Origin of the sequence: Variovorax sp. OV700 (assembly GCF_900099805.1) — a bacterium.
Taxonomy (GTDB): Bacteria; Pseudomonadota; Gammaproteobacteria; order Burkholderiales; family Burkholderiaceae_C; genus Variovorax.
In genome coordinates this window covers 56366-110332 of sequence record NZ_FNDR01000007.1, presented here as the reverse complement: position 1 = coordinate 110332, position 53967 = coordinate 56366, and the positions used below count along the sequence as shown (strand labels likewise).

Below are 53967 nucleotides of genomic sequence, written 5' to 3'. Positions count from 1 at the left end.
GCCGCCGACAAGACCCTGACCCACCGAGGAACACTCCATGTCCCTGCCCCGCAAGCTCAAGAACTACACGCTTTTCAACGATGGCCGCGCCTACCTGGGCGAAGTGCCCGAAGTCACGCTGCCCAAGCTCACCCGCAAGACCGAGGACTACCGCGCCGGCGGCATGAACGGCCCCATCAAGGAAGACCTTGGTATGGAAGGGCTGGAGCTGCAGTGGACCGCCGCTGGCTACATCCGCGACCTGCTGGGCCAATGGGGCGCGGCCAAGCATGACCAGATCCTGCTGCGCTTTGCCGGCGCCCTCCAGGACTCGACCACCGGCAACGTGAGCGCGCTCGAGATCGTCGTGCGTGGCCGTCACACCGAGATCGACTCGGGCACAGCCAAGGCCGGCGAGCTCACCGAGATCAAGGTCACAACCGCCTGCAGCTACTACAAGCTGAGCATCGACGGCGCGACGGTGATCGAGATCGATTTCGTCAACATGGTCGAGATCGTCAACGGCACCGACCTGATGGCCGACATTCGCGCCGCCATCGGCTTGTAAGGCTGGCATCGCTGCGCGCCTCCTCCCTCCAATTGAACCTTTGCCAGCACCATGACCGACACCACCACCGACGAAAACACCATCACCCTCGACACGCCTATCCGCCGCGGCGAAACGAGCATCGACAAGATCATCCTGCGCAAACCCAAATCGGGCGAGCTGCGCGGGGTCTCCCTGACCGACTTGCTGCAGATGGATGTGAACGCGCTGTGCACGGTGCTGCCGCGCATCAGCTCGCCCATGGTCCTCAAGCAGGAGGTGGGAGACCTCGACCCGGCCGACCTGGTGCAGATCGGCACCCGGGTGGCCTCTTTTTTGTTGACGAAGGCCACGATGGCATCCGTCTCCCCGAGCGCGTAGAGGCGGCCATGGCGGACTTGGCCGTGGTGTTTCACTGGGCACCGGCCGACATGGACGCCTTTTCGCTCGAGGAGCTCATGCAGTGGCGCGAGCGCGCCCGCGAACGCACTGAACCGCAGGACTAGCCACCATGGGCCATCGTGCTCTCCATTGCCCTTCTCCACCGCCTGCTCGCCGGCAACTGACATGCAACGGAGGCTCCCGTGGCCTCCAATAACCTGCAGCTGCAAGTCATCCTGCAGGCGATCGACAAAGCCACGGCGCCCATGCGCCAGATCCGGGGCGCGAGCGGCGATGCCGCCCGTGCGCTCAGGGACATGCGCAACAAGCTCAAGGAACTCAACGAGCAACAGAAAGCCGTGGGCCAATTCCGCGAAGTGCGCAGCGGTCTCAAGAGCACCGAGCGCGACATGCAGGCCGCCCAGGGCCGCGTGCGGGCGCTCTCGCAGCAGTTCGAGCAGGCTGGCAGTCCGACCAGGGCCCTGACGCGCGACTTCAATGCAGCACGCATGGAAGCCGCCGCCCTTGGCAACCAGTTGCAGCAACAGCAGCAGCACGCACAGCAGCTTCGCGACAAGCTCAGCGCGGCCGGCGTCAGCACGCGCGACCTGAGCTCCCACGAGCGCAGGCTGCGCAGCGAGATCGAGTCCACCTCGGCTTCCATCGGCGCGCAGACCACCGCCCTCAAGCGCCAGGGCGAGCAGCTGCGCCGTACCGCGCAGCTCAAGGCGCAGCACGCCAAAGCCATGATGCACACAGGACTGATGGCCGCCGGCGGCGCGGTGGGCGTCGGCACCGGCCGCGCGCTCATGCGACCACTCGGCTCCATCGTCGGGGCCTACGCGCCGCAAGAAGATTCCGCCACGCAGCTCAGCGCGTCGATGATGCGCAGCGACGGCTCGGTGCCGGAGGACTTCAAGAAGATCACCGAGCTGGCATCGCGCTTGGGCGACCGCCTGCCCGGCACCACGGCCGAGTTTCAGGAAATGATGACCATGCTCATCCGCCAAGGCATGAGCGCGAAGACCGTACTGGGCGGCCTCGGCGAATCGGCGTCCTACCTGGGCGTGCAGCTGCGCATGCCGGTCACGCAAGCGGCCGAGTTCGCCGCCAAGATGCAGGACGCGACCCGCACCACAGAGGCCGACATGATGGGCCTGATGGACGTGCTCCAGCGCACCTACTACCTCGGCGTCGATTCGGGGAACATGCTGCAGGGCTTCACGAAGATGTCGCCCGTGCTGGGCCTCATCCGCAAGGAAGGCCTCGAGGGCAGCAAGGCACTGGCGCCGCTGCTGGTGATGATGGATCAGACCGGCATGGCCGGCGAGTCGGCGGGCAACGCCATTCGCAAGGTGTTCCAGGCCGGGCTCGACGCCAAGAAGCTGGGCAAGGCCAACGCTGAGCTGCAAGCCATGAAGGCGGGCTTCTCCCTCGACTTCACAGACGGCAAGGGCAAGTTCGGTGGCATCGACCAGGTGTTCGACCAGATCGAGAAGATCGGCTCGATCAAGGACGACATGAAACGCACCGGCGTGATCAAGCAGGTGTTTGGCGATGACGCCGAAACGCTGCAGGTGATCAACACGCTCATGGCGAAGGGCAAGGCCGGCTACAGCGAAGTGCTCGCCAAGATGGAAGCGCAGGCCGACCTGCGGCAGCGCGTAGACAAGCAGCTGGGCACCCTCTCCAACGTGATGGAAGCGGCGCAAGGCAACTTCACCAATGTGCTGGCCGAGATCGGTTCCACCATCGCGCCCCAGCTGAAAGACCTGGTCAACTGGATCGGCGAGGTCTCCGGCAAGGTGCGCGAGTGGGTCAAGGCCAACCCCGAGCTCACCGCAACCATCTTCAAGGTGGTGGCCGTGGTGGCGGCCCTCTACACGGCCATTGGTGGGCTGATGCTGCTGCTGGCCGGCGTGCTTGGCCCCATGTTCATCTTCAAGTTTCTGATGGCCTCCATGGGCCTGCCGCTCGGCTCGCTGGCAGGCATGTTGGTCGGCCCGCTCGCCACGGGCCTGCGGCTCGTGAGCGGACTTTTTCTGACGCTGGGGCGGGCCCTCCTGATGAACCCGATCGGCCTCATCATCACGGCCATCGCAGTATCGGCATACCTGATCTACAAATACTGGGGGCCGATCAGCGCCTTCTTCAGCGGCCTGTGGACCTCGGTTACCGCCGCATGCAGCAGCGCGTGGACGGCCATCAAGGCCAGCTTCGACGGTGCCATGGTTTGGTTCGGCCAGCTGCCCGCGCTGTTCCAGGCTTCGCTCGGCGGCATCTCTGCTGCGATCCTGAACTGGTCGCCGCTGGGCCTGATGTACACGGCCTTTGCGGGCGTGCTGAACTATCTCGGACTGGATCTGCCGGCCAAGTTCACCGACTTCGGCATTCAGATGATGTTGGGCCTGGCCAACGGAATTACCGGCGCGCTGGGAAGCGTGCGGGATTCCATCACCGGAGCTGCCGACGCAGCGCTGGGCTGGTTCAAGGAGAAGCTCGGCATCCGCAGCCCAAGCCGCATGTTCATGCTCGCCGGCAACGAGATCAGCAATGGGGCGGCCGAAGGCATCACCGAGCAGCAGGGGCGCGTGCGCCAGGCCGCGCTCGCCATGGCCGCCGCAGCGGCTGCCGCGGTGCCCACGGTGGCGGGCGCCAGCGGGCCCGGCAGCGACGGTGGCGGCGCCATGTTCGACCGCCGCCCGCCCATCACCGCCGCGGCGGCGCAGCGCAGCGTTTCGTTTGCGGGCGACTCCATCCAGATCACGATTCAAGCCACGCCCGGCATGGATGCGCAGGCTTTGGCCCGTGCCGTCAGCACCGAGCTGGACCGCCGCCAACAAGCCAAGCGGGCCACGATGATGTCCGAGCTTTCCGACCTCGATTGAAAGACCCGCTTCCATGATGATGGCGTTCGGCCAATTCGTCTTCAGCCTCGACACGCTGGCGTACCAGGACTTGCAGAGGCAGACCAGCTGGCGGCATCCCAGCAACAGCCGCGTGGGCGCGCGGCCGGCCCGCCAGTACACCGGCCCCGGCGAAGAGACGATGAACCTTTCGGGCCTGCTGCTGCCCGGCCTGGCCGGTGACACTAGCGCCCTGACCGAACTGCGCGCCATGGGAGATGCTGGAACCGCCTGGCCGCTGGTGGATGGCACTGGCATCGTCTACGGCCAGTTCGTCATCGAGTCACTCAATGAGACCCGCACGCTGTTCTTTAGGGACGGCACGGCCCGGCGCATCGAGTTCCAACTGCAGCTGGCGCGCGTCGACGATGACCGCACCGACACGGTGGGCGGCGATGACGCGGCCGGCGATGAGGGCTGAACATGGCTAAGCCAACCGGCGCCGTCGACGGCGGCAGCCCGCCCTACCCCTCGCCCAGCTACCGCATCACGCTCGGAGACCGGGACATCACGCCCACCGTCGATGCGCGGCTGATCAGCCTCACGCTCACTGAATGCCGCGGTGATGAGGCCGACCAGCTCGACCTGACGCTGGACGACAGCGACGGCGCGCTGGAGATCCCGAGCAAGGGCGTCACGCTCTCGCTGGCGTTTGGCTGGGCCGGCGCGCCGTTGATCGACAAAGGTACCTTCGTGGTGAACGAGGCCGAGCACAGCGGCGCGCCGGACCAGATCACCATTCGTGCGCGCAGTGCCGACCTTGGGAAGGATCTGCGCGAACGCAAGGAGCAGAGCTGGCACCGCACCACCCTGGGCGCGATCCTCAATGCGATTGCGCAGCGCAACAGCCTGAAGGCACGCGTCGATGCGAAGCTGGCCGGCAAGGAAGTGGCGCACATCGACCAGACGAACGAGAGCGACCTCAACTTTGTCACGCGCTTGGCGAAGCGTTATGACGCCGTCGCGACGGTCAAGAAAGGCATGCTGTTGTTCCTGCCCATCGTGGGCACCACCACCAGCAAGGGCGAAGCGCTACCGACGATCACGATCACCCGTGCCGATGGCGACAGCCACCGCTACCACACGAGTGACCGCGAGGCTTACAGCGGCGTGCGGGCCTACTGGCATGACTCGAAGGGCGCTAAGCGCCGCAGCGTACTGGTGGGCCAGAGCGGCAACGCCAAGCGACTGAAGGAAGCCCATGCATCCGAGGCTGATGCTCGCGCCGCGGCACAGGCTGAATGGCGGCGCATCCAGCGCGGTGCCGCCACATTTGAGCTCACCATCAGCCTCGGACAGCCGCTGCTTGCGCCGCAGACGCCTGTCCGAGTGCGGGGGTTCAAGCCGCAGATCGATGACACGGAGTGGCTGACTATCAAGACGTGCCACAGCTTCGGGGATAGTGGCTACACCACGAAGGGAGAGCTCGAGGTAGCCGGTGCTGCACGCGAAGCAGTCTCGACTGAGGCAGGACCTTGACCGAATGCAGTGGGCGTTCGTTCCGCCGCCTGCCAGTTAAGTGCCTATGTGTGCAGCGACAAAGTCGCGGACGTTCGGCAACATGTTTTTGACATCAGCCTCTGAATATTCAGACGTCTCCCCATGCGCGGCCTTGTTTCGCACGTGTGCCATCGCAGTAACTTGCTTTTGAACCAAAACGGTGTAAATCCCCGCCTTTGCGAGATCGGCGTTCATGCGCTCCAGTTTGCCTGGGCCGATCGAGTGCTTGGCACACATCGCGCGCAAGGCTGTTTCGAGAACGACTCCAGCGACCACAGCTGCCGGCGCGACATAGCCAGCGGTCAGTAGTTCTTTGGCTTGCTCCAATTCATCATCGAAAACTTCCGCACGAACAAGTTCCTCGATGCCGGTGAGATAGCCGCCTTCATAGTCCTCTTTGGCAGCGGCGAAGATGGCTCGACAATTCTTGAACGTCCTCAAATTGTTCGTCCACGCATTGGGCGCAGCGGCTTCAGCGAAAGTTCGGAAATGTGCCGAGTCTGAACCGCAGGCCTTCTCCAAGAGATTCGTGGTTTTTACGCACCACGCCAAGAACGATTCGCCGTCGACATGTTGACTGGGATCCCTATATTGACTGCGCACCGCGTACTCGGTCTTGGCAACGGACTCAGCCTGGTCGGAAAGCTCGCTAAATCGTTGAAGCAGTTTTTTGTTCATAGGGAACTCTGTCACTGACCGCCCTGCGGCGCGAAGTTGTATTTGAGCCTGGGGGCGTTCAAGAATGGTTCACGCCACTCTGTGTAGTACCTCTTGCCAAAGGCCTCTAGTTCGTCAGGGCGATACCGGTTCAAAAGGCTTTTGTACGTGGCAAGGCACGAAGTCACGATACCGTTGAGCAACGCATTGAAATCATCGAGGTGTCGGATGGGCTTCAATCGAATTTGCCCAGCACTGAACAAGATGTGGTCCTTGTACGAACCTACATGAGTAACCTGTGAACCCTTCGAATAGAAGCACTCGTACTCAGCCAGCCGCCCCACACTCTCAGCTACTTGCCGGATTGAGCTGAGTCCGTCCAAGGTGTACCACTCAGGGTCGCGCTTTCTACGCCCTTTGGCGCGCGTGAACTCTGCGTCGATTGGGTGCAGTTCAGGTTGGCTGAGTATTCGATCAACCTCTAATAGGTGCTTGGCCGCGTCTGCAGCGAGTGTGGGATGAAGAGTTTGGAAATCTAGGCCGAGGCTCGCGGGCAGCGCGCGATAAGTTGCTTCCTCTGTCGTCCCGGGAATGACTCTCTGAGCCCAAAGGCGCTCACCTCTGTAATTGCCAACAACATATCGTGTTGCCCTTCGCTCGCTGTCCGACTGCAGGATGTAGTCCGCATACACAGATGCTTCGAACGCGGCCCGAGCAGGCAGGAATGCAGCTTGGACACATCCTGCAGTGACGAGCACCTCCGTCGCGTCCACCATTGCGACGACTTGCTTTAACAAGACCCCACATACAACGACGTCGGCCATCTTCCTCGAGCTCGATTCGTAGACTCTCAAGACGAGGTTTGAGCCGTAGTTCGCGAGATCTCGAAGCATTGCCGCTTGAGCTGCAAGGTGTTGCTCCGTGTGAGCCATCGGCTCGCTGCGATTGAGAATTGAAGCGTGTGGTTTTTCGGGCATCGGATCGTCTAATCAGCAACATCCAATCACGGGTCACTGGTCGTGTTCCCCTAACTGGACTGTTTCACCGTGTTGTGTTTTGCGAGCGCGAAAAGGACTCGTCGGGCGGCTGCCCGCCCTTCTTCGTCGGTGCGCTTGTAGTTTTCAACAAGGTTTTGCTCGTCTTTCGACAACGAATCGACTAGGGCCGGAATTCGCCGCCCCGTGAGCACGTAGAAAACGTCAACGCCTTGTGCGACTGCGACCGCCAAGAAGTCGGCCTTGGGTGCCGAAATTCCGCGCTCCCAATCCTGCTCCGCCCTAAGCGACACCCCGCCCATCTCAGCGAAAGCGGATTGGGACAAACCCAACTTCTCTCGCTCTTCGCGCAGACGCGCACCGATAGATAAGCGGATTTCTTCTTCCATGTTGTTGCAATAAGCAGTTTTCTGCTCTATATTTCCGACTCCCTGTGCAATTTTCTGTTTCACACAGCATAGCGCCCGCAACAATGAAACCCGTCTCCAAGCCCGTGCACCGCGTCCCGAACGGTGTTGTAAGCGCGAAGCCCATTGCGCTTCGCCTGCTGCCAGCTGAACTCGATCAGGTCAAAAAGGTTGCCGCCCGCGAACAGCGCTCCCTCGCATCGGTTGCGCGGCTCGCACTGCTTCGCGGGTTGGCTGAATGCGAGCGGACGCGCGCATCCCTCTCCGCCTGACGTGTCGCCTTCCCTCTCGGCAAGACCATGACCTATCCCGACCCAAAACGCATTCGCGACAACCGCCTCACCTTGCGCCTCGACGACTACGAGCATGGGCTCGTCCAGGCATTGGCGAACTACCAAGGCGAGCAGCTCTCGACGCTGTTGCGCGATCTGGTGATGCGGGAGGCTCAGCAAGTTTTGTCGCATGCCCTGAGTGTCAACGAGCGAACGGCCTGAGCGAAGACCGCAACGAGCCGCTACCGAGCGCAAAAACGTCAGCCGAACAGCACGCATGCCTGAGCACATCATCCATCTGACCGACGCCGACCGCACGTTGATCGAGCGCGTGCAGGAAGAGCGCGGGCTTCCCTCGCTGGAAGCAGCAGCCGAGTGGCTCATCAAGACCCGGCTTCGGCGCGCTGCGCGCACAAGCACCGGACGCGGACGGGCGCTATACCTGGTCGACCGTGTCGCCGGCACCAAGGGCTTTGCATGAGGGTCAGCTGCCCGCATTGCAAGCAGCTCGGGACCATTCGCTCGACGGAGCGTCTTTCGCCGACGGTCTCGCAGCACTACGTCATCTGCAGCAATCGGGAATGTGGGCACACCTGGCGGGCTACGACGGTGGCGGACATGACCCTGTCGATCTCGTCGACGCCTGACCCGACCGTGGCCCTTCCGTTGTCGACGCACGTCCGGCGTGCCGTGATCGCGCAGTTGATTCGGTGCGCTGCAGAAGCGGATTACACGCCGTGCCTCACGCCGCCAACGACGCTCGACCTGTTCCCGCCCAGCGGCCCTGACGGGCCCTCATAGCCGCCAGAGCGCGCGCCCTTCCCCATTTCCATACCCCACCCCCTGCGGTGCCTGTTCGGAGGCACTGCGGGACGTGCTCACCCCGAATTTGCTGACATGAAGAAGACCACGCTCTCCCCCTTCCGAATTCGACCGCAGGCTGCGAGATCCCGATGAACCGAGATCTGCTCGAGGAAATCGCCGGCAACCTGGTGCAGGACTTCGACTTCAAGCGGTCGCCGGACGGCAAGTACCTTCGCTCGGGCATCTGCCCGACCTGCGGCAAGAAGTCGATGTGGACCTACGCCGCGAGCCCATGGGTGGTCAAGTGCGAGCGCACCAACAACTGCGGCTACGAAGACCACGCGAAGGAGCTGTACCCCGACCTCTTCAGCTCGTGGACGGAGCGCTTCCAGAAGCCGGAACTGGAAAAGCCGCTCGACCAGCAGAACCCGAACGCTGCGGCGGATGCATATCTGCGGGACGGGCGAGGGTTCGATCTCTCGCTCATCAAGGGCACCTATGCGCAGGAGAGCTACTTCGATGCACGCGCCGACCAGGGCCGCGGCGCGGGCACCGGCACTGTGCGATTTCAGCTGGCGCAGACTTGGTGGGAGCGGCTTTTCGACCGGCCGCAGCGCTTCGGAAAGAAGAAAGCCAATTTCAAGACAGGCGGGAGCTACGCCGGCACCTGGTGGGCGCTGCCCCAACTGAGCTTCGCCGCGCCGGTGGCACCGACGCCCGAAACTGCGCTGGCTCGGGCGCTGCAGGCTGCCTCGCCCGCAGGCCCTGCCCGGCCGGCCCTGCCACCGCCAGCGGAGTTGTGGCTAGTCGAAGGGATCTTCGACGCGATCGCCCTGGCGCACCACGGCATTGCGGCGGTGGCGCTTCTGAGCTGCAACAACTACCCCGAGAAGGCGCTGGCCGATCTGAAGGCAACGGTCGACGGGCAGAACGGCGCTGTCGACATGCCGCGCCTGGTGTGGGCCTTCGACGGCGACAAGGCCGGACGGGACTTCACGCTCAAGTACGTGAAGCGCGCCCGCGACGCTGGGTGGATCTGCAGCGCGGCGCAGATACCGCAGACGGACAAACGCAAGATCGACTGGAACGATCTGCACCAGCGTGGCCGGCTCGAGGAGAGCCACCTTGAGGACTACCGCTATCACGGCGCCCTGCTGCTGGCCGCCACGCCGCAAGACAAGGCGCTGCTGATCTACAACCGCACGAGCAAGGCGAGCTTCGACTTCGACCACAGCAACCGGCTGTATTGGTTCAAGCTGGATCTGGACCGGTACGGCAAGGCCGAGGACCGGATCAAGGAGTCGATTGCGCAGGGCCACACGGAGCCGCTGAACGACGATGATCTGCGCACGCAGGCGCTCAAGGAATCGGGCGTGTTGCAGCCGATCGCAAACTGCCGGCCGCAGGCGCTGTACTACCAGCGCCACGAGATCACGGGCGAGGCCTGGTATTACTTCCGCGTCACGTTCCCCCATGACGGGCCGGAGATCAAGGGCACCTTCACCGCCGGCCAACTGACCACCGGGAGCGAGTTCAAGAAGCAGCTGCTGCACATGGCCGCTGGCGCCATCTACAGCGGCACCAGCCTGCAGCTGGAAATCATGATGCAGCGGCAGCTGGACAACATCAAGATCGTTCAGACGGTCGATTTCATCGGCTACAGCGCCTCGCACAAGACCTACATCTTCGGCAAGGTGGCCGTGCGCGATGGCGCCGTTCACGAGGCCAACAAAGAGGACTACTTCGACTTCGACAAGCTGTCGATCAAGACGCTGCAGAAGTCGATTCACCTGCACGTCAACACCGACCGCCAGGGCTACGACCATTCCTGGCAGAAGCACCTGTGGTCGGCCTTCGGCGCCAAGGGCTACATCGCCCTCGCCTACTGGTTTGGCAGCCTGTTTGCCGAGCAGGTGCGTGGCGAGCAGCAGAGTTTTCCGTTCCTGGAGATCGTGGGCGAGCCGGGCTCGGGCAAGACAACGCTGATCCAGTTTCTGTGGAAGCTGTTCGGCCGCGACTACGAGGGCTTCGACCCGTCGAAGTCCACCTCGGCGGGCCGGCTGCGCACCTTCACGCAGGTGAGCAACTTGCCCATCGTGCTGATCGAGTCCGACCGGGAGACGAAGAGCGGCAGCCAGTCGCATGTGAAGAGCTTCGACTGGGACGAGCTGAAGGACGCCTACAACGGCAACAGCATCCGCACCACGGGCGTGAAGACCGGCGGCAACGAGACCTACGACCCGCCGTTTCGCGCATCGATCGTCATCAGCCAGAACAACCAGGTGCAGGCCTCGCAGGCCATCATGGAGCGGATCTGCCACATGACCTTCGACACCCGGGGGTTCACCTCGGCGAGCTACGAGAGCGCCAAGGCGCTGGAGAAGGTCGAGATCGAGCAGGTGAGCGGATTCATCCTGGCCGCGCTCAAGCGCGAGGCCGAGGTGATGGCAACAGTAGTGGCGGACCACGACCAGAACATCCGCTTTCTGCTCGAGCAGGACGGGATCCACAAGCCGCGCATCGCCAAGAACCACGCTCAGCTGCTCGCCATGGCGACGGCAATGCGGAGTGTGGTGGCGCTGGACGATGCGCAGTTCGCCCAGGTGCAGGCACAGATCGTCGCGATGGCACGGGAACGGCAGCAGTCGATCAACGCCGACCACCCGCTGGTGCACGAATTCTGGGAGGCCTTCGACTACCTCGACAGCCTGGGCGTGGAGTCGGTGAAGCACGGGCACATCGACCGGCCGCTGCTCAACCACAGCCGCGATGGCGACCAGATCGCCGTGAACCTGAACGAGTTCGTCGAGAAAGCGAACACGCACCGCCAGCAGATCCCGCTGCTTGCCGACCTCAAGAAGGTGCTGCGCACCAGCAAAACCCGCCGCTTCATCGACATCAAGTCGGTGAACAGCGCCATCCGCGTTCGCGCCGAAGCCGGCCTCGAGGTGCCGAAGACGGTGCATTGCTGGGTGTTCGAACGCCCAGGCCGCGGCTCCTGAAAACCATGACCTCCAACCCCATGCACATCACCCGCTCGCAGCCATTCCGCTGCCACTACCGCCATGCCGTTCCCGGCCAGGCGCCCATCGCCCTGTTCGTCCAGCTACGCGCACGCGATGCGGAGGCCGCTCGCCTGCTGGCCGAGACGGCGTTGGGCCGGCTGGTCGACCGCGTCGAGCCCGCGCCCTTCCCCACTTCAACCACCACCGCTGCAAGCGAAACCTGACCATGCATGCCTATCTCGTGAAGGTCATCGACGCCGCCGGCGTCTTCTATGGCTATGTCCAGCTGGCCACGTCGTGCGCTGCGGCCGAGGACTTCGCTTTCAATCGCTTCGGCGACGTGCGGCTGCTGAGCGTGCGGAGGTCGGCATGAGCATTCCCCGCAAAACGATGCCGACGCGCAGCGTCTACACGCCTGGCTTCAAGTACCGGGACTCCGCGCATACGGATATTCGCGAGACGTTCAAGGCAGCACGCCGCGCACTGGCCCGGGAGGCGCAGCGCAAGGCCGAGGAGCGGCAGCAGAGCCTCGAACTCGACAACGTGGTGCCCATGCCTGCGCGAGGCGCCAAGTGAGGTTCCATGACCCCGCAGAAGGCCCTGACGCGGTGGCCGTGCACTTCGTGCATGTCTCGCCACCTTGCGCGGGGCACAGCAAGCCAGTGTCGAAGCCTCCGGGGACGCTGTTTCGCGCATGCGAGCTGTGCTCGCACTCCACAGCCCGCGCCGGCCGCCTGCTGTGCGACAGCCCCGCGGTGCGTCTGTCTGGGCAGCCGGAAGCGCTCGACGCCGCACGAGCGGCGCAGGGTAGCTGCGGCCCGAACGCGCGGCACCTCGATATGCCGGCCTGGCACTGACCTCAGGGAAGCCGCCATGGCCCACGCAATCGAGCCCACCGACCAGCTGCTGCGCGATGCCTGCGCACGCATGGCGGCACGGTTTCGGTGGGCCGAGGACTTCGAGACGGTGATGCAGGACCGGGTGCGCAGCCGACTCGTTCGCATCGCCGCCAGGCATCCCACCGCGGCCGGCCTGGCACCGGCGCGCGTGCAGCGCCAGCCGGCCTGCCGCCCTATGCAGCTGCTGCTCGGCGGCCTGCCTCTCTTCGACCGCAAGCGCGCCGCATCGGGCGAGCGCGACGACGACTGATTTTTCAACCACAGGGAAAGACGGCAATGAACCGTGTCAACTTCGAACCGCTGCGCCAGAGCCGCAAGGCCCCGCAGCAACGCGTCACCGTGATCGCATTCACCGGCAAGGCCGGCGCGGGCAAGGATAGCGCCGCCGCGGTGCTGGTCAACCATCGGGCGTTTCTGTCCATCGCGTTCGGTGACGCCTTGAGACGCGAGATTGCCGCAGCGTGGCGCATTGACGAGCGCATGCTCAGCCACCGACCAACGAAGGAATTGTTGATCCCGGCGCTTGCCGTGGGCATGTGCGGCGAGCCGGCTTTCATCAGCTGGTGCTTCGAAGGCGGCGAGAGCCTGCACGAGCCGCGCAGCCCACGCTGGGCGATGCAGCAATGGGCGGACTTCCAACGCCGGTTCCGGCCTGCCCACTACGCCGGCATCGTGACGCGGTGGATCGGCCGGCAAGCGTCGCTGGGCTTTCGCCGCATCGCGATCACGGATCTGCGTGACCCGGTGGAAGAGGCAGCACTGCGCGGGCTTGGAGTGCAGGTCAGCGTGGTTCGGGTCCACAGTCCGCATGCGGTCGTTTTGAACGGCGACACAGCGCAGCACAGCAGTGAGCGGCACAAGGTTTCCGCCGACTTCGATCTGCAGAACGACGGGAGCCTCGAGGCGCTGCGAGACAACGTGTTGTGCCTGCCGCCGGTGGCGCGCCTGGTTGCGGCTGTGGAAGGTAGCGATGCTGTGGCGATCAGCGTGGCGGGAGGTGCCGCGTGAAGTGCTTCGCCAGGTTGCATGGGCAGGAAGGGAGCCCTGCTTCTGGAATGTTCCTGAGGGACGAAGAGATCGACGGCATTTGCGAAGGCCTGGCCACCAACTCTCATGCCGCGAAGTGCAAGCGACTGGCAAGCTTGGGCCTGGTCGTGAACCGCAAGCCGAACGGCCGGCCGCTTGTGGTGCGATCGCATGCCGAGGCGGTGCTGAGCGGCCGTGCCGCTCTCGGTTCGGTGCCAGCAGCTCAGGACCAACTGTGCACAGCCACGGGCGACCGCGCCGCCGTGGTCGCCCTTTTCGGCAGGAAGACCGCCTAATATGCCCCCCACCATGGGTCGCCGCCGCAAAACCGACACGGGGCTGGAGCCCCGCGTTTACCTCAACCACGGGGCGTATTACTACGTCCACCGCGAAGGGAAGTGGGAGCGCCTCGGCACCGACAAGGAAGAAGCGAACCGCAAGGCCCGGATCCACAACGATCCTCAGAGCCTCTACGGCACGATGGTCTACTGGCTCGACCAGTTCCTACTGCACTGCGACCAACGGGTGCTGAAGAAGACCATGGCGGCGCGCACTCGCGACGATTACCGTGACGCCATCGAAGCGCCCACCGAAAAACGCAAGCGCGGCGCCCTGCGCGTCTTCTTCGGGCCGCCGCGCACGCCACGAGACATCACGCCGGCGATGGTGCAGGACTTCCTCACCACCATGCAGGAGCTTGGCCGACCGACCCCAGCCAACCGCGAGCGCGCTTGCCTGTCCGCGTGCTTCGGCTGGCTGCTGCGTACGGGCAAGGTGCCCGGCTTGGAATACAACCCCTGCCTGCGTGCTAGCGGCGTGCAGCGCAACAAGGAGGTGCGCCGGGCCCGCTATGTCACCCACGACGAGTTCCGCGAGGTCTACGCGGTGGCCGCGGCCAGCGAGCGCCTGATGATGGAGTTGACCTATCGGACCCTGCAGCGCCCGGAGAGCGATATCGTGCTATGGACTTCGGCCAACCTGATCGTCGAGAACGGGGTGCGCAAGCTGCACCACATCCAGAACAAGACGAAGCTCGAGCTGAAGATCGCGCTGCCAGCCAGCGTGACCATGCTGCTCGATAAAGCCCTTGGCACGCAGACCAACGTCGTACGGCTGAAGCAGCCGCTGGTGCACCGGCTGGACGGCGACGCCTACACCTATGACGGAATCTGCTCCAACCTGAAGAAGTCCATCGACGTGGCCAACATCCGGCGCAAGGCCCGCGGCATCGCGCCCATGCCTTCCTTCGGGTTCCGCGACCTCAAGGGCAAAGGCGCCACTGACATGTGGCTCGCCGGCGTGCCGATTGAGCAGATCCAGATGCTCTGCGGCCACAAGAACAAGGCGACGACCGAGGTCTACATCAAGCAGCGGTGGCGCGAAACCGCGCAGCCAAATCTTATAGAAATCGCTTAAATTAGTCCTGCCTGCAAACGATTGTCAGACTTGCACTCATTTATCTCGGAATCTATCAAGTCGCTTAATCCTGATTTGGATGGTGGCGAGCGCAACTGGCGAAAGAGTTTGGCGACGAAGCACTCTTTGAATTTGGTCGTCAATCATTGACAGCAGGCTTAAACAAATTTCTCGCTCAAGTTGGAGATCTCGCTTGATGTGCTGGAGAAATGAAATTCTTCGCGTAATCATGTATCCTCCGCCCACACTAAACAATAGAGCCATCACAATCAAGATGATCTGCGACGGAATTGTGTATTGAGCGAGTTGAAAGCCGCCGAGGAGCGCCGAGATAGCTGCCATCATTGAGATTACTGAGCCGACCGTCGTCACGGAAAATAGTAGCCAGAGTTGCGACCGCCCTTTTTCAAGTTCTGTTTCGAGTGCATCTTTACTAGCCGTCGTTTGCTCAGCGAGTGCAATAAGTTCATCAAGCTCGCTTTCGGGAGATGGAGCGAGACCGCCGGCGCTCACTTATGCATCTCCGAAACGACTGCTACAGTCTCGACGAATTCCCGCAAGATTTCCACTTGCTCTTGCTTCTTTAGTCCGGAATCAATTGTCGCACCGTTCCAGTTAAAGGCTGTTTCAAACGCGCAGGCCTGAAGCACGTAGATAGGAAAATTGTTTTGCCCTACCTCGTTTTGAAATTCCCTTAGCACTTTACTAAATGCGCCCTGCCCGCTCGGATGATAGAAGCGTAGAGCCTCATCCCGGCGATCGGCAAACAAATCAACTTTATTCACTGCAATCACCAACCATTTTGGCCGCCTGTGTCGGACATGCGCTTTGCGGACATCGGTCAATAGAGCTGTTAAGGTTTGAATTTCACTATCAAGGTTGGCGGCCCTCAATTTTTCCACCGTATCTAACCCATCATTTTTTATCAAAGCTTCAGCCACAACAGGATTTCGGGGATGAACATATCCGAAATTGACAACATGAATAACCCCTTCGAGCTCTTCATTTCCTTCGAAAGCCTCAATCTCTCCATGCGTCCTGTATCCAGTCTGGCCGGGTAGAACGCGGACCAATTTTGCCCACTCGCCCAGTGAAATTGCATCGACCTCAACCATTCGAGATTCGCGAGGTAATTCTTCCGCTATCCAATCCCTCGCTCTTCCATGCATTTGAGCGACCAGAATGGACTTCCCCCCATTTGCGTGCCCAGTGACCACCACCTGAGTTCGTCCAACGTCCAAATAAGCCTTCGTACGTGTCCAATATTTTTGGATCGAATGCCGTTTATCGTATCCCTGCTTGCCGAGGCGAATCACCAAACTTGCTGCGGTTGTCCACTCCATCACGAGCCCTCTAAAAGTTCTTGAGGCATCTTAGCTTCATGGGCGTCCCATCGACTATGTCGCTTGGAGCTTTCCTGCTCTGAAGCGGTTGGAGGGAGGCCACAGCGCCGGTGACATCCGTTGTGGCGAGACATGCCGCACGCAAACAGACACCCCTTAACAGATGTCGCACTCCAGCGGCCCGGCCCTCCAAAGTGGGCTCGCGCGCGCTCAAGAGCGTACTCAGCATGGAGCAGCCCCGTCGGGCGACGGAGGGCGCTGCCAAATATCCAGTGTTTTTGCCCCCACTTTTGCTCAATTTATAGGCACTTATAGGGGATCAGTCCGATGGAATTGTTTGGCAGTCGAGATGCGAAATCACAGCATCCATGCGGCGTAACGGCCCGAACCGCCTTCCGACTGTTAATCCGTAGGTCCCTGGTTCGAGCCCAGGTCGAGGAGCCAAAATAAGCCGCAAGGCCTCTGGATGCCCCGCCACTCAAAAGGTGACGGGGCATTTCCTTTTGGGGCACACCGGCTACATGGGCTGTGCCAGCCTGGAGTTCCACTCCTCCACGAAACGAGCGGCGCGAAACTTCATACATTCGAGTGCGGCTTCACAAGTCGGCTGCTGGGTCACCACCAGTACGCAGCACTGCGTGAATTCGTGCCGAAGTTCGGCCCGTCCGGCATAGACACCCTCGGTCGTGAGCTCGAGTTCCACCGAGCAACTCCAGCCCTCCGGCAGATCGAAATCCATCAGGGATGCGGTCATGGTTGCGAAAGCATAGGCTGCAGTCTGCGCGGATGAAATCCCTCATGAGTACCCTCTTTGCGCCTTCTGCGGCGGCATCGAACCGGCTGAGGCCTATGTCGGACGTGGAATCGATAGGACGCGCCGATCAGGGTATCTTCCGGACCGGATGGGTGAACGGGGTACAGGCTCGCACCGATCCAGGTCGAAGCCCGGGCGACGGCGTGTCGCCCGATTTCCCCTTGAATCGGGAGATGCAACTTGGCGTATGCGCTTTTCACCCAGATCCTGGCATCGCGGTTGCCGATGCAGTTCTCCAGTCCGTCCGAAATAGACCGGCTCAAGGACCTGCGAGACGCCGGGTACATCAAGGTCGCGTTCTCACCGCCACACAGCGCCATGCCGCTCTGCGCGACAGTGAGCGAGATCACCAACCTGGGCCGCGCTGCCGCCCGCTACTTTGGATCGGCTTAGGCATCGGACGTAGTGACATCGCGAAAACCCGAAAAGAGGGTATATCCCAGACCCAAAGTCAGGCCTCGGGCAGCCAACGCCGCGTACATTACCGCCAACGTCTATCAGCGCGGTGCATGCACTTGAACTCTTTACTCTTGGTTGCGCTTCTGCTTCTTGCAAGCGGTTTGTTTTGGTGGTGGACCTTTGGAAGCGGCTTTTTCGCCGTGATCGTCGTCGTCGTGCTTGGGCTGGGTGCCGTGTTGTATCTGGCGGTCCGCGGAGACAGGACGATCAAGGACGAACTCGATGCGCAGGTCCCCGACAACGACGCCGGCAGCAAAGAGCTGTAAGCGCAGCCAGGCTCCCCTCTGACCCAGGGAACCGGCCGGGCATCTTGCGCTGGTGGCGGCGCGGCTCGACAAGGCCGCGAGCGTTAGCTTCAGCGCAAGGCAAACGCCAGGGTGACGGCGCCCAGCGCCAGCAACGCGAGTCCGGCGATGAAGACCATCTCGCCCCAGGCCTCCAGCCGAACGCCTGATCTGCGCGACCGCATCGAGATAAAGGACAGCAGCGCGCTGGCCAGGAAGACCAGTGCGTCGATGGCCAGCATGCGGTCGATGAGCAGCCGCAGGTCGTCGCGCGGGCCCAGGTGGCCGATCGACATCACCGTCATGCACACGCCGATCATGGTGGCCGAGGTGGGCAGGATGTGCGCCGAAAGGCCACCGGTCGATGAGGTCACGTTTCTTCCGGGCGCCTGGGACGGGATCTCATCCAATCCGCACCGGCACGAAGATCTTGTCTTCGCCGCGCTGGATCAGGAGCGCCACCGACTTGTCGGCCTTGGCCACCACCTCGCGTACCTGCTCCAGGGTCTTGGCGGGCGTGCCGTTGATGGCCAGCAGCACGTCGCCAGCCTGCACCCCGGCCAGGGCCGATGGTCCCGCAACGTCTTCGATCAGCAGGCCGTTCTCGATCGCGGCTTCGCGCTTTTCCTGCGGCTGCAGGGGCCGCAGCGCCAGGCCGAGCTTGCCCTGGCCCGCGGCACTGTCGTTCTTTGCGACCTGCGTGGGCTTGTCGCTCGCATCACCCAGCTTGGCGGAAATCTCCTGGCGCTCGCCCTGGCGCCACACTTCGAGCGTCACCTTCTTGCCCGGCGTCTGCTGGCCGATCACCGCAGGCAGATCGCCCGACGAGACGATGGGCTCGCTGTCGACCTTGCGGATCACGTCGCCCGCTTTCAGGCCGGCCTTGTCGCCAGGGCCGCCCTTCTCGATGTTCGAGACCAGCGCGCCCTCGGGCTTGTCGAGCTTGAAGGAGTCGGCAAAGGCCTGGTTCACCTCCTGCACCGCCACGCCAAGACGCGCATGCGTAGCCTTGCCGGTCGCGACGATCTGATCCTTCACCTGCACCGCCACGTCGATCGGAATGGCGAACGACACGCCCTGGTAGCCGCCGCTGCGGCTGTAGATCTGCGAGTTGATGCCGACCACCTCGCCGCGCGTGTTGAGCAGCGGCCCGCCCGAGTTGCCGGGGTTCACCGCCACGTCGGTCTGGATGAACGGCACGTAGCTGTCGTCCGGCAGCGAACGGCCCTTGGCGCTCACCACGCCGGCAGTGACCGTGTTCTCGAATCCGAACGGGGAGCCGATGGCCAGCACCCATTCGCCGACCTTCAGGTCCTTGGTGTTGCCCAGCGCCAGCGTGGGCAGGTTCTTGGCATCGATCTTGAGCACCGCGATGTCGGTCTTGGCGTCGGCGCCGAGCACCTTCGCGCGGTATTCGCGCCGGTCGGTCAGCTTGACCGTGACCTCCTTCGCGTCTTTGACCACGTGCGCGTTGGTCATGATGAGGCCGTCCGGGCTCACGATGAAGCCCGAGCCCTGCGCCCGCACCGGGACGTCGCGCTGCTGGGCGCGCGGGCCCATCTGGCCCTGGAAGCGGCGGAAGAACTGGAACATCGGATCATCGGGGTCGATGCCCTGCATCTCGGCCGCTTCGGCGTCCGATGCCTTCGCGGTGCCAGTCACGCTGATGTTGACGACCGCGGGGCCATCGCGCAAGGTGATGGTCGAGAAGTCGGGCAGCGTCACCATCGCGGCGGGCGCCACGCTCGCGGCGTTGGTTGGGGCGTTCACGGCACGGGCACTGGTGTAGGCGCCGGCACCGACGGCACCGATCACCCCGGCGGTCGCCAAGGCGACGACCAGGGCATGCGGAGAAGTGAGGCGGGTGTTCATTCTGGCTTTCCTTTCAATGCGTCTGTACGCAAATACGATGAAAGGAATGTCGGTGCGCTGGCTTAAGCGCGGCTTAAACAGCAGCCAGTGCTCGAAACAAGTTCAGGCCTTCGAGGTAAAGCGCACCAGCACTCGTAACCCGCCCAGGCTCGGAGACGCGGCAAGCGTCACCGTGGCACCGTGCAGGTCGGCAATCGACTTGACGATCGCGAGACCGAGCCCGCTTCCGGGTGCCTGCGGCTCGCCCGAGCGATAGAAGCGATCGAGCACGCGCGCGCGCTCTTCCTCGGGCAGTCCGGGCCCGCTGTCGTCCACGCTGAGTTCAACCGCTGAACCGTTCATCGCGATACCGACGTCGACGCGCCCTTGTTCTGGCGTGTACTTGACGGCGTTGTCGATCAGGTTGCGCAGCAGCATGCGCAGCGCCTCGGGCTGGCCGTTCACCACGGCCCCGGCGTCGGCATGCGAAACCCCGACGTCGATGCCCCGGGCCTGCGCGGCCGCGACCGCATCCGAAATGGCCAGGCGCGCCACCTCGGCAAGGTCGACCGGCTGCGGTTTGGCGCCGGCGGCCATGCTGGCCTCGTGCCGGGCCAGCGCCAGCATCTGTTCGACCAGCCGCGTGGCGCGGTCGATGCCCGCGACCAGCCGGCTCACCGCCAGATCGCGGGCGGCGGCATCGGGCGCGCGCTGCAAGCCCTGCACCTGGAGTTTCAGCGCGGCGAGCGGCGAGCGCAGCTCGTGCGCCGCATCGGCCACGAAGTGCTTCTGCGCATCGAAGGCATGGCGCACCCGATCGAACAGAAGATTGAGCTCCTGCACCAGCGGGCGCACCTCGTCGGGCAAGCCTTCCTCGCTCACGGCGGAAAGATCGTCGGCCTGCCGCGATGCGACCTGCGTGCGCACGCGTGCCACGGGCGCGAGTGAAAGGCTCACCACCCACCAGACGATGAGCATGAGCAGCGGCGCCATCAACGCCACCGGTGCAATGGTGCGCAGGGCCAGCGACCGGGCCATGCTGCGGCGCGCCGCCATGTCCTGCGCTACTTGAATGACCAGCCCGCTCGTCTGCATCGAGAACACGCGGTAGGTGGTGCCGCGCGCACGCACGTCGGCAAAGCCCAGCACCGCCAGCTGCGGCAACGCCGCCTGCTCGGCGGATTCGAAGATGCGCACGCCGTCGGCGGTCCACACCTGCACCACGAAATCGAAGTTCTGCTCACCGCTGCCGATGCCGCCGACCGCTGCACTCGGCGGCAGCCCGGCACGCAGAGAGAGCGCCATCTGCTGCATGTGATAGTCGAAGATGTCGTCGGCCTCTTTCAACACCGTGCGGTAGGCCACCAGCGCCTGAGCGCCGGCGGCAAGCACGATGGCCGCAAGCAGGAACCACAGCAGGCGCGCGCGCAGCGACCCGGTCAGCGCGCGCATCATGCCTTCGGCACCATGTAGCCTACGCCGCGCACGTTGCGGATCAGTTCCGCCCCGAGCTTCTTGCGCAGGCCGTGCACATAGACCTCGACGGCATTGCTGCTGATTTCGTCCTTCCAGCTGTAGAGCTTTTCCTCCAGCTGGGCACGCGACAGCACCATGCCGGGCCGCGCGATCAGCGGCTCGAGCACTGCCCATTCGCGCGCCGACAGCACCACCGGCTGCCCGCCCACCATGACCTCCCGCGTGGCGGGATTGATGCTCACGCCCATGTGCTCGTACACGGGCTCGGCGCGCCCGGCGGCTCGGCGCAGCAAGGCGCGGATGCGGGCCAGCAGTTCGTCCAGGTCGTAGGGCTTGAGCACGTAGTCGTCGGCGCCCGCATCGAGCCCTTCGATGCGCTGCTGCACCGAGTCTCGTGCGGTGGCAATCAGCACGGGCATGCGCTGCTTGCGGGCACGCAGGTTGCGCAGCACCTCCAGGCCGTCGCGGCGCGGCACGCCCAGGTCGAGCAGCACCAGGTCGTACTGCTGGGTGCGCAATGCGGACTCGGCTGCATCACCGTCTTTCACCCAGTCCACGGCGTACTGCTCGGCCCGCAGCAGGTCGAGCACGGCTTCGCCGATCATCACGTCGTCTTCGAGAAGCAGGAGTCGCATGGTTGTGGTGTGCGTGCGTTTTCGGGGTTCGAGGCAGCGGCAGCGCGGAAGTTCAGATCACAGTAGCGACCTGACCTCGCGCGCCGCCTCGAAGAGCAGCGGCAGCATCTCGCGCTGGAGCATCTCTTCCTGGTAGCGCGTGCCCGAGAGCACCACGTTCAGCGCAGCCACCGTGTGGCCCTGCATGTCGCGCAGCGGCACCGCGAGCGCCTGCACGCCGAGCTCGTGCTCTTCGCTGGCAAAGCAGTAGTCGTTCTTGCGCACACGGGACACCAGCTGGCGCAGGCTGCGCGCCTGGGTGGTGGTGTTGGGCGTGAGCCGCGCGAGATGGCGTCCCTTGAGCCACTGCGTGAGCTGGGCCGGCGCCATGGCCGCGAGCAGCACCCGCCCGGTCGAGGTGGCGTGCGCCGGCAGGCGGGCGCCAAGGTGCAGGCCGTACGCCAACACGCGGGTCGGTGTGCCGTAGCTGCCGCTGCGCGCAATGATGACCACCTCTTCGCCGTCCAGCACCACGGCCGAGAACGACTCCCCCGTTTGTGCCGCAAGCCGGTTGAGCGTGGGTTGCAGCGCACGCGGCAGGCGTGACGACGCCAGGTAGCTGCCCGAGAAGCGCAGCACCTTGGGCGCCATCCAGAAATAGCTGCCGTCGGTCTCCAGGTAGCCCAGGTGGGCCAGCGTGAGCAGGTGCCGACGGGCGGCGGCGCGTGTGAGTCCCGCGCGTTCGGCCGCCAGGGTGGCGTTGAGCCGCTGGCGCTCGGTGTCGAAGCTTTCGAGCACGGCCATTCCCTTGGCAATGCCCTCGATGAAGTCGGCTTTGGCGATGGTCATCCGGTCAAGGTACGAAGTGTTGCGCGATCATCGCGCAGCCACTCGCATGATCGCACAGTGCCTCGCAAAGCGCTGCGCCAGGCTGCCCCGAACGCCCTACGCTTGCGAAAACCTCAACGGAGACACGAACATGCGAACACAGGTCGCGATCATCGGCGCGGGCCCGGCCGGCCTGCTTCTCGGGCAGCTGCTTTTCAAGGCGGGCATCGACAACATCATCGTGGAGCGCCAGAGCGGCGACTACGTGCTGGGGCGCATCCGCGCAGGCGTGCTCGAGCAGGTCACCATGGATCTGCTGGCGCGCGCCGGCGTCGATGCGCGCGCCAAGGCCGAAGGGCTGCCGCACGAAGGCATCGAGCTGCTGTTCAAGGGAGCGCGGCACCGCATCGACCTGCATGGCCTCACGGGCGGGAAGCAGGTCACCGTGTATGGCCAGACCGAGGTGACACGCGACCTGATGGAGGCGCGCTCGGCCGAAGGACTCACGACCATCTACAGCGCGGCCAATGTCAGCCTTCACGGCTTCGACTCGGCGCGCCCTCGCGTGCGCTATGAAAAAGACGGCCAGACGCACGAGATCGAGTGCGACTTCATCGCCGGCTGCGACGGCTACCACGGCGTGAGCCGCGCCAGCGTGCCGGAAGGCGCCATCCAGACCTACGAGAAGATCTACCCCTTCGGCTGGCTGGGCGTGCTGGCCGACGTGCCGCCGGTGTCGCACGAACTCATCTACGCCAACACCGAGCGCGGGTTTGCGCTGTGCAGCATGCGCAGCGCCACGCGCAGCCGTTACTACGTGCAGGTGCCGACCGAAGAGCGGGTGGACAACTGGAGCGACGAGGCCTTCTGGAACGAACTTCGCGCGCGGCTCGACCCCGAGGCGCGCGAGCGGCTGGTAACCGGTCCTTCGCTCGAGAAAAGCATTGCGCCGCTGCGCAGCTTCGTCGCCGAGCCGATGCGTTTCGGCTCGCTGTTCCTGGCCGGCGATGCCGCGCACATCGTGCCGCCGACCGGTGCCAAGGGACTCAACCTTGCAACGGCCGACGTGGGCTACCTGTCGCGCGCGTTCGAGATCTTCTACGCCGAAAAATCGTCCTCCGCGCTCGACCGGTATTCGGACCTCTGCCTGCGCCGGGTTTGGAAGGCCGAGCGCTTTTCGTGGTGGTTTACCTCGCTGATGCACCGCTTTCCGGAGACCGGCGCGTTTGGCCAGAAGATCCAGGAAGCCGAACTCGACTACCTCGTGCATTCGCACGCCGCCTCCACCTCGCTGGCGGAGAACTACGTGGGCCTGCCGCTCGAAGATTTCTAGCTGGCCGGCGGCGCGGGGCTTTTTTGCTCGAGCGTCTTCTTCATCGCGACGCCGCCCTCGTCCATCATCGATCCGATGTAGGCGGCGAACTTGTCGGGCAGCACATCGGTGATCCAGACAAAACGCGAACGGCCCGCGCCGTGGGCAAACACCTGGGCTGACGCATGGTGGTGGCTGGCCTTGCCGTCGGTGACGGTGTAGGCCAGGCGGCGGTTCATATCGTCGATGCCCACGAGCAATTCGCGCGCCACCAGGCCGTTGGCAAAACTCACGATGCGGGCGTCCTGACCATCCAGCTTGCAGTCGGTCAGAAAGCCGGGCGCGAGACGCGTGCGAACGGCGCCGAAATCGCGCAGCGCATCCCAGACTGCGTCGGCATCGGCTTCGACGATGAATTCCTTGTAGATCGTTGCCATGGTTGTGCGCCTCAGAGAAGCGACGCCGGTGCGGCTTCATGGAAGCGCCGGCTCGCGGCGGCGAGTTCTTTGACTTTCAGTCCGATGTGGTCGTACATTGCGATGACTTTCTGCTTGATGAATGAATCAGGCGGTCATCATTGAACAGGGCTGCCAGGCGGTCTTGGAAAATCTTGCGGTCGCCCTTGGCGGCCTGGCGGAAGCCGCGCGGCGACACGCCGGCCGCACGATGAAATGTGCGAACGAAGTTGCTCAGGTCGGCAAAGCCCACGTCGAACGCCACGTCGGTCACGGGCCGGTCGTCGTCCGCCAGCAGGCGCGCCGCGTGGCGCAGCCGGGAGCGGACCAGGTACTGGTGCGGCGTGACGCCGAGCACCTGCGAGAACAGTCGCAGAAAATGGAAGGCGCTCAGGCCGGCCTCGGACGCCGCGCCTTCAAGGCCGATGTCGTCGTGCGAGTGCGCATCGATCCATAGGGCGGCGTCCACCGCGCGGCGTCTGTCGCGCGGCGCGGCCGGCTGGGGTGCCGGCTTGCTGCGCCCGCTCGCCACCTCGACGAAACGGCTGGCAAACCACATGCCGAGCTCGTCCAGGCCGATATCGGTCTGGCCCTCGATGGCAACCTGCGCGAGTTCGCCCAGCACCATGAGTTCAGGCAGCGGCGGCAGCCCCGCGGTGCGCCAGGTCCGCTGGTCGCCGCCGATCAGGTCGACGAAGCCGGGCGACAGGTGGAACGCCAGGCATTCGTCGCCGCAGACATGGTGGTCGTGGGTGCAGACGTATTCGTCGCCGGGGCAGCCCACCAGTACCGAACCGGCCACCAATTCATAGGCGTTGCCACGCGTCCGCAAGCCGAAGCTCCCCTTTCGCACGTACGACACGGAGTAGTCGACGTGCATCTCGGTGAACGGCTGCGCCTCGGGACCCGCATCGCAGCGGTAGCTGGACACGCGGATGGGTTCGGTCTGCAGTTCGGTGGTGACGAGCATTCCAATTCACCTGCGGCGAACGCCCCAAGCTTCAGTCCACAGTGTGCATGGCCTGCCATACCCGAGACGGGCTCAGCGGCATGTGCAAGCGCGGCGCGCCCTTCGCAAGGCCGTTGCGGGCGAAGGCGTCGGCCACGGCGTTGACGATGGCTGGCGTGGCTCCGATGGTGCCCAGCTCGCCCACGCCTTTCACGCCCAGCGGGTTGTTGGTGCACGGCGTCGACTCGTCCATTTCCATATGGAACATGGTCTCGACGATGTCCGCGCGCGGTGCGGCGTAGTCCATCAGGCTGCCGGTGACCGGTTGGCCTGTTTCCTTGTCGTACACCACCTGCTCGTACAGCGCCTGCCCGATACCCTGCACCGCGCCGCCTTCGAGCTGTCCGCGCACAATCATCGGATTGACCACCCGGCCCACGTCGTTGACCGAGCTGTAGGCCACTACGCTGATTTCGCCCGTCGGCGGATCGAGTTCGATCTCGCAGATGTGGCAGCCGTTGGGCCAGGTCGGGCCCGCCACGGTGCTTGTGGAGTCGACAAAAATTTCGCGCTCGGGCTGCTTGCCCGCCAGTTCGAACAGGTCGAGCTCGAGGTCGGTGCCGGCCACGGAGAACACGCCGCGGCTGTAGGTCAGGTCGTCGGCGGACGCCTCGAACTCCTCGGCCGCGAGTTCGCGTGCCTTGTCGATGGTGCGTTCGGCGCCGATGCGCACCGCCGAACCGCCGGTGAACAGCGAGCGGGAACCGGCGCTGCCGAAACCGTCGCCGCGGTCCGTGTCGCCGAGCACCACGCGCACCTTCTCGATCGGCACGCCGAAGGCATCGACCGCCAGCTGGGCGAGCGAGGTGGCAATACCCTGCCCCATGGCGTTGACCGCGGAGAACACTTCGATGACGCCGTCTGCCTGCACGGAGACCGTGACCCGCTCCTCGAACACATTGCCGCCGGTCCACTCGAGAAAGGTGGCAATGCCCAGGCCGCGGTGCTTGCCCTGCCGGGCGGACTCGGCCGCGCGGCCCTCGAAGCCGTTCCAGTCGGCCAGGGCCAGCGCCTGGTCCATCACCGACTCGAACTTGCCCGTGTCGTAGGTCTGCGCCATCGGGTTGGTGTAGGGCATCTGCTCGGGGCGGATGAAGTTGCGGCGGCGCAGTGCGACGCGATCGATACCGGTCTGGCGCGCGGCCTCGTCCATCAACCGCTCGATGGTGAAAATCGCCTCGGGCCGGCCCGCGCCGCGATAGGCACCGGTTGGCGCGGTATTGGTGAGCACCGCCTTGAAATGGAAGTCGATGGTCTGGATGTCGTAGACGCTGGTCTGCACCCAGGGGCCGATCAGGAGCTGGATCGCGACGCCGGTGCCCGTGGCATAGGCACCGACGTTGGCAAGCGTTTTGATGCGCAGCGCAAGAATCTTTCCATCGGCATCGAGCGCGAGTTCGGCCTTGGCCTCGATGTCCCGGCCATGTGCGCTCGAAAGAAACTCCTCGCTGCGGTCGGCGACCCATTTCACGGGGCGCTTCACTTGCAGTGCGGCATAGGCCACCGCGATGTCTTCGGGATAGGCACCAGTCTTCATGCCGAAGCCGCCGCCCACGTCGCCCACGACCACGCGCACCTTCTCCTTGGGCAGGCCGATGGCGGCGCAGATCGAATCACGCACACCCGAGGGCATCTGGGTGCTCATGCGGATAGTGAGGCGTTCGGACCCGTCCTCATGCGCGGCGAGCACCGAGCGCGGCTCGATGGTGAGCGCCACGACGCGCTGGTTGACCACGTCGAGCGCCACCACGTGTTTCGCCTTGGCAAAGGCGGCCGTTGCGGCGTCGCTGCTGCCGTGGCGCATTTCGGCGGCAATGTTGCCCGTGGCTTCCTCGCACAGCAACGGCGCGCCGTCGGCGGTGGCGCTTGTGAGATCGACCACCATGGGAAGTTCTTCGTAGTCGACCACCACGGCTTCGGCGGCATCGCGGGCCTGCTGGACCGTTTCGGCCACCACTGCAGCCACCGCCTCGCCCACGAAGCGGGTTCTTTCGTGCGCCAAGGCAAGCCGCGGAGAGCTCGCGGCATCGCTGCCGTCGGCCCGCCGGAAGCCTGCAGCGCCCGGCATCGGCTTGACGCCGGCCTCGGCCATTTCGGCGCCGGTGACCACGCGCAGCACGCCCGGCATGGCTGCCGCAGCAGAGACGTCGATCGAGACGATGCGCGCGTGCGGATAGGGAGACCGGAGGAACACCAGATGTGTCTGGCCGGGAAGCGTGACGTCGTCCGTGTAACGGCCTCGGCCGGCAAGCAGGCTCTCGTCCTCGAGGCGGCGCACTGCATGGCCGCTGCCGAAACGCGTGGGATTGGATTCAGTAGTCAACGTGGTCCTCTTGGGCTGACCATCCGCCAGGCAACGCTCGCCTTGCGGGTCCGATGGAGAGCAAATGGAAGCAGCACTATATGGGCTCTTGGATATTCCTGTGCGCTTCACAGGCGGAGCCGGTGGGTTGCAGGGCCCAGTCGTTTGTCATCTCGCCGGAGAACGGCCATTTTCTGCAACGTGGATGAAGCGCGCCGCGAAGCCGTGTATACCTATGGCCATGCAACAACTGCCCTGGCTCGAACCCGGCGACGCGCTGCCCGACCCCGCATCCGCCTGGGGCGACGCCGACCCCGTCCCCGGCCTCCTTGCCGCCGGTGGGGCGCTCGATGTGGATACGCTGGTGCAGGCCTACAGCCGCTGCGTGTTCCCTTGGTTCAGCGAAGACCAGCCGATTCTCTGGTGGAGCCCGGACCCGCGCATGGTGCTCCAGGTGGCCGAATTCAAGCTCCACAGGTCCCTGCGCAAGACACTCGCCCGCTTCGCGCAGACGCCCGGCTGCGAAGTGCGTATCGACCGCGATTTCTCGGCGGTCATCAAGGCTTGCTCGCAATCGCCGCGCACCGGCCAGTCGGGCACCTGGATCGTCCCGGACATGGTGAACGCCTACATGGCGCTGCATCGGGCCGGCCATGCGCACAGCGTGGAAACCTGGATCGACGGAGAGCTTGCGGGCGGTCTCTATTGCGTCGGGCTCGGCCGTGCGGTGTTCGGCGAATCGATGTTCACGCGCCGCCCGGACGCCTCGAAGATTGCGCTGGCGGCCCTGGTCTGCCTGTGCCGGCGCTTCCAGGTGCGAATGATCGACTGCCAGCAGAACACCTCCCACCTGGCGAGCCTGGGGGCCCGGGAGATGTCGCGCGCGAGCTTCGTGGCGCACGTGGCCAAGGCACGCGAACAGGAGGGCCCACAGTGGCATTTCGAGCCCGTATACTGGACAGAACTCCTTTCCACGCGGCCTTCTGAATTGACGTGACGCACCTCAAGGATCTCCCGCTTCACACGCTGCAGTTCTACGCGACGGCGCCCTATCCCTGCAGCTACCTGCCCGATCGTCAGGCCCGGTCGCAGGTGGCCACGCCCAGCCACCTGATTCACAACGACGCCTACTCCGACCTCGTGCTCAGCGGATTCCGGCGCAGTGGAATGTTCACCTACAGGCCTTACTGCGACGGGTGCCGCGCCTGTATTCCGCTGCGCGTGCAGGTCAACAGCTTCCGGCCCAGCCGCAGCCAGCGCCGCGCCGTGAAGCAGCACAAGGAACTGCAGGCCCGTGTGCTCAAGCTGTGCTTCGTTCCCGAGCACTACCAGCTCTATCTCCGCTACCAGAACGGCCGCCACGCCGGCGGCGGCATGGATCACGACAGCATCGACCAATACACGCAGTTCCTGCTGCAGAGCCGGGTCAACTCCAGGCTGGTCGAGTTCCGCGAGACATTGCCCGATGGCAGCGCCGGTGCGCTCCGGATGGTGTCGATCCTGGACGTGCTGAACGACGGCATCTCGGCGGTCTATACCTTCTACGAGCCGGGGAGCCGCGAAGCGCCGGGCCGCCCCAAGCAAGCGGACGCCTCCCTCGGGGGGCAGCGAGAGCACGCAGTGCCGAGCGTGGGGGCCTCGTCCACTGGCTATGGCACGTACAGCGTGCTCTGGCAGATTGAACAAGCCCGCAAGCTGGGCTTGCCGCACGTCTACCTGGGCTACTGGATCGAAGGCAGCGCCAAGATGAACTACAAGGCGCGTTTCAGTCCCCACGAACTGCTGATCGACGGACGCTGGCAAGCACCGACCGATTTCACAAGGTAAAATGGCGCCCGGTCCACACCGCATCGCGCCATGAGAAAAACCCAATCCGACGTTCCTGCCGTTCCAGTCATCCAGGTGATCGAGCGCATGTTCGCGCTGATCGACGTGCTCGCCTCGCGCGAGGAAGCCATATCGCTGAAGGAAATCAGCGAAAAGACCGGCCTGCACCCCTCCACCACGCACCGCATCCTCAACGACCTGGCGGTCGGCCGCTTCGTCGACCGGCCCGAGGCCGGCAGCTACCGGCTCGGCATGCGGTTGCTGGAGCTGGGCAACCTCGTCAAGGGGCGGCTCAACGTGCGCGATGCCGCGCTGGGGCCGATGCGCGAGCTGCACAAGCTCACGCAGCAGCCGGTCAACCTCAGCATGCGACAGGGTGACGAAATCGTCTATATCGAGCGCTCGTACAGCGAGCGTTCGGGCATGCAGGTGGTGCGCGCCATCGGCGGCCGCGCAGCCCTTCACCTGACCTCGACCGGCAAGCTGTTCCTCGCTGCGGACGATCCGCAGCGCGTGCGCAGCTATGCCACCCGAACCGGCCTGGCGGGACACACGCGCAACAGCATCACGCAGCTGCCGGCGCTGGAGCGCGAATTGTCGAAGGCACGCCAGTACGGCATTGCGCGCGACAACGAAGAGCTGGAGCTGGGGGTGCGCTGCATGGCCGCCGGCATCTACGACGATCAGGGCAAGCTGGTGGCGGGATTGTCGATTTCGGCGCCCGCGGACCGGCTGGACGAAGGATGGCTGCCCAAGCTGCAGGCCACGGCCAACGAAATCTCGGGAGCGCTCGGCTACAAGGACGCCGCCGCGGCGGCGTCCAGAGCGTCTGCGGCGGACGGCGGCGGATCTTCTTCAGCCACGGCCTGACCCAAGGCCTGTGCCGTGTACGGTCGGCCAGCCCTTTTCTTTTCAGGGGCTGGTGTCAGATCAGACCAACCCTTTTCAGGGCCGGTGTCAGATCAGCCAGCGACCTGGTAGGTGGGAGCGCGCGACGCGGCGGCCGGCGAGCCCGTCGAGGCATGCGTGGCCTCGACCCAACGTCGCACCCGCTCCGCATCGGCAATACGGCTGAACTTGCCGGCCGAATCCAGGAACACCATGATCAACTTGCGCCCGGCCACCTTGGCCTGCATCACGAGGCACTGGCCGGCTTCGGAGATGTAGCCCGTCTTCTGCACGCCGATTTCCCAATCGGGGCTCTTCACGAGACGGTTGGTGGTGTTGAACTGCAGCACGCGGTTGCCAACCTCGACCTGGTACTCAGGCGAAGTCGACAGCGAGCGCACCGTGGCGTCGGAATAGGCGGCATTGACGAGCAGCGCCAGGTCTTGCGCGCTCGACTGGTTACGGCTCGACAGGCCCGTAGGCTCCACGTAGCGCGTGTCTTTCATACCGAGCATCTTGGCCTTGGCATTCATGATGCTAACGAAGGTTGCAAGGCCACCGGGATAGGTGCGGCCCAGTGCGTGCGCCGCGCGGTTCTCGCTCGACATCAACGCAAGATGCAAAAGCTCGCCGCGGGGCAGCGTGGTGCCGACCGTCAGGCGCGAGCGGCTGCCCTTCTCGGTGTCGACGTCGTCCTGTGTGATGGTGATCAGCTCGTCGTTCGGAAGGCGCGCTTCGCTGATCAGCAGGCCGGTCATCAGCTTGGTGAGCGATGCAATCGGGAGCACCGCATGGTCGTTCTTGCTGAACAGCACTTCATGCGTGTCCTGGTCGATGACCAGTGCAACGCTCGACTTCAGGTCGAGCACGTCGTCGGTTCCGTGCAGGCCGGCCAACTGGCCGAAGGACTGGCGCGCGGGCGTTTCGACGCGAACCACCGAACGGCGTTGCACGGCGACCACGGTCCGGCCGTTTTTCTGTCGAATGGAGGCCACCACGTTGCGGCCACCGCGAACGACTTTCTCGCTACGTTCGGCTCCGGCGCCACGCGACGCCTTGGCAGTTTTCTTGACCTCCACCGGCACCGGACCCGCGGCCTTCTTGGCCAGCGAGGTCTTGGCGACAGCTGTTTTTTCCTTCTTGGCGGCCTGGGCTCCGGACAGCAAAAACGCCGTGGCGCAGAACGCGACGGCGACAAATTTGACTGCGGGCAGGAACCGCTGGCTGGAAACTCGGCGGAGACGGGCTTCAGGCATTTATTAATCTCCAGCGGCGAAAATGAGAACCGCAGTGTATCCAAATCAAAAAAGGCACGCAATATCAGTTACTTGCATCCCTTTCTTAACTTAGGATGGTCAGTAAACCTAACCCTGTGCCGCCACTCTCTCAGCTTGGCTCTGGAGCTTGTTGAGCGCACTCAAATAAGCCTTGGCTGATGCGACCACGATGTCGGGGTCCGCACCCACTCCATTCACCACCCGCCCTGCATTTTGTAACCGAACTGTAACTTCTCCTTGGCTTTCTGTCGAGCCACTGATCGCATTAACCGAGTAAAGCACCATTTCGGCGCCGCTCTTGACATGCGATTCGATCGCCTTCAGGGAAGCATCAACCGGGCCATTGCCATCGGACTCGCCGGTGACTTCCTTGCCCTGGACGGTGAAAACAACCTTTGCATGGGGGCGTTCGCCGGTTTCGCTGTGCTGGGAAAGAGAAACAAAAGCAAACTGTTCGTTAACGTGCGAATGCTCTTCCGCGCTGACGAGCGCAAGGATGTCTTCGTCGAAAATTTCGGACTTGCGATCGGCCAGTTCCTTGAAGCGCAGGAAGGCGGCATTGACGTCGCCTTCGCTCTCCATGGTCACGCCGAGGTCCTGCAGGCGCTGCTTGAAGGCGTTCCGTCCACTGAGCTTGCCCAGCACGATCTTGTTGGCGCTCCAGCCCACGTCTTCGGCCCGCATGATCTCGTAGGTGTCGCGCGCCTTGAGCACGCCGTCCTGGTGAATGCCAGAGGCGTGCGCGAAGGCATTGGCGCCCACCACGGCCTTGTTTGGCTGCACCACGAAGCCGGTGGTCTGGCTCACCAGGCGGCTCGCGGCCACGATGTGCTGGGTGTCGATGTTGAGGTTGAGGCCGAAGTAATCTCTGCGGGTCTTCACGGCCATTACGACCTCCTCGAGCGAGCAATTGCCCGCGCGCTCGCCCAGTCCGTTGATCGTGCACTCGACCTGGCGCGCGCCGCCGATCTTCACGCCGGCGAGCGAGTTGGCCACCGCCATGCCAAGGTCGTTGTGGCAATGCACCGACCAGATTGCCTTGTCGCTGTTGGGCACGCGCTCGCGCAGCATCTTGATGAAGTTGCCGTAGAGCTCCGGAATGGCGTAGCCCACGGTGTCGGGCACGTTGATGGTGGTGGCCCCCTCGTTGATCACGGTCTCGAGCACTCGGCAGAGAAAATCGGGGTCGCTGCGGTAGCCGTCTTCGGGGCTGAACTCGACGTCGGCAACGAGGTTGCGCGCAAAGCGCACGGCAAGCCTCGCCTGCTCGTGCACCTCATCCGGCGACATGCGCAGCTTCTTTTCCATGTGGAGCGGCGACGTGGCAATGAATGTGTGGATGCGTCCGCGCGCCGCGCCCTTCAGAGCCTCGGCCGCACGCGAAATGTCGCGGTCGTTCGCGCGCGACAAACCGCACACGGTCGAATCCTTGATGGCATCGGCAATGGCCTTCACGGCCTCGAAATCGCCGTTCGAGCTGGCCGGAAAGCCGGCCTCGATCACGTCCACCTTGAGCCGTTCGAGCTGCTTGGCGATGCGCATCTTCTCGTCGCGCGTCATCGAAGCGCCGGGCGATTGCTCGCCGTCGCGCAAGGTAGTGTCGAAAATAATGAGTTGGTCGGTCATCGTGGACTCCTTTGTTCCTTTAATCGTTTCGCACCTTGCGCGGATGGCGGCGTACTGCGTCAGGCGAGCTCAACCACCGATTGTGCGCTGTGCGCGCCGCGGGTCCGTGCGCGCTGTACGCCCGAGACAATGGCTTTGAGCGACGCCGAGATCACGTCCGCGTCGATGCCGACGCCGAACAGCGTCTGAGCCTCGTCCACGCGCAGTTCGAGGTACGCGACCGACTTGGCATCGGCGCCCGCGCCGATGGCGTGCTGGTGGTAATCCATCACGCGCACTGTGTGGCCGGTGGCCTGGCTCAGCGCCTGCGTGAAGGCATCGATCGGACCGTTGCCACGGCCTTCGATGGCGCGAATTTCGCCGTCCCAGGGCAGGTCACCGCGCAGCACGACGGAAGCATTGACGCCCTCGCCTTCTTCCTGGAGTACGCGGTGCTGCAATGCATGCGCGGCTTCGAGGCCGTATTCGCGCACGAACAGCTGCCAGAGATCGGCGGCGGTGAGTTCCTTGCCGGCCACGTCCATCACGCGCTGCACGGTCTGCATGAACTCCATTTGCAGGCGGCGCGGCATTTCGATGCCATATTCGCTCTCGAGCAGGTAGGCCATGCCGCCCTTGCCCGACTGGCTGTTGACGCGGATCACGGCTTCATAGCTGCGGCCCACGTCCTTCGGATCGATGGGCAGGTAGGGCATGTCCCAGATATCGCCGTCCTTGCGGGCTGCAAAGGCCTTCTTGATCGCGTCCTGGTGCGAGCCGGAGAACGAGGTGTAGACCAGGTCGCCGACATACGGGTGACGCGGATGCACCGGGATCTGGTTGCAGTGCTCGACGGTCGCGCGGATCTCGTCGATGTTCGAAAAGTCGAGTTCCGGCGAGACGCCTTGGGTGTAGAGATTGAGCGCGACGTTCACGAGGTCGAGGTTGCCGGTGCGCTCGCCGTTGCCGAAGAGGCAGCCTTCGATGCGCTCGGCGCCGGCCATCAAGGCGAGTTCACCGGCGGCCGTGCCGGTGCCGCGGTCGTTGTGCGGATGCACGCAAAGCACGATGGAATCGCGGCGCGCGAGGTTGCGATGCATCCACTCGATCATGTCGGCAAAGATGTTCGGCGTGGAATGCTCGACCGTGGTGGGCAGGTTGACGATGCACTTGTGCCCGGGCGTCGGCGCCCAGACTTCGGTCACCGCGTCGACCACGCGCTTGGAGAACACGACGTCGGTGCCCGAGAACATTTCGGGCGAATACTGGAAGGTCCACTTCGTGGCCGGCTGCTTGGCGGCAAAGTCGTTGAACATGCGCGCATGGCTACTGGCAAGCTCGACGATCTGGTCTTCATCCATGCCGAGCACCACGCGGCGCATCACCGGGGCCACGGCGTTGTAGAGGTGAACGATGGCGCGCGGTGCGCCCTGCAGCGATTCGAAGGTGCGTGCAATGAGGTGGTCGCGCGCCTGCGTCAAAACCTGGATCGTCACGTCGTCGGGAATGCGGTCTTCCTCGATCAGCTTGCGCACGAAATCGAATTCGATTTGCGAAGCGGAAGGAAAGCCGACTTCGATTTCCTTGAAGCCGATGGCCACGAGCGTCTCGAACATGCGCATCTTGCGGGCGATGTCCATCGGCTCGACCAGCGCCTGGTTGCCATCGCGCAGGTCGGTCGACAGCCAGATCGGGGCCTTGGTCAGCACGGCATCGGGCCAGGTGCGGTCCTTGAGGCCGATCGGGGCGAATGCGCGGTATTTGGCTTGAGGTTGCTTGAGCATGTCGATTTCTCTGGATGGTTGGTAATCAACCAGCAACCCCAAAAACAAACGGCCCGTTGCTGGTGCGAACGGGCCGTGGTGAGGGATTTGCGCGTGCGCTACCGTCTCCGCCCGTGAGGGAGGGCTAGTAGGGCCAGCAGCGAAATCTTGGTCATGAGGATTGCGAATGTAGCACAAGCCGGGCTCAGTTATGCAAGCCCCGCTCGTCCGGCTCTTCGGTCGAGGTGCTGATCACGCTCGCCTGCTGGCCCTTGGCCTTGCGCCAGGCGTAGACCACGTAGCCGCTCAGGCCATAGGCCACGAAGAGGCCGAACAGCACCGTGGGCGGATGGATGTTGATGACCGCGATGCCGAGCGCGATCAGCACGATCACCACGAAAGGCACGCTCTTTTTCATCTGCACGTCCTTGAAGCTGTAGAACGGCGCATTGGTGACCATCGAAAGTCCGGCATAGAGCGTGAACCCGAAGGTGATCCAGGTGATCTGCGTCCACGAGAGATACAGCACCTCGCCACCCCGTTTGCCCCATTCGGTCATGAGCCAGATGAAGCCGGCCACCAGCGCGGCCGCGGCCGGCGAAGGAAGCCCCTGGAACCACCGCTTGTCGACCACGCCGGTATTGACGTTGAAGCGCGCGAGCCGCAGCGCCGCGCAGGCGCAGTACACGAAGGCTGCGATCCAGCCCCAGCGGCCGAGGCCCTTGAGCGACCATTCATAGGCGATGAGCGCCGGTGCGGCGCCGAACGACACCATGTCGGACAGCGAATCCATCTGCTCGCCGAACGCGCTTTGCGTGTTGGTCATGCGGGCCACGCGGCCGTCGAGGCTGTCCAGAATCATGGCGGCAAAAACGCCGAGCGCCGCGAGATCGAAGCGTGCGTTCATGGCCATCACGACCGAATAGAAGCCGCCGAACAGCGCAGCGAGCGTGAACAGGTTCGGCAGTATGTAGATGCCCTTGCGGCGCTTGCGCGGCGGCACCTCGTCGGGAACCGTGTCGTCATGCATTGAGTTTGCCTCCGTCCCTCGTGGACACTGCGCGAACGGCTACCCGCCCGATAGCGTCTTGATCTGTAAATCGCATGGGTTCGCAGTGTAGTTCAGGGGTGGTTCGTCCCCATCATGAAAAAGGCCACCCCAGCGGGTGGCCCTCGTGAAACGGGCGCCGCGGCGCCCCCTTCGTGGTGGATCAGTTGCGGGTCTGGTCGACCAGCTTGTTCTTCTTGATCCAGGGCATCATCGCGCGCAGCTTTTCGCCGACGACTTCGATCTGGTGCTCGGAGTTCAGGCGGCGGCGGCTGATCAGCGTCGGTGCGCCGGCAGCGTTCTCGAGCACGAAGCTCTTGGCGTATTCGCCGGTCTGAATGTCCTTGAGCACTTGCTTCATGACCTTCTTGGTCTCTTCGGTCACGATGCGCGGGCCCGTGACGTACTCGCCGTATTCGGCGTTGTTCGAGATCGAGTAGTTCATGTTGGCGATGCCGCCTTCATAGATCAGATCGACGATCAGCTTGAGCTCGTGCAGGCATTCGAAGTACGCCATTTCGGGCGCGTAGCCGGCTTCCACCAGCGTTTCGAAACCGGCCTTGATCAGCTCGACCGTGCCGCCGCACAGAACCGCTTGTTCGCCGAACAGGTCGGTTTCGGTTTCTTCGCGGAAGTTGGTCTCGATGATGCCGGCCTTGCCGCCGCCGTTGGCGGTGGCGTAGCTCAGCGCGAGGTCACGCGCCTTGCCGGTCTTGTCCTGGTGCACGGCCACGAGGTGGGGCACGCCGCCGCCTTGCGTGTAGGTGCTGCGCACGGTGTGGCCCGGGGCCTTGGGAGCCACCATCCAGACGTCGAGGTCGGCGCGCGGTTGCACGAAGCCGTAGTGCACGTTGAAGCCGTGTGCGAAGACGAGCGAAGCGCCTTCCTTGATGTTCGGGGCCACGTCGTTCTTGTAGACGTTGGCGATCTGCTCGTCGGGCAGCAGGATCATGACCACGTCGGCGGCCTTCACTGCGTCGGCCACTTCGGCGACCTTGAGGCCGGCCTTCTCGACCTTGGGCCACGAAGCGCCGCCCTTGCGCAGGCCGACCACGACCTTGACGCCGCTGTCGTTCAGGTTCTGCGCGTGTGCGTGACCTTGCGAACCGTAACCGATGATTGCGACCGTCTTGCCCTTGATCAGGCTCAGATCCGCGTCCTTGTCGTAATAAACCTTCATGTCGATGCTCCTTCGTTGATTCGGGGGGTGGTGATTGCTGAAAAACTAGACGCGCAGGATGCGCTCGCCGCGACCGATGCCGCTGGCGCCGGTGCGTACTGTCTCGAGAATTGCGCTGCGCTCGATGGCCTCGAGAAACGCGTCGTTCTTTCCGTGGTCGCCGGTCAGTTCGATGGTGTAGCTCTTGTCCGTGACGTCGATGATGCGGCCGCGGAAGATCTCGGCCATGCGCATCATTTCTTCGCGCTCCTTGCCGACCGCGCGCACCTTCACCATCATGAGCTCGCGCTCGGTGTAGGCGCCTTCGGTCAGGTCGACGACCTTGACCACTTCGATCAGGCGGTTGAGATGCTTGGTGATCTGTTCGATCACGTCGTCCGAGCCCGCGGTGACGATGGTCATGCGCGAGAGGCTCGGGTCCTCGGTCGGCGCGACGGTCAGCGATTCGATGTTGTAGCCGCGGGCCGAAAAAAGGCCCACCACGCGGGAAAGAGCACCCGGCTCGTTTTCCAGCAACACTGCAATGATGTGTTTCATGTTTGCGTGACTCCTCTTTTCGCCGCCCTCCCCCGTGCACGGTAATGCGCGGGCTTGGCGGTCAATAGATTCGTCAGTGAAGAGTTAAGCGAATGCGCCGCGGATCAGAGATCTTCGGCACCCAACAACATCTCGGTGATGCCCATGCCGGCCTTGACCATCGGGAACACGTTCTCGGTGGGGTCGGTACGGAAATCCATGAACACCGTGCGGTCCTTGAGCTTGCGTGCTTCGCGCAGCGCCGGCTCCACGTCTTGTGGACGCTCGATCAGCATGCCGACGTGGCCATAGGCCTCGGCCAGCTTCACGAAATTGGGGAGCGCATCCATGTAGCTGTGGCTGTAGCGGCCGGAGTATTCGATCTCCTGCCACTGGCGCACCATGCCCAGGTAGCGGTTGTTGAGCGAGCAGATCTTGATCGGCGTGTTGTACTGCAGGCAGGTGGAGAGCTCCTGGATGCACATCTGCACCGAACCCTCGCCCGTGATGGTGAACACTTCCGAATCGGGCTTCGCGAGCTTGATGCCCATGGCGTAGGGAATGCCCACGCCCATGGTGCCCAGGCCGCCCGAGTTGATCCAGCGGCGCGGCTCGTCGAAACGGTAGTACTGCGCGGCCCACATCTGGTGCTGACCGACGTCCGACGTGATGTATGCGTCGGCGTCCTTGGTCATGTTCCAGAGGGTCTCGACCACGTACTGCGGCTTGATCACGTCCTTGTTGCCGCGGTCGTACTTCAGGCAATCGCGCGAGCGCCAGGCCTCGATGGTCTTCCACCAATCGGCCAGCGCGCCTGCGTCGGGCTTGGTGGTGCTCTCGCGGATCATCGAGATCAGTTCGGTGAGCACGTCCTTCACGTCGCCGACGATCGGAATGTCGACCTTCACGCGCTTGGAGATGCTCGACGGATCGATGTCGATGTGGATGATCTTGCGTTCGTTCTGCGCGAAGTGCTTGGGGTTGCCGATCACGCGGTCATCGAAGCGCGCCCCCACGGCCAGCAGCACGTCGCAGTTCTGCATTGCGTTGTTGGCTTCGATGGTGCCGTGCATGCCCAGCATGCCCAGAAACTTGCGGTCGCTCGCCGGATAGGCGCCCAGGCCCATCAGCGTGTTGGTCACCGGGTAGCCGAGCATGTCGACCAGCGTGCGCAGTTCGTTGCAGGCGTTGCCGAGCAGCACACCGCCGCCCGTGTAGATGTAAGGACGCTTGGCGTTGAGCAACAGTTGCAACGCCTTGCGGATCTGCCCGCCATGGCCTTTGCGCACCGGGTTGTACGAACGCATCTCGACCTTGTCGGGATAGCCGGCGTACGGCGTCTTCTTGAAGGAGACGTCCTTGGGCACGTCCACCACCACCGGGCCCGGCCGGCCGCTGCGTGCGATGTGGAAGGCCTTTTTCATCGTCATGGCCAGATCCTTGGGATCCTTGACGAGGAAGTTGTGCTTCACGATGGGACGCGTGATGCCCACGGTGTCGCATTCCTGGAAGGCATCGAGGCCGATGGCCGCGGTGGGTACCTGGCCCGAGATGATCACCATCGGGATCGAGTCCATGTACGCCGTGGCAATGCCGGTGACCGCATTGGTCAGCCCGGGCCCGGACGTGACCAGCGCCACGCCGACGTCGCCGGTGGCGCGCGCATAGCCGTCGGCCGCGTGGACGGCCGCCTGCTCGTGGCGCACCAGCACGTGCTGGATCGTGTCCTGCTTGTAGAACGCGTCGTAGATGTACAGAACCGCACCGCCAGGGTAGCCCCAGACGTACTGGACGCCTTCGGCCTGCAGTGCCTTGACCAGCACTTCAGCGCCCATGAGTTCTTGCGTTGGGTTGCCGGCGCCAGAGGACGCGGCTGCTGCGGAAGCGAGTTCCGCCTTAGAGATTTCCATGATCAACCTTTGGAGTTTTTTCGGGAACGAAAAACCTTGGGTGCCCCTTGCCAGCCCTTGTGGGGCCGCGCCAGGACTTGAGGCCAAAGCCATGAGCGGACTGATGTTCCGCCGGACCGTGACCCGTTTGCCTTTTGACTTGCAGCGCGGATTATGACATTGATGAGGGGGCCTCCAGCCCAAAACCCTCGCGAAAAGGCACAGGGGCATAATCCGCGGCAGAAAAACACAAGCGCTCCCCAGACACCCATTTCCCACGCGGCGTCCTGCGGCGCCCCCTCTCGCTTGGCCACTGAACAAGAACTTTCCGACTTTCTGAAGAGCGTCGAACGGCGTGCTTTCAAGCGCTCGGTCTATCACGTGCGGGACGAGGAAGCGGCACTCGACATCGTGCAGGACAGCATGATGAAGCTGGCGCAGCATTACGGCGACAAACCGCCGGAAGAGCTGCCGATGCTGTTCCAGCGCATTCTTTCGAATTGCACGCTCGACTGGTTTCGCAGGCAAAAAACCCGCCGCGCCCTGTTCTCGAACCTCGGCGACTTCGAGGCGGCCGGCGACGACGGCGATTTCGATCTTCTGGAGAACTTCGTCTCTCCAACCGACTCTAGGGAAACGGAGAGCGCGGAGGACACCACCCGACGCGCCCAGGTGTTCCACGAGATCGAAGAACAGATCGCCGCTTTGCCGGGACGTCAACGCGAGGCTTTCCTGATGCGTTATTGGGAAGAAATGGATGTGGCGGAGACGGCCGCTGCAATGGGCTGCTCCGAAGGCAGCGTCAAAACCCATTGTTCGCGGGCCGTGCACGCCCTGAGCAAGGCGCTCAAAGCCAAGGGAATTTCGCTATGAACACTAAGGTTCCAACCTCTTCTTTTGCCGTCGAAGATCAATTCGGACAGCGTGTGGCTGCGCGGCTTTCCGCCGGCACGCGGGAGCTGCCGCACGACATCGGCGAGCGGCTGCGCGTGGCGCGGGCGCAAGCCGTCGCCATGCGCAAGCAAGCCCCCCAATTGCGGGCAGCCACGGTCATCATGCGATCCGGGCATGTGGCAACCATGGGCGGCGGCTGGTGGACGCGCATCGGCTCGGTGGTGCCCCTGATCGCGTTGGTCGCGGGCCTCATCACCATCAGCGTGATGCAGGACGAAGACCGTGCCAGCGAGTTGGCGGAAGTCGACTCGGCCCTGCTGACGGACGATCTTCCGCCCGCCGCCTACACGGACCCGGGGTTCGCGCAGTTCCTCAAGGTCAAGGCTGACGGCGCCTCCGACTGAAATCCGCCGACCGCATGCGACGCACTTCCGTTTCCCGCACCGACGCGTCCCGCGCGCTGCGCCCGCAAACGTCGGGCGCAGTCGTCTGGGCATTTGCGCTCGCTGTTGCGGCGTTCGGCCTGACGCTGGCCAGCGCCCAGCCCCATTCCTCGTCGGCCAAGCCGGGCGAGACTGCCCAGATTGCGCCGGTGGCAGCCTCGAGCCCCTCCGCGCCAAAGGCAACCAAACCCTACTGGAGCGAACTCACCGCAGAGCAGCAGCAGGCGCTGCAGCCGCTCGCGTCGCATTGGCACACCCTGAATGCGGGCCACAAGCGCAAATGGCTGGCACTGTCACGCAACTACGCGAACATGTCGGCCGATGATCGAACCACCCTGCACAGCCGCATGATCGAATGGGCCGCCCTCAGCAACCAGCAGCGCGCCCAGGCCCGCCTCAACTTTGCCGAGGTCAAGCGCGTTCCTGCCGACGAGCGCAAGGCCAAGTGGGAGCAATATCAGGCATTGAGCGAGGAAGAAAAGCGCCGTCTCGCAGAGCGCGCGCCCGCCAAACCCTACGGCGCGGCCATTCCGGTGCGTCCTGTTCCCGCCCAGAAACTCGTGACAGTGCCGGCCGTGACGCCTGCAGGGCAGCACACGCCCCGCATCATGCTGGCTCCGCCCCCTTCGGCTGTGCCGGCCGCAGCACCTGCGGCCGCCGTCATGGTGGCGTCGCCGCCGGAGCGCATTCCGGCCATCGTGTCGGCGCCTGCCGCGTCTGGCACGTCCAACGTGGCGTCACAGCCGGTTCCTCCGGCCGAGGCCCAAGTGCTGGTGCCGCCGGCTGTCACGGCGCCGTCGCCTTCCAATCCTGCAGGCCGCACTGCCGAGCAGCCCTCGCCCCCCTGATTCCCAAGGTTTCGATGGTTTCAAATGCTTCCGAGAGTTCGGAATCGAATCCTCCTTCTTCGTCCGCAGAATCTCCAGGCAACGCTCCTCTTTCGATAGTGCCCGGCCTGTGGCGCCGAATGGCATGCTGGCTGTATGAAGGCATGCTGCTGTTTGCGGTGGTGTTTGTCGCGGGCTGGCTGTTCAGCACGCTTGGCCAGATGCGCGATGCCATGGACTCTCGCCGGCACCTGCTCCAGGCGTTCCTCTTCGTAGTTTTCGGCGTCTACTTCGTCTGGTTCTGGACCCGGGGACAGACACTGGCCATGAAAACCTGGAACATCCGCATCGTCGACCTGCACGGGCACCCGCTCACTCAGCGGCGCGCCCTGGCGCGCTATCTGCTGAGCTGGATCTGGTTCCTGCCGCCCTTGGCGGCCATCGCACCTTTCAGGCTGTCGGGAGGAGAATCGGCGGTGCTGATCTTCGGATGGGTCGCCGTCTGGGCACTGCTGGCGCGCTTCCACCCCGAGCGCCAGTTCTGGCACGACGCCTGGGCCGGTACGCGGCTCATCACCTCCAAGCCCATGAGCCGCCAATGAGTGCCTTGCCCAAGCTTCCAGACCCCGCCGTCAACCCGCAAAAGGCCCGCAAAGGCCTGGAGCGCGTGTGGCACGCCACGCTGATTTCCTTGCACGGGCTTCGCGCGGGCTGGAGCGAGCCGGCCTTCCGCCAGGAAGCCGTGATGGCCATCGTGATGATCCCGGCGTCGTTCTGGCTCGGCCGCAGCTGGGTCGAAGTGGCCCTGCTGGCGGGCAGCGCCATCCTGGTGATGATCGTCGAGCTGCTCAACACCGCGGTCGAGGCCGCCATCGACCGCATCGGGCCCGAATGGCACGACCTCTCCAAGCGCGCCAAGGACATGGGCAGCGCCGCCGTCTTGTTGTCGCTCGCCCTGTGCGGAGGCATCTGGCTGGCGGCTTTGTGGCAGCACTTCGCGTCATGAAGGCGCCCGCCGCACGAGGCATGATGGCGGCATGAATCCTGAATTTTCGATCTGTGTGTATTGCGGCTCGCGCCCCGGCGAGCGGGTTGAGTTTTCCAAGGCCGCGGAAGCGGTTGGCCAGTGGATCGGCGCGCACCGCGGCCAGCTGGTCTACGGCGGCGGACGCACCGGGCTAATGGGTACCGTGGCCGAGGCCACGCGCAACGCCGGCGGCCGCGTCGTCGGCATCATTCCCAAGGCCCTGGTCGATCGGGAACTGGCCAATCCGCTGTGCGACGAACTCCACGTGGTCGACACCATGCACGAGCGCAAGGCCATGATGGGCGAGCGCGCCGACGCCTTCATTGCTTTACCGGGCGGTATCGGCACCTTCGAGGAACTGTTCGAGATCTGGACCTGGCGCCAGCTCGGCTACCACGACAAGCCCACCGGCATCCTGAACACCGCCGGCTACTACGACGGCTTGCTGGGCTTCCTCGCGCACAGCGTGCGCGAAGGCTTCATGGGCGAATGGCAGATGGAGTTGGTCCGTACCGGCACCGATGCCACCGAACTGCTCACCGCGCTGCGCGCCGAAGTACCGCTCCACCCCCGCGGCGACAAGCTGGCCGAAAACCTCTGATCCGGCGGACGGTCCTCGCTGTCTTATTCCAGAAACACCGCGGAACCGGCTTTGCCGGGCCGCTGGTGTTGCCCCCGGTAGGGGGTTGGCGCAGCGACACGAAGTGCGCGAAGACCGGGGGCGAGCCGTCAGACGGCGTTTTCGTTCTCTTCGCCGGTGCGGATGCGCACGATGCGGTCCACGCTGGTGACGAAGATCTTTCCGTCGCCGATCTTGCCGGTGCGCGCGGAATTGACGATGGCCTCGATGCAGCGCTCCACGTCGTCCTCGTTCACGACCACTTCGACCTTCATCTTCGGCAGGAAGTCGACCACGTACTCGGCGCCACGGTAGAGCTCCGTGTGGCCTTTCTGGCGGCCAAACCCCTTCACTTCGGTCACCGTGAGGCCGGTAACGCCGACTTCGGCCAAGGCTTCGCGCACGTCCTCGAGCTTGAAGGGTTTGACGATGGCGGTGATCTGCTTCATGGTTTTTGCGCTCCGGCGGTTTCGTTGAATTTGCTGGTGATAGGGTAACGCCAATCCTTGCCGAAGCTCCGATGGGTGACCCGGATGCCCAATGGCGCCTGGCGCCGCTTGTATTCATTGATCTTCATGAGCCGCGCACCCCGCTCGACCTCGCAGATGCCTTCATCGTCCTGCATGTAGCGTGCCAGGATGCCGTCGCGGATGTCGGCTTTCACGGCATCATCGGAGGCTTCGGTGAAGGTGCCAGCGTGGTCGCCCAACACAAAATCGAGTTGCGCGACGATGAGCTTCAGCGTCATACACGGAAGGAAAAAAGGCTTGAACGATTATGTCATTCGGGTGGCGGCGTCGCTGTCGGACCTGAGCCCGAAAGCATGGAACGCGCTGCTCTCGGCCGAAGCGGAGCCGTCGCCTTTCATGCGCTACGAATACCTTGCGGCAATGCAGGAGAGCGGCAGCGCCTCGCCCGAGAGCGGATGGATGCCGCAATTCATCACCCTGTGGCGCGGCGACGAGCTGCAGGCCGCCTGTCCGGCATACATCAAGACCCACTCCTACGGCGAATACGTCTTCGACTGGGCCTGGGCCAATGCCTACGAGCAGCACGGGCTTGCCTACTATCCGAAGGCGGTGGTGGCAGTGCCGTTTACGCCAGTGCCGGGCGCACGATTGCTGGCGCGCGATGCACAGGCCCGCACACTGCTGGTGCAAGCATTGGTGGCTTGGTGCAAGCAGGAAGAGCTTTCGTCGCTGCACCTGCTGTTCGGTGCAGACGCCGACATCGCCGCCTGCACCGAAGCGGGCCTGATGCTGCGCAACACGGTGCAGTTTCACTGGATGAACGCGATGCCGGAAGCGCCGGGCGGAACCACCGGCTACGCGGACTTCGAGTCCTTCCTTGCCAGCCTGTCCCACGACAAGCGCAAGAAGATCCGCCAGGAGCGCCGCAAGGTAGCCGAGGCCGGCGTGACTTTTCGCTGGTCGCGCGGCGCCGACATCACGCCGACGGATTGGGACTTTTTCTACCGCTGCTATGCACGCACCTACCGCGAGCATGGCAACCCGCCCTATCTTTCGCGCGACTTCTTCCAGCGCATGGCCGACACCATGCCTGAGGCCTGGCTGCTGTTCGTCGCCGAACGCGCGGGCAAGCCCATTGCCACGAGCCTGATCGCGCTGTCTACACACGCGGACGACGCGCTGGTGGCCTATGGCCGCTACTGGGGCGCGCTCGAACGCGTCGACTGCCTGCACTTCGAGGCCTGCTATTACCAGCCACTGGCCTGGTGCATCGCGCACGGCGCCAAGCGCTTCGAGGGTGGCGCGCAAGGCGAGCACAAGATGGCCCGCGCATTGATGCCGGTGAAGACCACCAGCGCCCATTGGCTCGCGCACCCCGCGTTCGCCGACGCGGTCGAGCGCTTTCTCGAGCGTGAGGGCGAAGGCATCGAGAACTACATGGACCACCTGGGCGAACGCAGCCCCTTCAAGGCTGGTTGAGAGGCGGCTCGCGCGGCCGCCATTGCAAGGCGCCGCGGCTGCGGCCCTCCTTGCGGTCTGAAGCTTTTCTTACTTCTTGTAGGCAGCAATGCCGTCGATCACTTCCTTCTTGGCCGCGTCGATGCCTTCCCAGCCGAGCACCTTGACCCACTTGCCGGCTTCCAGGTCCTTGTAGTGCTCGAAGAAGTGGCTGATGGCCTTCAGGCGCATCGGGTTCACGTCGTCGACGGACTTCCAGTGGCTGTAGATCGGCAGCACCTTGTCGGTGGGCACGGCCAGCACCTTGCCATCCACGCCGGCTTCGTCTTCCATCATCAGGATGCCGAGCGGGCGGCACGGCACGACCACGCCGGGCAGCAGCGGATACGGAGCGATCACCAGCACGTCGACCGGGTCGCCGTCGCCCGACAGCGTCTGCGGCACATAGCCGTAGTTGGCCGGGTAGTACATCGCGGTCGTCATGAAGCGGTCCACGAAGATGGCGCCCGATTCCTTGTCGACTTCGTACTTGATCGGGTCGGCGTTCATCGGGATTTCGATCACGACATTGAAGGCGTCGGGGATGTTTTTGCCGGGGGAGACTTTGTCGAAGGACATGACGTTTTCGGGTAGTTGAAAAGTATGAGGGGAGATGGGGACAAACCCGGAGTTTACTTTCCGTGTCATGGCACGGTCGCACACGCATGCGTTTTTGCCTGTAAATTGCAACCGTTGGCCAATCGGCTCCGCACTTCGGTGCAGCGAGCTTCGAGGAAGCAACGCGACGGAAAACCTGGGTCCCGTACGCGTTGCGCGCAGGATCCATGCTGTCCGTCTCCACAAGTCACAACGAACGAATGGAGAAGCAAAGCATGATCGGCAACACCCCCCTGATACTCGCCATCGTCTGCGGCCTCGTGGCTGTCGGCTACGGTTTCTGGGCCCGAAGTTGGATTCTCGCCAAGGACCCCGGCAATGCGCGAATGCAGGAAATCGCGGCAGCCATCCAGGCCGGCGCCTCCGCCTACCTCGCCAAGCAATACACCACCATCGCGGTGGTCGGGCTGGTGCTGGCCATCCTCATTGGCATCTTTCTCGACGCGACCACGGCCGTCGGCTTCGTGGTGGGTGCAGTGCTCTCGGGCGCCTGCGGCTTCATCGGCATGAACGTTTCGGTGCGCGCCAACGTGCGCACCGCGCAGGCGGCCACGCAAGGCATCGGCCCGGCGCTCGACGTCGCGTTTCGCGGCGGCGCCATCACCGGCATGCTGGTGGTAGGCCTGGGACTCCTGGGCGTCTCGGTCTTCTACTGGTTTTTGGCGGGCAACGGCAACCTCACGCCGGACCGCAGCCTTTCGAACATCCTCAATCCGCTGATCGGCTTTGCCTTCGGTTCCTCGCTGATCTCGATCTTCGCGCGGCTGGGCGGCGGCATCTTCACCAAGGGCGCCGACGTGGGCGCCGACCTGGTGGGCAAGGTCGAAGCGGGCATTCCCGAAGACGATCCGCGCAACCCGGCAGTGATTGCGGACAACGTGGGTGACAACGTCGGCGACTGCGCGGGCATGGCGGCCGACCTGTTCGAGACCTACGCGGTCACGCTCATCGCCACCATGGTGCTGGGTGCGCTGATGGTCACGGCGGCGCCGGTCAACGCGGTGCTCTACCCGCTGGCGCTGGGTGGCGTGTCGATCATCGCCTCGATCATCGGCTGCTTCTTCGTCAAGGCCTCGCCTGGCATGGTCAACGTGATGCCGGCGCTCTACAAGGGCCTTGCCGTCGCGGGCATCCTCTCGCTGATCGCCTTCTGGTTCGTCACGAGCTGGATCATTCCCGACAACGCGATTGCCCCGAGCGGCAGCCAGCTCAAGCTGTTCGGCGCCTGCTTCGTCGGCCTCGCGCTCACGGCCGCGCTGGTGTGGATCACCGAGTACTACACCGGCACCCAGTACAAGCCAGTGCAGCACATCGCGCAGGCCTCGACCACGGGCCATGGCACCAACATCATCGCGGGCCTCGGCGTCTCGATGCGCTCCACAGCCTGGCCGGTGATCTTCGTCTGCATTGCCATCATGGCCTCGTACACGCTCGCGGGCCTGTTCGGCATTGCGGTGGCTGCGACGGCCATGCTCAGCATGGCGGGCATCGTGGTGGCGCTCGACGCCTACGGTCCCATCACCGACAACGCCGGTGGCATCGCCGAGATGAGCGAGATGCCGGCCAGCGTGCGCGACATCACCGACCCGCTCGACGCAGTCGGCAACACCACCAAGGCCGTGACCAAGGGCTACGCCATCGGCTCGGCCGGCCTCGCCTCGCTGGTGCTCTTTGCCGACTACACCCACAAGCTGGAAAGCTTCGGGCTGAACATCAGCTTCAACCTGAGCGACCCGATGGTGATCGTCGGCCTTTTCATCGGCGGGTTGATTCCCTACCTGTTCGGCGCCATGGCCATGGAAGCCGTGGGCCGCGCGGCTGGCGCCGTTGTCGAGGAGGTGCGCAGGCAGTTCCGCGAGATCCCCGGCATCATGGAAGGCACCGGCAAGCCGGAGTACGGCAAGGCCGTGAGCATGCTGACGGGCGCGGCCATCAAGGAAATGATGATCCCCTCGCTGCTGCCGGTGGTGGTGCCGATCCTGGTCGGCCTGCTGCTCGGACCCAAGGCACTGGGCGGCCTGCTGATGGGCACCATCGTCACCGGCCTGTTCGTCGCCATTTCGATGTGCACCGGCGGCGGCGCATGGGACAACGCGAAGAAGTACATCGAGGACGGCCACCACGGCGGCAAGGGCTCCGAGGCACACAAGGCCGCCGTCACCGGCGACACCGTGGGCGACCCCTACAAGGACACGGCCGGCCCGGCCGTGAACCCGCTCATCAAGATCATCAACATCGTGGCGCTGCTGATCGTGCCGCTGGTGGTCAAGTTCCACGCCGGCGACGCGGGCGCAGCCGTGCCGCACAAGATCGAGACACCTCCGCCTGCAACCGCGCCAGCTGCTTCGGCAGTGCCCGCGGCCCCGGCGGCTGCAGTGGCTTCAGGCGCCGTGGCCGCCGCCGAAGGCGCGGCCGTGAAGGTCGAGAACGGCGTGGTGAAGTTCTATTTCGAAAGCGGCAAGGCCGAGGTCGCCCCCAATGCCAAGGAGGCGCTGGCCGACGTGATCAAGGCCGTGCAGAGCGGCAGCACGGTGCTCGTGAGCGGCTATCACGACGCCAGCGGCGATGCGGCGGCGAACGCCGAGCTGGCCAAGCAGCGCGCCGTCGCGGTCGGCGATGCGCTCAAGGCCGCCGGTGCACCTGCTGACAAGGTCGAGCTTGCCAAGCCCGAACAAACCCAGGCCACAGGGCCAGCGAGCGAAGCCCGCCGGGTCGAAGTGAAGGTCAAGAGCTGATGCCCTCCGCGGAAAGACTCGAGGCCTTCATCGCCGCCGTGGAAAGCGGCGCGCATGCCAAGGCCATCGAGAACTACTACACCGAAGACGCGACCATGCGCGAAAACCAGGCCGCGCCCCGGCGCGGCCGCAGCACGCTGGTTGCACACGAGCAGGCGGTGCTCGACCGCACTGAATCTGTCGTCTCGACCTGCGTGCGCCCCGTGTTCGTGAACGGTGACCACGTGGTGATCCGCTGGGTTTTCGATTTCCGGTTCAAGGGCGGCAAGGCCATGCGGATGGAAGAGCTCGCGTGGCAGCGCTGGGACGGCGACCGCATCGCCGAGGAAGAGTTCTTCTACGATCCCGCGCAGAGCAAACCGGCCTGATCGGAAGCGCTGGCTCTAGGACCTCCCTGCCCTGCGCCAGCCGGCGCTCTACCTGAGGCTTTCGGCCGCCACCGCGCGCACCAGGCGCGTGGCCGGGGATACCAGCTGGCGCAGATCGTCCACGCGGTCCTGCTCGATGGCCTGGAGCACCAGTTCGTTGATGCCGCCCACGACCGTCAGGGCCATTTCGCTTGTCAGGTGCGCGGCGGGGCCCTGTGCGCCATTGCTGCTGCTGTTGATGGCCACCTGGATGAAGCTGGCGATTTCGGCGTTCACACGGCGCCGCGCCGCAAGCCCGGGCATTCCGAGGCCCAGGATCTCGACGAAGAGCGTACGCAGCAGCACCGGATCCTGCGCCAGATAGTCGAGGTATGCCGTCATGGCCTGCTCCACTTGCTGGTGCCAGGGTTGCGCCGGATCGAAGGCCTCGGCGACCGCCCGCAGCGCCAGCTTGCTGGCCGCCTCGTAGAGCGAAACCAGGCATTCGGCCTTGGTCGTGAAATGCTCGTAGAAGGTCCGCCGCGAGACGGCTGCCTCGCGCACGATATCGGCGATGGTCGTGTCCGCGTAACCCTTGGCCGCCACCGCCCGCGCCATGCCTTCCAGCAGTCGGGAATAGTGCTCGTGCGCCGGTGGTGCGGGAGAGCCGGCCACTGCCGGACTTTCAGTTGCTGTGTTCATGGATGGCACATTTTCCTACGCATTGGTACTTGACGGTACCCACCGTAGTGCGCACCATCCGATCAATCGGTACGAATGTGTACCAACCCAGTTCCTCGAGGACCGCTTTCATGACCGACCTTGTCGTGCGCCGCCTGCTGATCGACCTGCAAACGCCGTTCGGCCGCAACTGGTGCGGCGGCGATGCATTCTCGACCGCGTTCTTCAATGCGCTGTCGATGAGCTTTCCGTTCGGCGAGCAGTTCTTCATCGACGCGGTGCGCGACGTCATGGCCACGCTGCCGCCGGAGGCGCAGGAAAAGCACCGCGCCGACGTACGCGGCTTCATCGGCCAGGAAGCCACGCATCGCCGCATCCATTCGCTTTTCAACGGGCATCTCGAGAGCCTGGGTTTGAAGGATGGCTGGTCGCCACGGGCGGCCAGGCGCATGCAACTCATGGAAGGCGCCGACCCTCGCCACGCACTGGCAGTGACCGCGGCCACGGAGCATTTCACGGCCATGTTCGCCGAATGGCTGCTGGCCCGCCCCGAAGTGCTCGAAGGCGCCGAACCTCGCCTCCGGACCATGTGGCTTTGGCACAGCGCCGAGGAACTGGAACACAAAGCCGTCGCCTTCGACCTCTACAAGGCCGCCGGGGGTTCGGACCCATGGCGCACCCGATGGTTTCGCCGCGTGACGCTCATGTTCCTGGGCGATTTGATGCGGCAGACAGCCGCCAACTTGCGCCATGAAGGGCAGTTGTGGAAATGGGCGACCTGGAAGAGTGCCGTGCGCATTCTGCTCGGCCGGGGCGGCCTCTTTCAAGGCAACTGGAGCGCTTGGCGCGGCTATTTCCGCGCCGATTTTCACCCGGCGCAGCAGGACAGCAGCCTTTCGGTCCGCTGGCTCGAGGACAACCGCGCGCAGTACTCGCCCGTCGGGCCGGCTTCCGAAGCAGCCGCCGCCGCGCTTCAGTAAAAGGTGGCTCGGTGCGTGGACGCGCCTGCGCGCTGCTCGGGCCGCAGCGTCAGTTCGTGCAAGGTATCGAAGTCGGACGGTGCATCGGGCACGCGCATCACCACCTCCTCCTCGGTCAACGAGGCCACCCACAGGCCTGCAGGTGACTCGGCAGGCTCATCGTTGGCGAAGGTGCCATCGCGGATATAGAGGGTTTCGCCCTCCGTACGCTCCGTATGGAGGTCGACGAGGCGCGAAATGGAGAAGTTGTAGGTCACGAGCTTTTCGCGCGTGGTGCGGTCCTTGCCGCCGCAATTGAAGGAGCCCTCAGAGGCAATGACGATGCAGGAGCCCTCCACGCCATTGTCGACCTGAGTCCCGGTGCGCCAGATGGCATTCGGAAGCCTCACGCGCACTTTGTCGATTACCAGGTCGCGCTGTTTGTTGAGGCTGCCGAGAGGGGGAACCAGTGAGCGCAGTTGGCGCAGGCGCTCGGCAAAGTTGTCGTCCATGAGGAATTCGACGTGGTGCGTTGCGCTGCCGGAGGAGCGCTTGACAACCTGCATCACGACATGACGCGGCTTACTCATTGCAAGTCCTTCCGCAGATCGTCCGGCGCTGGACGTCATTGCCTGTATACAAAATCATTTGTCGTCGACTACAAATTAGAACTTTTTATTTATGCAATAGATGCATCATTTGTTTCTAACTGTATATCCATTCCACGCGCTTTGGAAAGAAAATCTGCAATGCGCACCCAAGGCATGTCGCAAAAGCGACGCGAAAACCCGCCCAAGAGCGAGTTTCGATCTATTCGAGCGATTCGTCGAGCGCCTTGCACGAAGGTGCGCACACCGTCTGCGACTTGCCAAGCACCTGGCGGGTACGCAGCTGCGAGCGCACCCGGTGTTTTCCGCACATGAAGCAGGACATGGTCGCACCGCTGAACGACGCCGAAGCGCGGAACGGCGAACCGGGTGTTTTTGACTTGTATCGCAGGCCGTCGGCCACAACGGCGGTCTTGACCTCAGCTTTGGCCATCGGCTTTATCCTTTTTGGGTTCGGTGTTGCGCATCGCGCGTTCAATGGCTTTCCTGGCGCTGACTTCGGCTGCAAGCGCCGCGTCGAGCGCCGAGCGGCACAGGCCGGCGTGCTGGTAATTGAGATTTTCGTACACCTCGGCCGCAGCCGGGTACGCGTCGAGCAGGCGGCCCAGGTCGGCGCCCGGTTCAACGTCGCTGAATTCGTGCACCAGGTGCTCGACCACCGAGCGGTATTGCTCGGCGCTGACAGGGACGGCGCTGTGTTCGAGCCGTTCCAGCAGCTGAGCCAGCACGTGGGTCACTGCCAGATCGGTCTTGGGAGACGGATGGTCGGTCGTGTTCATGGTTTGCATCTGGGGGCAGCATACGCCTATGCAAGTGGCTGCTCCGGTCGTGGGGCCGTCTCCTGGGCAGTCCGCATACGCTGGAGCAGGCTGTGGAGCATTTCTGTCGACAGCCCGTGGATCACCAGCCGGTGGCCGGCTCGCAGGGTCGACAGCGGTACCAGCGGATGCTTGTTGTTCACCAGGATCAGGTGTTCGGGCGCGCCCAGCAAGGTGGCCGCGTAGATGCCGATCGTTTCATCCAGTTGCAGGGAATTGGCGGCGCGCCAGAAGTCGTTGTCCGTCAGCATCAGCTGGTACAGCGGCGTGAACAGTTCGATGGCGCTCTGCAGGTCGAGAAAGTTGAGCCGGCCGCGCGGCATGTCCGAAAGCCGCAACCCAGGGCCCTTGATCATCGAAAAGTCGACATCGGGCGACTTGCCCAGCACCAGCCCCTTGTCGCGCAGCGCTTGGTTCAAGCGGATCACGAAGTTGAAGAGGTTGAGGTCGTGCTTCAGGAACATCTCGTCCTTCAGCGCATCGATGTCGGCCGGCTCCAGCGGCGAGGTGCCCACCGGCGCAGGCGAATTGCGGCCGATGAAGCCCAGCACCTGCGAGCCGAGGTGAAAGTGCCGCAGGATCAGCCAATTGGCTTCCGGCGACACAAAGCGTTTCAGCCCCCAGGCCAGCAGCCGGTGCAGCAGCTTCGAGTGCGACCAGTTGCGCGGCACGAACACTTTCACCACCTGGATCAGGACGATAGTCAGCCGCGCCACCGGCCGCAGGAACGGCAGCAGATACTGGCGCGAACCCGAGCTCGAATCGGCGAGCCATGCCGCCTTGACCTCGTCCGGCAGCGGCGTGCTCTGGTCGAGATAGAGCGCGAGCCAGGGACTGGGATCGCGCTCGTCGTGCCCCTGCGCAAGGAAATCAGGCATTCGACTCATGTGGCATCCGCTCCGTGATGTGCTGAAACTGCATCAGGTACAGCGCCGCCGTATGGCGTGCGGTATCGATGATCTGGCGAGCCGCCCTGCCCCGTCCGGTGGCATCTTGGCCGTCTTTGCCCGCCTCCACCGCTATCACCATCTCGACCGCGGCGAGCCAGCGGTTCAGGTGGTTCTCGTCGTTGTGGCCGTGGTACTCGAGAAAGCGGAACGCATCGGGCGGCAGCTTCAGGCCGGCCTTGATGAGCGGCAGCAGCGCGGGCACGATGCGTTGGCCCGTTCCTTCGATGATGTAGATGGCACCCAGCAGGCCGATGGGGTCGCGCGTGGCCGCCAGCCCATGCAGGTAGGCATTGAGCGCCTCCCCGCCGGGGTTGCGGCGCAAGTCGTCGATCCGCGCCACGGTGCCGCCGGCTTTCCTGTAGTCGCTGAAGAGAATGTTGAAGTCGTCCTGCTCCTCGCCCGCATGCACGTCGATCAGCGCGGCGAGAGTCTTGTACGGACCGGTCAGCGAAGCGGCGCCTTCGCGCATCCAGCGGCTGCCTTCGCGCACCTGCGGAATCCATTGCTCCATCCAGTTCAGGTAATCCGGCAAGGCAAAGCGGCGTTCGCGGATCTGGCGGATCAGCGGCGTGCGCCACACGTTCGAGCGGTAGTCGTGCCAGATGCCGGCCAGTTCGGTCAGCAGTGCGCCCAGGCCTTCAGGCGCGGCGGCTGGATCGTGCGGCGGCGCAATCGCAGTCTCTTCGTCGGGCGCTGCCTCGGTCGCCTTGTGAGATACGGCCACCGCCCGAGCCGGCGCATCGGATGCCTCGGCCTGCAGCAGCATGTAGGCGGCCATGAAGCGCCCCGATTCCGGTACATAGCAGAAGATCTGCTCCCCAGGCTTCAGCGCCTTGGTGTGCAAAAACTCCGACAGCATGATCAGGATCGACGCCGCACCAGTGTTGCCGCGCCAGGCCAGATTGCTCCACCACCGCTCGCGGGGAATCGCGAGGTCGGC

At 64.1% G+C, this 53967-nt stretch carries 62 protein-coding genes and 1 pseudogene (1 of these 63 running past the window's edge); 33 read left to right on the top strand and 30 right to left on the bottom strand.

From position 1 onward, the window contains the following. Positions 1–37 precede the first annotated feature (37 nt). From BLR24_RS17650 to BLR24_RS17625, 6 genes are all read left to right on the top strand, one after another. Positions 38–547 (top strand): phage major tail tube protein, encoded by a 510-nt coding sequence (locus tag BLR24_RS17650; RefSeq protein ID WP_093019189.1) that lies wholly within the window; start codon positions 38–40, stop codon positions 545–547. 51 nt (positions 548–598) lie between these two features. Next, a complete protein-coding gene (locus BLR24_RS17645) occupies positions 599–907 on the top strand; it encodes a phage tail assembly protein (RefSeq protein ID WP_093019187.1) in 309 nt (102 codons plus the stop codon). An 8-nt stretch (positions 908–915) separates the two neighbouring features. After that, the gene (locus tag BLR24_RS17640) at positions 916–1032 is read left to right on the top strand and encodes a GpE family phage tail protein (protein WP_093019185.1); all 117 of its coding nucleotides are present in this window, start codon (positions 916–918) and stop codon (positions 1030–1032) included. A 78-nt stretch (positions 1033–1110) separates the two neighbouring features. After that, a complete protein-coding gene (locus tag BLR24_RS17635) occupies positions 1111–3795 on the top strand; it encodes a phage tail tape measure protein (protein ID WP_217636329.1) in 2685 nt (894 codons plus the stop codon). 13 nt (positions 3796–3808) lie between these two features. Then, a complete protein-coding gene (locus BLR24_RS17630) occupies positions 3809–4234 on the top strand; it encodes a phage tail protein (protein ID WP_093019183.1) in 426 nt (141 codons plus the stop codon). A 2-nt stretch (positions 4235–4236) separates the two neighbouring features. Then, complete coding sequence (locus BLR24_RS17625) at positions 4237–5292, top strand: phage late control D family protein (RefSeq protein WP_093019181.1); 1056 nt, start codon at positions 4237–4239, stop codon at positions 5290–5292. Positions 5293–5328: 36 nt separating this feature from the next. On the opposite strand, the gene BLR24_RS17620 is transcribed toward BLR24_RS17625, so the two are convergent. From BLR24_RS17620 to BLR24_RS17610, 3 genes are all read right to left on the bottom strand, one after another. Further along, entirely contained in the window at positions 5329–5991 is a 663-nt protein-coding gene (locus BLR24_RS17620) for a DUF4145 domain-containing protein (RefSeq protein WP_217636328.1), read from the bottom strand. 11 nt (positions 5992–6002) lie between these two features. Then, entirely contained in the window at positions 6003–6794 is a 792-nt protein-coding gene (locus BLR24_RS17615) for a DUF5677 domain-containing protein (protein ID WP_139188773.1), read from the bottom strand. A gap of 203 nt (positions 6795–6997) precedes the next feature. Then, the gene (locus BLR24_RS17610) at positions 6998–7354 is read right to left on the bottom strand and encodes a helix-turn-helix domain-containing protein (protein WP_093019177.1); all 357 of its coding nucleotides are present in this window, start codon (positions 7352–7354) and stop codon (positions 6998–7000) included. 317 nt (positions 7355–7671) lie between these two features. Between BLR24_RS17610 and BLR24_RS17605 the strand changes: the two genes are divergently transcribed. The 11 genes from BLR24_RS17605 (at position 7672) to BLR24_RS17560 (ending at position 14794) form a co-directional block, all read left to right on the top strand. Beyond that, entirely contained in the window at positions 7672–7866 is a 195-nt protein-coding gene (locus BLR24_RS17605) for a hypothetical protein (RefSeq protein ID WP_093019175.1), read from the top strand. A gap of 55 nt (positions 7867–7921) precedes the next feature. Next, complete coding sequence (locus BLR24_RS17600; protein ID WP_093019173.1) at positions 7922–8125, top strand: hypothetical protein; 204 nt, start codon at positions 7922–7924, stop codon at positions 8123–8125. Beyond that, on the top strand, positions 8122–8445 hold the full coding sequence (locus tag BLR24_RS31270) for an ogr/Delta-like zinc finger family protein (RefSeq protein WP_093019171.1): 324 nt from the start codon (positions 8122–8124) through the stop codon (positions 8443–8445). The genes BLR24_RS17600 and BLR24_RS31270 overlap by 4 nt, the downstream gene beginning before the upstream one ends. Positions 8446–8597: 152 nt before the next feature. Next, positions 8598–11450: a toprim domain-containing protein gene (locus BLR24_RS17590; RefSeq protein WP_093019169.1), complete on the top strand. Its 2853-nt coding sequence runs from the start codon at positions 8598–8600 to the stop codon at positions 11448–11450. A 5-nt stretch (positions 11451–11455) separates the two neighbouring features. Next, positions 11456–11677, top strand: coding sequence for a hypothetical protein (locus tag BLR24_RS17585; protein ID WP_093019167.1), 222 nt, complete (start codon positions 11456–11458; stop codon positions 11675–11677). A 2-nt stretch (positions 11678–11679) separates the two neighbouring features. After that, on the top strand, positions 11680–11826 hold the full coding sequence (locus BLR24_RS30745) for a hypothetical protein (protein WP_175543295.1): 147 nt from the start codon (positions 11680–11682) through the stop codon (positions 11824–11826). Beyond that, positions 11823–12029, top strand: coding sequence for a hypothetical protein (locus BLR24_RS17580; RefSeq protein ID WP_139188772.1), 207 nt, complete (start codon positions 11823–11825; stop codon positions 12027–12029). The genes BLR24_RS30745 and BLR24_RS17580 overlap by 4 nt, the downstream gene beginning before the upstream one ends. A gap of 297 nt (positions 12030–12326) precedes the next feature. Then, positions 12327–12602: a hypothetical protein gene (locus BLR24_RS17575; protein WP_093019163.1), complete on the top strand. Its 276-nt coding sequence runs from the start codon at positions 12327–12329 to the stop codon at positions 12600–12602. Positions 12603–12628: 26 nt separating this feature from the next. Then, positions 12629–13360, top strand: coding sequence for a nucleoside/nucleotide kinase family protein (locus tag BLR24_RS17570; RefSeq protein ID WP_093019161.1), 732 nt, complete (start codon positions 12629–12631; stop codon positions 13358–13360). Between the two features lie 47 nt (positions 13361–13407). Then, positions 13408–13674 (top strand): hypothetical protein, encoded by a 267-nt coding sequence (locus BLR24_RS17565; protein ID WP_093019159.1) that lies wholly within the window; start codon positions 13408–13410, stop codon positions 13672–13674. A 1-nt stretch (position 13675) separates the two neighbouring features. Beyond that, positions 13676–14794 carry a tyrosine-type recombinase/integrase gene (locus tag BLR24_RS17560; protein ID WP_254787403.1) on the top strand — a complete coding sequence of 373 codons (1119 nt, stop codon included), beginning with the start codon at positions 13676–13678 and terminating at the stop codon, positions 14792–14794. Between the two features lie 36 nt (positions 14795–14830). On the opposite strand, the gene BLR24_RS30430 is transcribed toward BLR24_RS17560, so the two are convergent. The 3 genes from BLR24_RS30430 to BLR24_RS17550 all read right to left on the bottom strand — a co-directional run bounded on the left by BLR24_RS30430 (position 14831) and on the right by BLR24_RS17550 (position 16891). Continuing rightward, a complete protein-coding gene (locus BLR24_RS30430) occupies positions 14831–15307 on the bottom strand; it encodes a hypothetical protein (protein ID WP_139188771.1) in 477 nt (158 codons plus the stop codon). Beyond that, the gene (locus tag BLR24_RS30425; protein ID WP_139188770.1) at positions 15304–16137 is read right to left on the bottom strand and encodes a hypothetical protein; all 834 of its coding nucleotides are present in this window, start codon (positions 16135–16137) and stop codon (positions 15304–15306) included. The genes BLR24_RS30430 and BLR24_RS30425 overlap by 4 nt, the downstream gene beginning before the upstream one ends. A 517-nt stretch (positions 16138–16654) precedes the next feature. Further along, a complete protein-coding gene (locus BLR24_RS17550) occupies positions 16655–16891 on the bottom strand; it encodes a hypothetical protein (protein ID WP_093019155.1) in 237 nt (78 codons plus the stop codon). Positions 16892–17131: 240 nt separating this feature from the next. Here BLR24_RS17550 and BLR24_RS17545 point away from each other — a divergent pair, with 240 nt between their 5' ends. Then, positions 17132–17344: a hypothetical protein gene (locus BLR24_RS17545; RefSeq protein ID WP_254787400.1), complete on the top strand. Its 213-nt coding sequence runs from the start codon at positions 17132–17134 to the stop codon at positions 17342–17344. 116 nt (positions 17345–17460) lie between these two features. After that, on the top strand, positions 17461–17676 hold the full coding sequence (locus tag BLR24_RS17540) for a hypothetical protein (RefSeq protein WP_093019153.1): 216 nt from the start codon (positions 17461–17463) through the stop codon (positions 17674–17676). Positions 17677–17765: 89 nt separating this feature from the next. On the opposite strand, the gene BLR24_RS17535 is transcribed toward BLR24_RS17540, so the two are convergent. From BLR24_RS17535 to BLR24_RS17515, 5 genes are all read right to left on the bottom strand, one after another. Further along, positions 17766–18068: a hypothetical protein gene (locus BLR24_RS17535; RefSeq protein ID WP_093019151.1), complete on the bottom strand. Its 303-nt coding sequence runs from the start codon at positions 18066–18068 to the stop codon at positions 17766–17768. A gap of 28 nt (positions 18069–18096) precedes the next feature. Beyond that, a complete protein-coding gene (locus BLR24_RS17530) occupies positions 18097–19566 on the bottom strand; it encodes a DegQ family serine endoprotease (protein ID WP_093019149.1) in 1470 nt (489 codons plus the stop codon). A gap of 102 nt (positions 19567–19668) precedes the next feature. Next, the gene (locus BLR24_RS17525; RefSeq protein WP_093019147.1) at positions 19669–21000 is read right to left on the bottom strand and encodes an ATP-binding protein; all 1332 of its coding nucleotides are present in this window, start codon (positions 20998–21000) and stop codon (positions 19669–19671) included. Then, positions 20997–21656 (bottom strand): response regulator, encoded by a 660-nt coding sequence (locus BLR24_RS17520; protein WP_093019145.1) that lies wholly within the window; start codon positions 21654–21656, stop codon positions 20997–20999. The genes BLR24_RS17525 and BLR24_RS17520 overlap by 4 nt, the downstream gene beginning before the upstream one ends. Positions 21657–21713: 57 nt before the next feature. Further along, complete coding sequence (locus tag BLR24_RS17515) at positions 21714–22484, bottom strand: IclR family transcriptional regulator domain-containing protein (RefSeq protein WP_093019143.1); 771 nt, start codon at positions 22482–22484, stop codon at positions 21714–21716. 130 nt (positions 22485–22614) lie between these two features. Here BLR24_RS17515 and pobA point away from each other — a divergent pair, with 130 nt between their 5' ends. Further along, complete coding sequence (pobA, locus tag BLR24_RS17510; RefSeq protein WP_093019580.1) at positions 22615–23796, top strand: 4-hydroxybenzoate 3-monooxygenase; 1182 nt, start codon at positions 22615–22617, stop codon at positions 23794–23796. On the opposite strand, the gene BLR24_RS17505 is transcribed toward pobA, so the two are convergent. From BLR24_RS17505 to BLR24_RS17495, 3 genes are all read right to left on the bottom strand, one after another. Further along, positions 23793–24212 carry an SRPBCC family protein gene (locus BLR24_RS17505; RefSeq protein WP_093019141.1) on the bottom strand — a complete coding sequence of 140 codons (420 nt, stop codon included), beginning with the start codon at positions 24210–24212 and terminating at the stop codon, positions 23793–23795. The two genes, pobA and BLR24_RS17505, sit on opposite strands and share 4 nt — an antisense overlap. Positions 24213–24288: 76 nt before the next feature. Continuing rightward, complete coding sequence (locus tag BLR24_RS17500; protein WP_093019139.1) at positions 24289–25200, bottom strand: helix-turn-helix domain-containing protein; 912 nt, start codon at positions 25198–25200, stop codon at positions 24289–24291. Positions 25201–25231: 31 nt separating this feature from the next. Beyond that, entirely contained in the window at positions 25232–27562 is a 2331-nt protein-coding gene (locus tag BLR24_RS17495) for a xanthine dehydrogenase family protein molybdopterin-binding subunit (protein WP_093019137.1), read from the bottom strand. Positions 27563–27782: 220 nt separating this feature from the next. Between BLR24_RS17495 and aat the strand changes: the two genes are divergently transcribed. The 3 genes from aat to BLR24_RS17480 are packed head-to-tail and all read left to right on the top strand — an operon-like array spanning position 27783 to position 30238. After that, positions 27783–28538 (top strand): leucyl/phenylalanyl-tRNA--protein transferase, encoded by a 756-nt coding sequence (gene aat, locus BLR24_RS17490; protein ID WP_093019578.1) that lies wholly within the window; start codon positions 27783–27785, stop codon positions 28536–28538. Continuing rightward, positions 28535–29368 carry an arginyltransferase gene (locus BLR24_RS17485; protein ID WP_093019135.1) on the top strand — a complete coding sequence of 278 codons (834 nt, stop codon included), beginning with the start codon at positions 28535–28537 and terminating at the stop codon, positions 29366–29368. Before aat ends, BLR24_RS17485 begins: the two co-directional genes overlap by 4 nt. A gap of 30 nt (positions 29369–29398) precedes the next feature. Beyond that, positions 29399–30238 carry an IclR family transcriptional regulator gene (locus BLR24_RS17480; RefSeq protein WP_093019133.1) on the top strand — a complete coding sequence of 280 codons (840 nt, stop codon included), beginning with the start codon at positions 29399–29401 and terminating at the stop codon, positions 30236–30238. Positions 30239–30330: 92 nt separating this feature from the next. On the opposite strand, the gene BLR24_RS17475 is transcribed toward BLR24_RS17480, so the two are convergent. The 7 genes from BLR24_RS17475 to BLR24_RS17445 all read right to left on the bottom strand — a co-directional run bounded on the left by BLR24_RS17475 (position 30331) and on the right by BLR24_RS17445 (position 39555). Next, positions 30331–31512 (bottom strand): serine hydrolase, encoded by a 1182-nt coding sequence (locus BLR24_RS17475; protein WP_093019131.1) that lies wholly within the window; start codon positions 31510–31512, stop codon positions 30331–30333. Positions 31513–31620: 108 nt separating this feature from the next. Beyond that, a complete protein-coding gene (locus BLR24_RS17470) occupies positions 31621–33159 on the bottom strand; it encodes a 2-isopropylmalate synthase (protein WP_093019129.1) in 1539 nt (512 codons plus the stop codon). Between the two features lie 59 nt (positions 33160–33218). Further along, complete coding sequence (gene leuA / locus BLR24_RS17465; protein WP_093019127.1) at positions 33219–34922, bottom strand: 2-isopropylmalate synthase; 1704 nt, start codon at positions 34920–34922, stop codon at positions 33219–33221. A gap of 184 nt (positions 34923–35106) precedes the next feature. Beyond that, positions 35107–35931, bottom strand: coding sequence for a CDP-diacylglycerol--serine O-phosphatidyltransferase (gene pssA / locus BLR24_RS17460; RefSeq protein WP_093019125.1), 825 nt, complete (start codon positions 35929–35931; stop codon positions 35107–35109). Positions 35932–36112: 181 nt separating this feature from the next. Next, complete coding sequence (gene ilvC, locus BLR24_RS17455) at positions 36113–37129, bottom strand: ketol-acid reductoisomerase (protein ID WP_093019123.1); 1017 nt, start codon at positions 37127–37129, stop codon at positions 36113–36115. Positions 37130–37174: 45 nt separating this feature from the next. Beyond that, the gene (ilvN, locus tag BLR24_RS17450) at positions 37175–37666 is read right to left on the bottom strand and encodes an acetolactate synthase small subunit (RefSeq protein WP_055800077.1); all 492 of its coding nucleotides are present in this window, start codon (positions 37664–37666) and stop codon (positions 37175–37177) included. Positions 37667–37770: 104 nt separating this feature from the next. Next, entirely contained in the window at positions 37771–39555 is a 1785-nt protein-coding gene (locus BLR24_RS17445; protein ID WP_093019121.1) for an acetolactate synthase 3 catalytic subunit, read from the bottom strand. 285 nt (positions 39556–39840) lie between these two features. Between BLR24_RS17445 and BLR24_RS17440 the strand changes: the two genes are divergently transcribed. The 6 genes from BLR24_RS17440 to BLR24_RS17415 are packed head-to-tail and all read left to right on the top strand — an operon-like array spanning position 39841 to position 43326. After that, the gene (locus BLR24_RS17440; RefSeq protein ID WP_093019119.1) at positions 39841–40407 is read left to right on the top strand and encodes an RNA polymerase sigma factor; all 567 of its coding nucleotides are present in this window, start codon (positions 39841–39843) and stop codon (positions 40405–40407) included. After that, positions 40404–40832 (top strand): DUF3619 family protein, encoded by a 429-nt coding sequence (locus BLR24_RS17435; RefSeq protein ID WP_093019117.1) that lies wholly within the window; start codon positions 40404–40406, stop codon positions 40830–40832. Before BLR24_RS17440 ends, BLR24_RS17435 begins: the two co-directional genes overlap by 4 nt. Before the next feature lie 14 nt (positions 40833–40846). Continuing rightward, positions 40847–41719: a DUF3106 domain-containing protein gene (locus BLR24_RS17430; protein ID WP_093019115.1), complete on the top strand. Its 873-nt coding sequence runs from the start codon at positions 40847–40849 to the stop codon at positions 41717–41719. Positions 41720–41733: 14 nt separating this feature from the next. Beyond that, entirely contained in the window at positions 41734–42300 is a 567-nt protein-coding gene (locus BLR24_RS17425) for an RDD family protein (protein ID WP_093019113.1), read from the top strand. Then, positions 42297–42704, top strand: coding sequence for a diacylglycerol kinase (locus BLR24_RS17420; protein ID WP_093019111.1), 408 nt, complete (start codon positions 42297–42299; stop codon positions 42702–42704). The genes BLR24_RS17425 and BLR24_RS17420 overlap by 4 nt, the downstream gene beginning before the upstream one ends. Positions 42705–42735: 31 nt before the next feature. Then, positions 42736–43326, top strand: a complete 591-nt coding sequence (locus tag BLR24_RS17415) for an LOG family protein (RefSeq protein ID WP_093019109.1) — start codon at positions 42736–42738, stop codon at positions 43324–43326. A 128-nt stretch (positions 43327–43454) separates the two neighbouring features. Here BLR24_RS17415 and BLR24_RS17410 read toward each other — a convergent pair whose 3' ends face one another. Both BLR24_RS17410 and BLR24_RS17405 read right to left on the bottom strand, forming a co-directional pair. Continuing rightward, complete coding sequence (locus BLR24_RS17410) at positions 43455–43793, bottom strand: P-II family nitrogen regulator (protein ID WP_055800053.1); 339 nt, start codon at positions 43791–43793, stop codon at positions 43455–43457. Next, a pseudogene (locus BLR24_RS17405) lies at positions 43790–43999 on the bottom strand (NAD+ synthase); the annotation flags it as partial. The gene BLR24_RS17410 and the pseudogene BLR24_RS17405, both read right to left, overlap by 4 nt. Positions 44000–44111: 112 nt before the next feature. Here BLR24_RS17405 and BLR24_RS17400 point away from each other — a divergent pair. Then, complete coding sequence (locus BLR24_RS17400; protein WP_093019107.1) at positions 44112–45293, top strand: GNAT family N-acetyltransferase; 1182 nt, start codon at positions 44112–44114, stop codon at positions 45291–45293. Between the two features lie 69 nt (positions 45294–45362). Here the strand turns inward: BLR24_RS17400 and ppa are convergent, their stop codons facing one another. Continuing rightward, complete coding sequence (gene ppa / locus BLR24_RS17395; protein ID WP_093019105.1) at positions 45363–45890, bottom strand: inorganic diphosphatase; 528 nt, start codon at positions 45888–45890, stop codon at positions 45363–45365. A gap of 254 nt (positions 45891–46144) precedes the next feature. Between ppa and BLR24_RS17390 the strand changes: the two genes are divergently transcribed. Together BLR24_RS17390 and BLR24_RS17385 are read left to right on the top strand one after the other, a co-directional pair. Then, positions 46145–48664, top strand: a complete 2520-nt coding sequence (locus BLR24_RS17390; RefSeq protein ID WP_093019576.1) for a sodium-translocating pyrophosphatase — start codon at positions 46145–46147, stop codon at positions 48662–48664. Beyond that, positions 48664–49032 carry a nuclear transport factor 2 family protein gene (locus BLR24_RS17385; RefSeq protein WP_093019103.1) on the top strand — a complete coding sequence of 123 codons (369 nt, stop codon included), beginning with the start codon at positions 48664–48666 and terminating at the stop codon, positions 49030–49032. Before BLR24_RS17390 ends, BLR24_RS17385 begins: the two co-directional genes overlap by 1 nt. A gap of 48 nt (positions 49033–49080) precedes the next feature. On the opposite strand, the gene BLR24_RS17380 is transcribed toward BLR24_RS17385, so the two are convergent. After that, positions 49081–49713, bottom strand: a complete 633-nt coding sequence (locus tag BLR24_RS17380) for a TetR/AcrR family transcriptional regulator (protein ID WP_093019101.1) — start codon at positions 49711–49713, stop codon at positions 49081–49083. A gap of 110 nt (positions 49714–49823) precedes the next feature. Here BLR24_RS17380 and BLR24_RS17375 point away from each other — a divergent pair, with 110 nt between their 5' ends. Next, positions 49824–50672: a metal-dependent hydrolase gene (locus BLR24_RS17375; RefSeq protein WP_093019099.1), complete on the top strand. Its 849-nt coding sequence runs from the start codon at positions 49824–49826 to the stop codon at positions 50670–50672. On the opposite strand, the gene BLR24_RS17370 is transcribed toward BLR24_RS17375, so the two are convergent. From BLR24_RS17370 to BLR24_RS17350, 5 genes are all read right to left on the bottom strand, one after another. Beyond that, on the bottom strand, positions 50666–51163 hold the full coding sequence (locus BLR24_RS17370; protein ID WP_254787397.1) for a hypothetical protein: 498 nt from the start codon (positions 51161–51163) through the stop codon (positions 50666–50668). The two genes, BLR24_RS17375 and BLR24_RS17370, sit on opposite strands and share 7 nt — an antisense overlap. Positions 51164–51461: 298 nt before the next feature. Next, on the bottom strand, positions 51462–51692 hold the full coding sequence (locus tag BLR24_RS17365; protein WP_055800144.1) for a hypothetical protein: 231 nt from the start codon (positions 51690–51692) through the stop codon (positions 51462–51464). Further along, on the bottom strand, positions 51679–52047 hold the full coding sequence (locus BLR24_RS17360) for a hypothetical protein (protein ID WP_093019094.1): 369 nt from the start codon (positions 52045–52047) through the stop codon (positions 51679–51681). The genes BLR24_RS17365 and BLR24_RS17360 overlap by 14 nt, the downstream gene beginning before the upstream one ends. Before the next feature lie 17 nt (positions 52048–52064). Beyond that, positions 52065–52964 carry a DUF6999 family protein gene (locus tag BLR24_RS17355; RefSeq protein ID WP_093019092.1) on the bottom strand — a complete coding sequence of 300 codons (900 nt, stop codon included), beginning with the start codon at positions 52962–52964 and terminating at the stop codon, positions 52065–52067. After that, a protein-coding gene (locus BLR24_RS17350; protein ID WP_093019090.1) for a StlD/DarB family beta-ketosynthase crosses the window boundary here: on the bottom strand, positions 52948–53967 show its 3' portion. Its footprint extends 933 nt past the window's final position; the window shows 1020 of its 1953 coding nt (coding positions 934–1953); the start codon falls outside the window, past its right edge — the gene reads right to left on this strand; the stop codon is at positions 52948–52950. The genes BLR24_RS17355 and BLR24_RS17350 overlap by 17 nt, the downstream gene beginning before the upstream one ends.

What these genes read in the sequence shown, in the direction of transcription:
- BLR24_RS17650 (WP_093019189.1), top strand. Translation starts at nt 38, where the DNA reads ATGTCCCTGCCCCGCAAGCTCAAGAACTACACGCTTTTCAACGATGGC.
- BLR24_RS17645 (WP_093019187.1), top strand. Translation starts at nt 599, where the DNA reads ATGACCGACACCACCACCGACGAAAACACCATCACCCTCGACACGCCT.
- BLR24_RS17640 (WP_093019185.1), top strand. Translation starts at nt 916, where the DNA reads ATGGCGGACTTGGCCGTGGTGTTTCACTGGGCACCGGCCGACATGGAC.
- BLR24_RS17630 (WP_093019183.1), top strand. Translation starts at nt 3,809, where the DNA reads ATGATGATGGCGTTCGGCCAATTCGTCTTCAGCCTCGACACGCTGGCG.
- BLR24_RS17625 (WP_093019181.1), top strand. Translation starts at nt 4,237, where the DNA reads ATGGCTAAGCCAACCGGCGCCGTCGACGGCGGCAGCCCGCCCTACCCC.
- BLR24_RS17620 (WP_217636328.1), bottom strand. Translation starts at nt 5,991, where the DNA reads ATGAACAAAAAACTGCTTCAACGATTTAGCGAGCTTTCCGACCAGGCT.
- BLR24_RS17615 (WP_139188773.1), bottom strand. Translation starts at nt 6,794, where the DNA reads ATGGCCGACGTCGTTGTATGTGGGGTCTTGTTAAAGCAAGTCGTCGCA.
- BLR24_RS17610 (WP_093019177.1), bottom strand. Translation starts at nt 7,354, where the DNA reads ATGGAAGAAGAAATCCGCTTATCTATCGGTGCGCGTCTGCGCGAAGAG.
- BLR24_RS17605 (WP_093019175.1), top strand. Translation starts at nt 7,672, where the DNA reads ATGACCTATCCCGACCCAAAACGCATTCGCGACAACCGCCTCACCTTG.
- BLR24_RS17600 (WP_093019173.1), top strand. Translation starts at nt 7,922, where the DNA reads ATGCCTGAGCACATCATCCATCTGACCGACGCCGACCGCACGTTGATC.
- BLR24_RS31270 (WP_093019171.1), top strand. Translation starts at nt 8,122, where the DNA reads ATGAGGGTCAGCTGCCCGCATTGCAAGCAGCTCGGGACCATTCGCTCG.
- BLR24_RS17590 (WP_093019169.1), top strand. Translation starts at nt 8,598, where the DNA reads ATGAACCGAGATCTGCTCGAGGAAATCGCCGGCAACCTGGTGCAGGAC.
- BLR24_RS17585 (WP_093019167.1), top strand. Translation starts at nt 11,456, where the DNA reads ATGACCTCCAACCCCATGCACATCACCCGCTCGCAGCCATTCCGCTGC.
- BLR24_RS30745 (WP_175543295.1), top strand. Translation starts at nt 11,680, where the DNA reads ATGCATGCCTATCTCGTGAAGGTCATCGACGCCGCCGGCGTCTTCTAT.
- BLR24_RS17580 (WP_139188772.1), top strand. Translation starts at nt 11,823, where the DNA reads ATGAGCATTCCCCGCAAAACGATGCCGACGCGCAGCGTCTACACGCCT.
- BLR24_RS17575 (WP_093019163.1), top strand. Translation starts at nt 12,327, where the DNA reads ATGGCCCACGCAATCGAGCCCACCGACCAGCTGCTGCGCGATGCCTGC.
- BLR24_RS17570 (WP_093019161.1), top strand. Translation starts at nt 12,629, where the DNA reads ATGAACCGTGTCAACTTCGAACCGCTGCGCCAGAGCCGCAAGGCCCCG.
- BLR24_RS17565 (WP_093019159.1), top strand. Translation starts at nt 13,408, where the DNA reads ATGTTCCTGAGGGACGAAGAGATCGACGGCATTTGCGAAGGCCTGGCC.
- BLR24_RS17560 (WP_254787403.1), top strand. Translation starts at nt 13,676, where the DNA reads ATGCCCCCCACCATGGGTCGCCGCCGCAAAACCGACACGGGGCTGGAG.
- BLR24_RS30425 (WP_139188770.1), bottom strand. Translation starts at nt 16,137, where the DNA reads ATGGAGTGGACAACCGCAGCAAGTTTGGTGATTCGCCTCGGCAAGCAG.
- BLR24_RS17550 (WP_093019155.1), bottom strand. Translation starts at nt 16,891, where the DNA reads ATGACCGCATCCCTGATGGATTTCGATCTGCCGGAGGGCTGGAGTTGC.
- BLR24_RS17540 (WP_093019153.1), top strand. Translation starts at nt 17,461, where the DNA reads ATGCACTTGAACTCTTTACTCTTGGTTGCGCTTCTGCTTCTTGCAAGC.
- BLR24_RS17530 (WP_093019149.1), bottom strand. Translation starts at nt 19,566, where the DNA reads ATGAACACCCGCCTCACTTCTCCGCATGCCCTGGTCGTCGCCTTGGCG.
- BLR24_RS17525 (WP_093019147.1), bottom strand. Translation starts at nt 21,000, where the DNA reads ATGATGCGCGCGCTGACCGGGTCGCTGCGCGCGCGCCTGCTGTGGTTC.
- BLR24_RS17520 (WP_093019145.1), bottom strand. Translation starts at nt 21,656, where the DNA reads ATGCGACTCCTGCTTCTCGAAGACGACGTGATGATCGGCGAAGCCGTG.
- BLR24_RS17515 (WP_093019143.1), bottom strand. Translation starts at nt 22,484, where the DNA reads ATGACCATCGCCAAAGCCGACTTCATCGAGGGCATTGCCAAGGGAATG.
- pobA (WP_093019580.1), top strand. Translation starts at nt 22,615, where the DNA reads ATGCGAACACAGGTCGCGATCATCGGCGCGGGCCCGGCCGGCCTGCTT.
- BLR24_RS17505 (WP_093019141.1), bottom strand. Translation starts at nt 24,212, where the DNA reads ATGGCAACGATCTACAAGGAATTCATCGTCGAAGCCGATGCCGACGCA.
- BLR24_RS17500 (WP_093019139.1), bottom strand. Translation starts at nt 25,200, where the DNA reads ATGCTCGTCACCACCGAACTGCAGACCGAACCCATCCGCGTGTCCAGC.
- aat (WP_093019578.1), top strand. Translation starts at nt 27,783, where the DNA reads ATGCAACAACTGCCCTGGCTCGAACCCGGCGACGCGCTGCCCGACCCC.
- BLR24_RS17480 (WP_093019133.1), top strand. Translation starts at nt 29,399, where the DNA reads ATGAGAAAAACCCAATCCGACGTTCCTGCCGTTCCAGTCATCCAGGTG.
- BLR24_RS17475 (WP_093019131.1), bottom strand. Translation starts at nt 31,512, where the DNA reads ATGCCTGAAGCCCGTCTCCGCCGAGTTTCCAGCCAGCGGTTCCTGCCC.
- BLR24_RS17470 (WP_093019129.1), bottom strand. Translation starts at nt 33,159, where the DNA reads ATGACCGACCAACTCATTATTTTCGACACTACCTTGCGCGACGGCGAG.
- leuA (WP_093019127.1), bottom strand. Translation starts at nt 34,922, where the DNA reads ATGCTCAAGCAACCTCAAGCCAAATACCGCGCATTCGCCCCGATCGGC.
- pssA (WP_093019125.1), bottom strand. Translation starts at nt 35,931, where the DNA reads ATGCATGACGACACGGTTCCCGACGAGGTGCCGCCGCGCAAGCGCCGC.
- ilvC (WP_093019123.1), bottom strand. Translation starts at nt 37,129, where the DNA reads ATGAAGGTTTATTACGACAAGGACGCGGATCTGAGCCTGATCAAGGGC.
- ilvN (WP_055800077.1), bottom strand. Translation starts at nt 37,666, where the DNA reads ATGAAACACATCATTGCAGTGTTGCTGGAAAACGAGCCGGGTGCTCTT.
- BLR24_RS17445 (WP_093019121.1), bottom strand. Translation starts at nt 39,555, where the DNA reads ATGGAAATCTCTAAGGCGGAACTCGCTTCCGCAGCAGCCGCGTCCTCT.
- BLR24_RS17435 (WP_093019117.1), top strand. Translation starts at nt 40,404, where the DNA reads ATGAACACTAAGGTTCCAACCTCTTCTTTTGCCGTCGAAGATCAATTC.
- BLR24_RS17430 (WP_093019115.1), top strand. Translation starts at nt 40,847, where the DNA reads ATGCGACGCACTTCCGTTTCCCGCACCGACGCGTCCCGCGCGCTGCGC.
- BLR24_RS17425 (WP_093019113.1), top strand. Translation starts at nt 41,734, where the DNA reads ATGGTTTCAAATGCTTCCGAGAGTTCGGAATCGAATCCTCCTTCTTCG.
- BLR24_RS17420 (WP_093019111.1), top strand. Translation starts at nt 42,297, where the DNA reads ATGAGTGCCTTGCCCAAGCTTCCAGACCCCGCCGTCAACCCGCAAAAG.
- BLR24_RS17415 (WP_093019109.1), top strand. Translation starts at nt 42,736, where the DNA reads ATGAATCCTGAATTTTCGATCTGTGTGTATTGCGGCTCGCGCCCCGGC.
- BLR24_RS17410 (WP_055800053.1), bottom strand. Translation starts at nt 43,793, where the DNA reads ATGAAGCAGATCACCGCCATCGTCAAACCCTTCAAGCTCGAGGACGTG.
- ppa (WP_093019105.1), bottom strand. Translation starts at nt 45,890, where the DNA reads ATGTCCTTCGACAAAGTCTCCCCCGGCAAAAACATCCCCGACGCCTTC.
- BLR24_RS17390 (WP_093019576.1), top strand. Translation starts at nt 46,145, where the DNA reads ATGATCGGCAACACCCCCCTGATACTCGCCATCGTCTGCGGCCTCGTG.
- BLR24_RS17385 (WP_093019103.1), top strand. Translation starts at nt 48,664, where the DNA reads ATGCCCTCCGCGGAAAGACTCGAGGCCTTCATCGCCGCCGTGGAAAGC.
- BLR24_RS17380 (WP_093019101.1), bottom strand. Translation starts at nt 49,713, where the DNA reads ATGAACACAGCAACTGAAAGTCCGGCAGTGGCCGGCTCTCCCGCACCA.
- BLR24_RS17375 (WP_093019099.1), top strand. Translation starts at nt 49,824, where the DNA reads ATGACCGACCTTGTCGTGCGCCGCCTGCTGATCGACCTGCAAACGCCG.
- BLR24_RS17370 (WP_254787397.1), bottom strand. Translation starts at nt 51,163, where the DNA reads ATGGACGACAACTTTGCCGAGCGCCTGCGCCAACTGCGCTCACTGGTT.
- BLR24_RS17365 (WP_055800144.1), bottom strand. Translation starts at nt 51,692, where the DNA reads ATGGCCAAAGCTGAGGTCAAGACCGCCGTTGTGGCCGACGGCCTGCGA.
- BLR24_RS17360 (WP_093019094.1), bottom strand. Translation starts at nt 52,047, where the DNA reads ATGCAAACCATGAACACGACCGACCATCCGTCTCCCAAGACCGATCTG.
- BLR24_RS17355 (WP_093019092.1), bottom strand. Translation starts at nt 52,964, where the DNA reads ATGAGTCGAATGCCTGATTTCCTTGCGCAGGGGCACGACGAGCGCGAT.